The sequence below is a fragment of the Parabacteroides sp. AF17-3 genome, assembly GCF_003635445.1.
Taxonomy (GTDB): domain Bacteria; phylum Bacteroidota; class Bacteroidia; order Bacteroidales; family Tannerellaceae; genus Parabacteroides; species Parabacteroides goldsteinii.
The window spans coordinates 1,524-43,635 of record NZ_QTMM01000028.1; the positions used below are offsets into that span (position 1 = coordinate 1,524).

The following is a 42,112-nucleotide window of genomic DNA, read 5'->3' on the forward strand; positions in this document are numbered from 1 at the left end:
ACAAATTCTGAACCTATTGCTATCTCCATTGGCATATTGCCACATTGGCCCATTATTTCTTCCCTCTTTATCAATCGCATCTGTTGTAAACGATAAATAAAACAGATGCACCGATCGTTACACGGCATCCCCGGAGGATGTCGTGCCGCTTTTCGTGTGTCTACGAATAATTTATAAACAAAAAATATGAGACTGAATAACTTAGTTGCTAAACCGTTCCTGCTGGCTGCCGCCTTCGTTTTGTTGGCCGCCTGTCATGATGACGACAAACCCGAACCTGAGCATGAAGGGGAGGGACAACTCATCGTCACGGTCGAAAACCCCGGCGCACAGGCACTGTCTCTCCGCATCTTTGGCGACGGACTGACGGAACCGCTCGAAAGCCGGTTCGACGCAGCAAATGCGACAGGCAAACTCGATAAATGGCTGCCTGCCGGACAGTATGACGCCCTGCTCACGACCGACGATCCGGAAGCGGTCACGATAGACGGTACCGACGGCTTTGCCACGGCTACCACAACAGTTCGTGTCCCTGAAGGATCAACAATAATGCCTGCGCTGAACACTCCTGTCTATGTAGCCAGCCGTTCGGGCATATCCCTTACCGAAGGAAAGACGAATGAACTGACCCTTCAACCCGAAGATATCCGTAAGATACTGCGTCTCACGGTGACGGCCCCCGGCAGACAGATCGCCGGTTCGCTGGATGCTACCTTGCAGGGCATTGCCGGTAGAGTAAATCTGGCGACAGGAATGATAACATCTTCTGCGACCCTCGATATGACTCTTCCGGCTCCCGATGCACAGAAGGCTTACAGCACAACAGCCGGTATCCTCGGTATCGCCTGGCCGGAAGACGTCGATCCCAGTACATCGAGCGACACCCATCTTCTGACATTATCCTGGCAAGGTACGGACGGGAAAAAGCAAATCTACAGTGAAGATGTCTCGTCACAGCTCTACCGGGCAACTGAAGCAGGTGCCGACACCCTCGACCTGGCCGTTACCATCCCGGAGGAAATCGCCAAAGTCGCTATACATTTATATACAGGTATCCGTACCCGTGCCACCGTCGATGCTTTCGACGGTACACCCGTCAATATTGCAGCCGGAAACACAGCCGGGCAATATTCCGACAGTTGGGAAGGAGAAGCTACCGATAACGAAATCGTCCTGTCTCCCGAACGCTATTATCCGGCCGACGGTTCGCCCGTTTATCTGCGTGGCTATTACCCAGCAGCCCCACTCAACAACGGCAAAGTAGAATATACCCTTACCGGACAGGAGGATCTGATGCTTTCGGTAGAACAAAGCGGCTCGATAACCGAACAGTTCGATGCCGTAAAGACACCGCTCACATACCGCCACCTGCTTTCGCAACTGAACTTTACACTGAAACTGAAAGGAACAACCGACAGTTACCGCATCCGCTCAGTCCATATCAATGGCCTTGCCTCGACAGCGGTTGTCGACCTCGGTTCGGAAGCGATAGAACCTTTGGGAAATGCCGGACCGGTAATAGTATATACCGATCCCGGCACCGGTGGTTTTCCGATCACCAACGGAACCGTGACATTACCCGGCTACGTCCTGGTACAACCGGAAGCGACGCTAACGCTCGACCTGGTGCTGAATGTGGACGGCAATCCGTCGAACGACAAGACGTTCAAAAACCTTCCCGTTAAGTTTGAAGCGGGTGGTAGTGAAGGTGGCAGCGCCTACGAGGTAGAGATCTCGCTGGAAGTCCCCGACACGCCGGATATACCCGACGACCCGGACGAGCCTGATAATCCGGATATCCCGGATGAACCGGACACGCCTGATCCCGAACCTGAAAACAACATCAAGGTAACAGTCACCGTCAAAGTGACCGACTGGAATCCGGGTGACCAGGGAGGCGTAACGGTAGATCCTTACAAACAACGATAGAATTTATATTTCACACATTATTAATTTATACAAGTAAAACAAATGAAAAAGAGTTTAGTAAGTATGGCAGCATTGGCCCTGATAATGGCAAGCTGCTCAAATGACGAAGAGAATGTAGTAACCGGCAATGGCGAGGTGACAAATGCGGTGCCAGTCCAGATCAGTCAAAAGGTGGCTGGAGTAGAGACAAAAGCGGCGGTTGTTCCAGGAGTAAGCATGCAAGCTGTTATATTGATGGCTGATGGCGAGAGTCCTGATTTTACCTCTTTCACTCCGAGAAAGGAAAACACATTGGATAATGAGAATAAGTTTGCTGGTGACGGAGACCGTGCCAATATCGCTAATGCAGAATTTACAGCAAGTGGTACAGCAGGAGAAATTACATTGACTCCGGCATTATACTATCCTGTAAGTGCTGAAACAACCAAAGCTTCAATCTTAGGGGTTTCTCCCCAAGGTATTGTAGATGCGACCAAAGTCTCATTTGCTACAACAGATGGTTCTCAGGATGTGATGTATGCCGGAAAAGTAGGTGCCGGATCTGCACAAACGCCCACAGCAGGAGGGATTGTTTTAGATTTTAAACACAAAACAACCCAGCTTATTTTTGTTGCAAAGCTTTCTAAAGAGTTGGCAGGAACTGAATGGGTAAATAAAAATGTTAGTGTAAAAAGTATTACTGTTCAAAACGCTAAAGTACCGGAATCATTAACTTTCAGCAATGGTCAGGTAAACTGGAAAACAGTCGGTGAAATCACAGTTGCAGGATGCAATACTGCATTGACAACAAATGTATGCGATCCAAGTGTTCCAATCATGATTGCTCATGCATCCAGCGTAACGGTTAATTTGTCTTTATCCGTAGATGATACGATTGTATCATACAATAATCTGGTAGTACAAAATGGCAGTGGATCAAATTTAGCTACGGAAGAAGGTGCTTCTCATGTAATCACATTCACAATTACTCCTCCGACAGCAGCAGCAGGGGCAACTAAAATTACCACATCTGCAAAGGTTACTGACTGGAAGCCAGGTGCTGCCGGACAAGTCACTATTCAATAATCCCGCCAAACACGAACAAAAAGCGAATGAAGCGACAACGTATATATCTGCTTTTATTCCCGGCATTATTGCTGGTATCAGGCTGTTCAGACTCGGATTGCTCCGAGCCTGAACAAGTCCCGATCGAACTGCATGCCCAGGGGAATGCGACAGTGGAAACGAAAGCCGATCAGACGATCACCGAGGCTTTCGCCACCACCGTCTTTGCCTCTATGCGCAGCGGTGATTACACCGGTCTCACTTCTCCGGTTAATGCAAAAGAATGGAAGATAGACACGGAGGTACAGACTAACGGTACGGTTCCATTGTCTGGAAACCCTACTTACCCGGAAAACGGAGACTGGCTTTACCTGATTGCCGTGGCTCCCCAAGCATCTTCGTATAGCGATAATGATGGTAAGGTTACGTACACCCTTACCGGCCAGACCGACCTGATGTATGCCTCTCAAATCTCTGGCAGCCGATGGGATGGGAATCATTTTGTTCCACTCACTTATAAGCATTTGCTTACGCAGTTGACATTTAAAGCAATGAAGAAAGTAACCGGTGGTTTAAGCGTGAAAGTCAAGAAGATAACCGTTACGACAACAAACAGTGTCACGCTGGCTCTAACCAATGGTGAAACCTCTTTCTCTGGTAGCGGTGAGTTGTCTTTGGAACTCCCGGACGGTGGAACAGAGATCAGCGGTACGACAGCAACACCTCTTTCGGGTTCCCTGCTTTTGCCGCCGCTTACCGGCACTTCCGATGCTTATAAGCTGACAGTCGAAACCTCCATCGGGACATTCAAAGACCTTGAGATCACCCCTCAATCAGACGGAGGAAATCTGTCTTTTGCCGGTGGAACTTCTCACGAAATCACCCTGAATATAGGTGACAAGGAACTGGGTATCTCTTCTGTTACTGTATCCGGATGGGTTCCGGTGATACAAAACGACGATCTGAATCTGGTTGAATAACCTTAAGAAATAAAAACAACAAGTATAAAAAACGAACGAAATGAAACAAACGAAATTACCTGTTTACCTGATGCTTCTGGCTACCCTGTCTGCCGGTAGTTGCAGCAACGAGGATACCCCCGACACCCCTTACAACCCCTCCAACGACCCGGACGCCGTTGAACTGGGCATCACTGCCGGGGTGGCGCTGACGAAGAGTGCGATAAACGAAGGTACCGATGATACCAATTTTAAAAGTATTGTTGTGTATGCAGTAGGAGCAACAACTTCATACACGACTGGCAACAATTATGCGCTATATACGAAAAGTGGAAACTGGACAAATACCGGTACCGATAAAATTTATCTGACTAACGAGACTGCCACGATCTATGGGTATCATCCGGCATATAAACCCAACAATGGTGTAATGGAAACTAGCGGCACCGCGTTAAAAATCAAAGAAGCATCGCCTTCCGCTAATGCAACGATTGATATTTCCGTTTTTGAGAGTAGTGATAGCGGTGATGCAAACAACAAATATCCTACAGATATTAATAACGCGGATAAAATTTATAGTTCTACTTGGAGCGAAAATACAGCTAATAAAGGTAAAATCATCTCTGCTCCAGGTGAAGTAGACTATATGTATGCTGTAAAATCAGACAGTGAGACAGATCAGCCAACTGCCAGTAATGGAAAAAAAGCCAGTGGTACTCCAACTGCAAATGCCAATGAGGTTTCTTTGAAAATGAAGCACGCTTTAGCCATGGTCAGTTTTCGGATTTATAATGACGGAACATATGCCAATACAGGCAGCCTGACAAAGATAAAATTAAGTAATACAAGTACGAATAAAGATTTAAGTAAAGGGACGAATCCAACAATGAAGATTAAAGACGGAAGCATCACGGAAAATGCTGCCATTGCTGCTAATTATTACCGTTTTATTGATGGAGGATATACTATTATAAAGAAAGGAAATTTGCCTTCAGCGACTATTGCTACTTCGGAAGATGAAGCAAAACAGGGGGCAAAAAAATTCAGCATTTTGGTGTTACCCAGTACTACTGCCAGTGCAGCGAATATTCAGGCAACATTTACAATTGATGGTGCTGAATATACAGTCCCGTTAGGTTCTGCCGGCACTGTAAATTGGGCAAAAGGCACAAACACCCTTTACACGGCCAAACTAAGTGGTAAGGAATTAACCCTATCCAGCATAACAGTAGAAGGCTGGGGGAATGGTGCAACAACCGGAGAACTCCCTGTCAATTAGGAACTGAGAGTAACTTTTCCCCTCTCGAGAGGGGAAATCGATACCCTCAGTTCACCGTAAATAAAGAAAGAAACGAAACAATTTATTAAACGAATAAAAGATTATGAAACCGTATAATTACCTGTTATTACCCATCCTGACGATCTCCCTTCTGACTTCCTGTTCGAAGGAAGAAAATATCGACAGTCCGGTAAGCCTTACCCTGCGTGTAGCCGGTGTGTCCCTGACGCGTGCCGCTATCGACGACGCTTCCGATCTGACTAGCGTCGGTATCTACGCCGTCAACGCTGAAACGACCGAACAGACCTACGGTGTTCGCCCTGCAGGTATTTACGGAAAATATAAACCTGTAACAGCGAATGGCATCACCTCGCTCGAACCGGAAAATATGCCGACCGACCAGACCATCTGGTTGAACAATGAGAAAGCAATCATTTTCTCCTGCCATCCCGCTCCGGCGAATGGGAACAGCGATATTAAGAACGATCCGTTAACAGGTTCAACCACTTTAACCGATCCGGTTCCGACCGTTCCTGTGCCGGTTGCAGCTATTGAATATATCAGTTCGAAGACTGCCGCTAGCAACCAAGTAGACCTTACCCAACCGGAAAACGACTACATGTATGGTGTCGAATACAAAAACGATACTTATCAGGAAAACCAACCTTACGCCAACAACGGAAACAGTATGCCGAACGGAAACAAAGGCCCTGGCCAAATAGTCAGCATCGGCCTGAAACATGTTTTTGCCAAACTCCGTCTTGTCATAAAGAAAGAAAACAGTTACAAAGGAGCCGCCGCAGTCACCTCTGTAAAATACACCTCTAAAATACCTGTGCTGGGCAACAAGACCCGCATGAAACTAACAAACGGTGAACTGCTCGACCTGGATAACACCGGCAGTTCCGCTACCGATCAGTCATATGAGTACACATTGACGTCTGCAACGGCTACAACCAATGCAAGTGCTACACTGACCATTACGAACTATGCTATACCCTGTAAAGAAACATCTTTGTCAGGCACCATTTCATTGACTGTTGATGGAAAACCGATGTCGGTGGCTTGTACCAATCAATGGGAGAGAGGTAAAATCTACACCTACACGGTAACGATTAAACCGACCGGTCTCGAACTGTCGGGAATTAATGTCGTCGGCTGGCAGGATGCCGCCCAGATTCCCGATACAAACATTTGATACATCAATAATAACGATATAAATAAAAATAGAATCAATATGAAACAAAACAAACAATCCATTTGTCTGGCTGCACCACCTTTACGGCAGTGTGTCTTCCTGGGGTACCTGTTGTTTCTCCTGTTGCCCGCTTGCACGGTCGGAGAGGATGGGGCAGACAATGGCCCTTCCGGTAACCGGGGAGAAACAGTTTTGCTGCAACCCCGTTTCTATACCGGTCAACCGTCGACCCGTTCTGTCGTGAACGGCCTGGAATCGTCGGAAGCCGTAACTGGTAAAGATAAAATATCCTCTGTCATGCTTTATGTAACGGAAAGTGCTGGTTATCCTTTTTACCAGGGTGTGAAAGATCCGGATAACAAATTGAAAGACGGACTTTCCCTCTTCAAAGCCAAAGGTGAAGGAACCTTGAGCTGGGCAGGTGCACCTGCCGTAAACCTTTACAACCTTCAGGCACGTGTTTTCGCTTTCAGTCCCTCAGATGCAACGTTCAATCCTTCTACGACCAGCGATGAGCATACGATTGAGGTAACGATACCGACCGATATGACTTTCAACGGCGAAAATAGCTGGCAATGCAACACTGTTGATTATCTGTACGGTTCAGGTTCAAGCGATATCGGTAGCAAGACATCGATCACAGCCAGCAATGCCGAGGGGGCTTTTTCGCCCACTATTCATCTGCAACATGCATTGGCGCAGATCGTGTTTAAGCTGCAAAGTGCTTCGGGACGTCTGGTCGATAACGATTACGACTATGTTAAGAAGATCACGCTCAACGCTGCTTCAAACATATTTGCCGCTACGGCAAACAGTGCAACGACCACGATGAAACTAAAAGACGGTACCCTGGGCGTAACGGCTGGAACAGGAGTATTAAGTTTCACTCCTGCCCCAACGACCACAGCCGTTAAATGTGGTGAGAATGGAACTCCGGCAATAGTCGGTTATGGCCTGGTCGCTCCGCTGGCCAGCAAACCAACAGATGTTTCATTGACCATCGTGCTCGGGAAAACGACAGATACGGCAAATGAACGCCACCTGATTGTCAAAGCTGCCAATTTTCAACAGATGCAATGGGAGAGGGGCTATCGCTATACCTATAGTCTGATCTTATCCGATAGGGCCATTGTCGTTGAAGACATAACAATAGACGGATGGCAAAAGGTTACCGGGAACGGTACACTTCGCCCGAATGGTTTTTAAATGATGAAAGGAGAATATGATGAGAAAAAGAATAACAATACATAAAAACATGGCACTGGTGGCCGCTGTATGGCTGGCAGCTATCGGATCCGGCTGTTCGGATGAAACAATCCTTATGCCTGCCGGGGAGGGTAATCCTGTGAAAGTACTGGCATCGATAGACCGCTTCAGCGGAATACTGACGGAAAGCGGCAGTAAAACGATTGCCGCAGATAATAGTTATGACCGGAGTACCTTCGTTAATAGCGATAAGATTCGGATCACAAAAAAATATGGAGGAGTAGCGGACAATGTAATAGAATATACGTTGTCGTCCGGAATCTGGACACCGCCGTCCGGCAAGGCGCTTGCCCTGCAGGCGGGAGCTACTTATCAGGCTGTATATCCGGCAAATTACACCAGCATTCAATCTTCACAAAGCGTTGCGACCAATTATTTAAAAAGCAATTTGCTGCGAACGGAGATATTACCGGCAAGCAGCGAAACCATTGATTTCACATTCAAACATGTAAATACGAAATTGACGCTGATATTTAAACCGGCAGAGGGTGGCCCTGCCTTTTCGGGCGATTTTAGTATTCAGGTGCAGGCGCCGGGATTGCTGACAGGGGGAAGCGTACAGGAGATCGTAACGCTTTACCGTCCGGATACCAACAACTATACCTGGCACGGCATCGTTTATCCCAAAGGGACCTCTACGGATATTACCGTCAACGTTACCTACAAGAATGTAACTTATAAAACGACCTTGTCCGGCTGCACGCTGACAGCCGGTTCGCAGTATGAGTATACGCTTACTATCCAGAACAATATCCTGGTGCCTGTCGGCAGCGAAATAAAACCGTGGACACCGAATCAAACTCATACCGGATCATTATCATAGAAAAAGAACAGATATGAAAAGAATAAACACAACACAACGATCACTGGGCATACAGATAGCCGTCTTGCTGCTCCTGTTGTCCTCTTGTACGTCCGGAGAACAAGAGACAGGAATAGGCCGTCCGCTGGAAGTAACAGCAGAAATAGCCACCTCGGTAACACGGGCGACCGATGCCCATGACTCAGACTACGACAAACGGACCTTCGTTGCAAACGACCAGATCAATATCTATTCGGGGGCATCCGCAAGTGGTAGTGCTACGGTTTATAAGTATAGTGACTCCGGAAGCACTTCGAAATGGCTGCCCAACACTGGAGGAGATGGTATCACCATTACTACCGAAAACGAGACCTATACGGCTTCGTTTCCGACTACATTCAGTGAGATAAAACAGGATCAGACGACCCCGACTGCATTTTGGGAAAGTAACCAGCTTATCTCTTCAAAAGCAGCTGTCGGCAACCGTGTCGACTTTGTCTTTGCCCCTGCGGCAGCCAAGATCACGATTAATGTGGAGTATGCGAGCATTACGACCGGAAACGGCATTAAGTTGGAAGGAAATTCTCTGCGTACTGACGGCGGAACCAATGAGACCATCCAGCTTTTGCCGGTAACGGCTTCCGGAACAAATCATACATATATCGGTATTATCCGTGCTAACGCCGGGACTGTTTACCAAATAACCGTCTCTGCTGGGGGGATAGATAAATCTTATGCTCAATCGAGCATCAAGCTGGAAGCCGCTAATAATTACATATACAATTTTACATCTACGAATAAGTTGATACTTAACAGTGTAAATGTGACTCCGTTTGCTTCTGACGGTAGTGCGGAATCCGGGGGAGACTTAAATGCAACTTAATACATAAAAGAATATGAGAAAATTGAATTTATATACATTAACAGCGTTATTGGCAACCTGTGCCGGATGCACGGACAGCCTGCCGGATAACGGCGAACCGTCTTCTTCCGCTCTCCAATTGGTTTCGGTCGGATTGGCGGAAACAATACAGACCCGTGGAATCGTGACTTCCATCAATCAGGTAAAATTATATGTGGCCAATGCCGATGCGCTGACCGCCTATAATACATCGACACCTACTTTGCTGTTTACCCAAAGTAACGGAAGCTGGTCGAGCACAGCCTCAGTGGAGATAACAACGGCAAATGGGAGTGCTGACGTCTATGCCTGTTATCCGGATGCGGATATAACATCCGGCAGCAACCTGACCATTCCGGTATCCGTCAGAAAAGGAAGCGATTCAGATGAGACCCAGCAGCTCGACTTTACCGGAAGCCAGCAAACAGATTATCTCTATGCCACAAAACAGGCAGGGATTACCCAGACGAATCGTGCTATTTCGTTGACGATGAATCATGCGTTGGCAAAAGTGAGTTTCAGGATAGACAAAGAGACCGATGTTAGTGAAAGCCTTTATTTGAAGCAGATTAGTATCCAGAGTAATACAAATAAGTTGCAGGTCGGCGAAGGCAGCATGCAGTTGACGGATGGGGTATTGAACGGTCTGGTCTCTACGTCTGTCGTTACGTTGAACGGTTCGAAAGAACTGTCTACTTCACTGTCTTCCCCGAACGTATCCTGCCTGATGGCTCCGATGAGTGCGACCGAATCGGTACTTTCTTTCAGCCTGACTGTAGCAGTCGGCAGCGAGGGCAGTACTGAATTGCGCACCTTTAAAACGGCCTCCGCTACTCCTGTCCAATGGCAAGCGGGCAAACATTATATGTACTCCATCACAGTCAACAAAATCGGTGGGATATTGAAAAACTTTAAGGTGGAAGACTGGAAAAGCGATGCCAGCCAGGATACGAATATTGGTATTTAACGAATTGCAGAAAGATTATGAAGATAAGAATAAACATTCTTTTACCGGTTTGTCTGGCCCTGATGATGCTGGCATGTACGTCGGGATTACCGGATAATGACAACAGGCAGAAGCCGCAAGGAGAGGGAGAACCGGTTGAACTCTCATTTAAACTGTATGAGGCTTCTTTAACGAAGGCGTTGGGTGCTACCACTCTGGTAGACCTCGATCCCGGTACAAAATTCACTGTTCTGGCTTATAAAGCCGGAACAGCTGTGGATGCATCCACACAAAAATTACCGGAACCGCTTGGCAAAAGTGTCTGTACGATAGCAGATGATAAAACAGCCGACGGCAATATGTCTCTTTATCGCGGTGAATATGACGTTTACTTTATTTCGTATAACAGTGAAACGGCTCCCGATCCCAGTGCGGGTGAAATAGAAGTACGTAATGGTTACGATTTCATGTATAACGAGATCAAAGGTCTGGTCGTGCAACCGCAAAATGACGGAGATAATAAAATGGAGGTTTCAATGACAGGACCGTTTGTCCGTCTAGGTTCAAAAGTAGATCTGTGGGTAAAAGCGAAAGAATCACCTGTTAAAATAAGTGATTTGATAGTTCAGAAAATAGAGATAAAAAACTTATCAGTTCCCTTAACTTATTATTTAGGGGAAAAAGACTGGCGACCGGGGGCTGGCTATACAGACTCATATACAGTATCGAATTTTTCTTATACGGTGAATGCCTGGAGTAAACCTCATAAGAATAATGATCCGATAGTGTTACTGCCGGTTGATGGCAGCCAGCCTCTTGAGTTTATAATTACATTGAAAGTATTTTATACGGAAGAAGGCGTCGTTGGTATCCAGGAGGGTATATTTACATATACTGCCACGACCTCAAAAACATTATTGAAGGGAATGCAATATAAATTCGAGTTCACACTGACTTTCTTCGGTATATTGAATCCGGGCGATATCACTATATCATTACTTGATTATACGAAAGTAGACCAGTCGACAGACGAGGTCGGTGAATAATTTAAATTAATGGGTATGAAAAATAAAAGTATACAATATTCTTTATTATCGTTTACACTAGCATTTGCACTACTGTTTGCGGGATGTGAAGCAACGGAAGACCCCCAAAATACGGATCACGGCAAGATGTGCAATTTCCAGTTTTGCCTGAAATTGCCGGAATCGATCAGTGTGAAGACTAAAGCCGATCCACCAATAACTCCAACTATTGGAGATGATAAAATTAACATTAATAATGTTTGGATATTGCAATATGACGTTTCCGGTAATTTAATAAGAAGCGTTTATAAAGAAGATGACATAAACAATGATACGGATTTTGTTCAGGAAAATCTTTATATGGTCAGGATCAATACAGATACAAACTCAGATGAAGAAAAGTTTTCTGATATGTCTAGCCATTTTTATATAATCGTTAATGGGGAGAAAAGTCTTTTGGAAGGCTTTACTGGAACTGAAGCCGATTTGAAAGCTAAAACAGTAAATTTTACAGAAGCACTTGGTTCAAGACCTACGTTATTAACATCCGGGCCCTCTGAATATAATCCGGCAACAGCATCTTCCGAGGGGACGGAAGATAATAAAAAGGTCGTTTTTGTGTCTCGGCTATTTAGGACTTATGCCAAAGTGTCTGTTAAAGTTCAATTTAAGGATGCTACAACTGCTGCATCTTTGTCGGATATGACTGCTACGATCACCAATATTCCCCAAATAATAGCTCTATATACGGCTGGAGGGGGAAATAGTAATAGCCTGTATCCGGAAACCATAAGTGCTACCACAATGAATTTAGATGCTCAGAGTTTTAGTTCATTAACTTCTACCTCAGGGGCGTCTGCTGATTTTTATATGCCGGAAAACCTCCGGGGATTGGGTCTTTCCGAATCGTTCGAAGGAAAAAACAAAGAATCCAATGGTCCTGGCAGTACGTCTGTTACCACTTCAACTCCGGATGGTAAACTGACCGGTTGTACGTATCTTACTTTAAAGGGCACCTATAAGTACAGCAGTAGCCACGCAAATGGGATAAAAGTCGAATATCGTTTTTACCTGGGTGATAACCTGACAAATAATTATAACATCCAACGGGATCACCATTATGATCTGACCATCAATATAAAAGGAGCTAACAGTGCTGATCTCCGTGTGAAGATTACGGATGGCAATGTTGCCGTATTCGATGATGTAGATACAATAGAGAATGAAGTAAGTTTTTAAAAGAGAATTAAAATAATACAGATATGAATAAAGTAGAACTATCCAAACAAATATCCAGCAAAATGTCTATTAAGCAAGTGGAGGCATTACGGTTTATCCACACATTGGAAGAAGTTTTTGAAGAAGCGCTTCTGACAGACAACAGCATTATTTTCCAGAATTTCGGCACATTCACCCTTTGGCAACAGACCGAACGTCCTGGTCGTAACCCAAAAACCGGTGTGCCTGTAACCATAAAAGCCCGGAAAAGTGTTAAATTTAAACCTGGCAAACAGTTACTGGAGGCTTTAAATAAGTAGGAGAGTGCTGTTTAATAGGTCTTTTATTAATATTCAGCACTTGAACAGATATGTTTTGTCAATTTTTTGTTGCCCATGATATAATTATTTATATTTTTGTGCTTCGATTTAATAATAAGAAATATCAAAAGTAAAATGAAAGAGTTAGTAGACAAAATTAATGTAGCGATTGGGGAATTTAGCACAAATGCTAATGCACAGGTTGAAAATGGTAACAAAGCAGCAGGTACACGTGCTCGCAAAGCTTCTTTGGAACTTGAAAAGTTACTGAAAGAATTTAGAAAAGCATCTATCGAAGCAGCTAAATAAAATTTTATTTCAGTTATAAGAGAAAGGAGGTCATCTATTTAACGATGATCACCTTTTTTCGTTAAAAGAGATTGTGTATGTGAACAATGTGAAATTAATATTGTTAGATGAAAGTTAAAACAATATTAATCAATCTAAAACGACAAAAGTATGATACCTAGCACTGAATTGGAAAATGGTAAAGTTGAATTAATTCGTGAAATACTCGATATCAGTGATATACATGATATTGATTTACTCAAAGAATACAATAAAGAACTAGCCGATTCTTTAACACAGGAGCTAACTCCGGATGCTGGAAAAAACGATTAAACAAAATAATGCATCTGTCATTCAAAAAAAGTCTGTGAGTTGATAGGGGTATTTTCTTTTTTTCTGTCTCATAGATGAAGTTGAATTTAAAATGGAAAAAAATGGAAACAGCTGAAAGAGAAAAAGCACCTATGTTGTGGTACTGGAGTATTCCTGAAAATGGTATGGATATTGAGGATTGCGAAAAGATCGCAAAGGAAAATCTCGTTAACAGACCGAATAACAGATATATGGAGATGCATATTGCTTTCGTTTGAAAAGTATAATACAGAGAGAGTTTAAGGCATGTAGAGTATCAAAAAAGATACATACATGCCTTTTTAGTATTTATTAGTATATGATTCCGGAACATAAATAAATGACGTTTTGTTATAATATCGAATAAAATAAAGTTCTCTACAGAGATAATTTTCAGGGATCGTTTAATAACCCCAGAAAAAAATAGCAGAAAATTATTCTGTAGTCAAGAACCAAATAAAGCATATCATTGTTATAATGATAAACAGAGCTTGAAAAAAGATTCTGTAATAATTATGTTAGTAGTATTTGTTTTTTCATATAAGTAGAGTTTGTTATTTGTTTGGTCCGTATGTAACTGTGAAGTTATATACGGATTTTTTATGCCTGAATAGCTCCTGATATCTTTCTGTTACTATTTTTTTTATAATTACGATTATGTTTAATAGAATTATAAGAAGTTATCCTGGGACTATCCCACGCAAATTATTTTCAACTTTTATTGACAAAATTATGTTGTATGTTAAATAACTATTCTAACTTCGCACCGCGATGAAAAAAGTATTGTTGATAGTATCGTTTCTGTTTCTGCTTCTTTTGAATATGCAGATAAAGACTGAAGATGAAAATATTTTGTCTCCTGCGAAAACGACTTTTGTCTGCAGTAAGGAAAAACATCCATTCCAGGACGAGTTAAAGAATTATGATTTAAGTCAAAGCTATCATTCAGTCTATTGTCTTACTACTCGTAGCCAGGTGTTGCCAACCCGATGCGAACGTCCGTTTAAAGTGACTACCCGTCTTTTGGAGTTGTTTCTTCAGAAGGAACAAAATATTCTGAATAAAGTATCTGAAACATTTTTAATATCACAATCAGTAAAATTCTCCACTCTTCGTATACGATCAGGCCATTGGGTCTACGTACTGCGGAAAATAATTATTTAGTTTAACATCTTTCTTTTTTATTGTCTGTACGTGAATTGGCAGATAATGACTAATCATGTACCTAATTAAGGTATTATATTGGATTTTAAATTAAATAATTATGTTAAGTCTATTACTTTCAACCCTTGAAATGATGGCTCTGACCTTCATTATCGGTTTTGTTGTTGCCGGTGTAATCAAGCTTATTGCTGTTTGGGCCGACTCCCTGGAATTTCACCATTCTCACAGTGATGAACTGATGCAATTCGGCAAACTAAATAAATTGCGTGCCAAAATTGGTGAAATATTAGGGCTGGATGTGGTAAATAATGAAGAAGATGTGACTGATGACGAACGCGAAGAATTCCGTCGTGGTGTAAACAGCGATCTTCTCCACATAAAACCGTCCGGATATTATCATGGCGTAAGTCATGGCGCTTCTCATTTGGATCTGATGGATTATTATTATCCACAGGATACTCGCATTATGTACCTCAAAAAAGAGGAACAGCTAATGAGAAAGAACAATACAAACAAAAAGGAGAATCCTTCTATCGAAAAATAAAAACAGATATGGAAAATGTTGATTTTTTTTAGTTTGTTCCAAGGCTTTGGAACAATGGTTGCCGGTGGATGGATACTGGCTGTTGCGCGTGTTTTTTTGATTACACTTGGCGGCCTACTCGTTTATTTAGGCTGGAAAGGAGTCCTGGAGCCGATGGTTATGATCCCGATGGGATTAGGAATGGTTGCAATCAATTGTGGTACTTTAATCATGCCGGAAGGTGTATTAGGTAATTTATTCCTGGATCCTATGCTTTCAGATACAGACGAGTTGATGAATACAATGCAGATTGATTTTCTTCAACCCGTATATACGCTGACTTTCAGTAATGGCTTGATTGCCTGTTTTGTGTTTATGGGAATTGGAACATTATTGGATGTGGGCTTTCTGCTTCAGAAGCCTTTTGCCAGTCTTTTCCTGGCTCTTTGTGCGGAACTGGGAACTTTTCTGACGTTACCTATTGCCAGCGCTTTTGGTTTGTCTTTAAGTGAGAGCGCTTCTGTTGCGATGGTTGGCGGTGCAGATGGTCCGATGGTTTTGTTTACATCCCTGATCCTGGCCAAACATTTATTTGTTCCTATTACTGTTGTTGCTTATTTATATCTGGGACTGACCTACGGAGGATATCCTTATCTGGTCAAACTCCTGATCCCGCAGCGTTTGCGTGCCATAAAAATGACCACTACAAAACCTCCCAAAAACTACGATGCTAAAGTTAAACTGGCTTTTTCTGTTATTTTGTGTGCTGTTTTATGCTTTTTATTCCCTGTGGCCTCTCCCCTTTTCTTTTCATTGTTCCTGGGTGTTGCCGTTCGCGAATCAGGCATGAAGCATATTTATGATTTTGTCAGTGGTCCGTTATTGTATGGTTCGACTTTCATGCTGGGGCTGTTATTGGGTGTATTGTGTGATGCTAAATTGTTACTCGATCCCAAGATATTGAAATTATTGGTATTAGGAATTACTGCATTGTTATTGTCTGGTATCGGAGGTATCATTGGCGGATATATCATGTATTTCATTAAACGCGGAAATTATAACCCGGTAATCGGTATTGCTGCTGTCAGTTGTGTTCCTACTACTGCTAAAGTAGCACAGAAACTGGTAAGTAAAGAGAACCCGGACTCTTTCATTTTAGGTGATGCGTTAGGTGCTAATATTTCAGGTGTTATTACGTCTGCAATTATTACAGGTATTTATATAACGATTATCCCTTATCTGTAAAGGGCTGTATCACTACTGATAGAAAATAGCTGATCCCGAGTATATATATAAAAATAGCCATCTCAACAGAGACGGCTATTTTTATATATAATGAAATGATTATTATTTGTTCATTTCAGCTTCGATAGCTTCCAGTTCCGGACCCATGTTCAGATTATAATAGATACCTCTTAAAGCAACCATATATTCTGATTCGCTAGGTTTCATTTCGTGAGCTTTCTGGAAATAAGGAAGAGCTTGTTTGAAAAGATCTTTTGCAATAGTTAATTCTTCCTGATATTTCTTGCTATCATTGATCATGTTAGCTTCACCCTGTTTGTTTACAGCCTGGTTGTAATATATACGTCCCAAAGCAGACATCGATTCAACACTTTCCGGATTGACTTCTAAAGCTTTCTTGAATGTTTCTTCTGCTTTTGCATAATCTTTAATACCTGTTTCGTAAACAATTCCTAATGCATGATACAGCTGACTATCAGAAGGTTTCTGTGCAATTGCAGTATTCAGATAACTTATTGCTTTTTCGTTTTGACTTGACTGGATGTAAGCGTCAATTAAACTCATCAGGAAGAACTCTTCATTGGGGAATTTTGCATAACCTTCTTCAAGAGTCTTAACATAGTTTACACTGTCACCAGCCTGTTTGTATTCGTAAGACAAATACTGGTAAACATCATTCAGTCTGAAATCTGAACTTTTTGCACGTTCCAGAGCTTTGATTGCTATAGGAGAATCCTGCAATTGAGTAGCTGCAACAGCTGCATAGAACTGAACAGTCATGAAAGTAGAATCTTTTTCAGCAGTCTGAGTTCCTTCGAACATAGGCAGTTCAGAGATTTCCAGATACTGGTTGAAGAAGTCATAAGCCTTCTTATAATCCTTCTGATCGAAATAGTAAGCACCACCGTTAAAGAAATATACATGGTCAGCACCTAAAATACTCTTAATGTCTTTAGAATATTTAGGTTTGATTTTACCTTTTTCGTTAGGAAGCTGATCCAGTTCGTAAGCCTTCTTGAAATAAGGAAGGATAGCACCTAATGCTTCGTACATAACTGGTTCATTCGGCTGTTGTCCTAAAATCTGTTTTGTTCTTTCAGCACTGAACTGCTGGTCTTCGATAAAACCTGCAACATACCATGCCTGGGCGTCATCCTTTGTTTCAGGATTTTCCAAAGCACCTTTGATTAAGGCTCTTGCTTCAGTGAAGTCTGCCTTGTCTCCTTTTGCTATTCCTTGCGCCTCCTTAACGGCTTTCTTTTGAGCGAAAGAGGCAGATGATGCTGCAACACATAGTGCAACTGTTAATAATAATCGTTTCATTGTGATAGTAATTTGAGATTAATATTTCTATTTGTTTAAATTATTCATTTGTTGTCTCTTCAGTATCATTTGCGATATCTTCAGATCCATCAAAACCGATTAATTCTTCATTATTTTCATTCTGAGCATCCAGTTCAGCGCTTTCTTCATCTACCTGCTCATCCGGTTCGGACAATACCTTACATACCGAGGCTATTTCATCATTACGTTTACCCAGGTTGATCAGGCGAACACCTTGAGTTGCACGGCCGATGACGTTCAGATCTGTTACTTTCATACGGATAGCGATACCTGACTTGTTAATGATCATGATGTCATTTTCCTCTGTCACATTCTTGATGGCAACCAGTTTACCTGTTTTATCAGTAATGTTGATCGTCTTGACACCTTTACCGCCACGGTTAGTCATTCGGTAATCTTCCACATTCGAACGTTTTCCGTAACCCTGTTCAGATACAACCAGTACAGTATCGGTTTCCTTATTCTTGATACATACCATACCTACCACTTCGTCGGAAGGATCATTATCCAATGTCATACCTCTAACGCCGGAAGCAGTACGTCCCATGACGCGAACCGCACTTTCGTGGAAACGAATAGCCCGTCCGTTACGGTTAGCAATCAGTACTTCGTTGTCTCCGTTGGTCATACATACTTCGATCAGGCCGTCGTCTTCACGCAATGTGATCGCATTTACGCCATTCTGACGCGGACGTGAGTATGCTTCAAGCAATGTTTTCTTGATAACACCCTTCTTGGTACAGAACAACAGATAATGTGAATTGATAAATTCAGTGTCGGTAGTCAGCTTCTTCACGCGGATAAAGGCGTTTACTTTATCATCCGCTTCAATGTTCAATAAGTTCTGGATGGCTCTACCCTTTGCATTCTTAGCTCCTTCCGGAATTTCATATACTTTCAGCCAGTAGCACTTGCCTTTTGCTGTAAAGATCAACAAAGTGGCATGCATAGAAGCCGGATAGATATATTCCACGAAGTCTTCGTCGCGTGTTACCGAGCCTTTCGCTCCTACTCCGCCGCGTCCTTGTGCACGGAATTCACTCAGCGGCGTACGTTTGATGTATCCCATGTGGGAAATAGTGATGATCATCTCATCATCGGCATAGAAATCTTCAGGATTCAGTTCTTCGGAAGCATATACGATATCTGTTTTACGTTCGTCGCCGAACTTATCTTTTACTTCTTGTAATTCTCCTTTGATAACGTCCATACGAACATCTTCATTTTCAAGAATCTCTTTCAAACGGGCGATCAACTTTTCAATTTCTTCGTATTCTGCACGCAGTTTGTCCTGTTCCAGTCCGGTTAACTGACGAAGTCTCATTTCAACGATTGCACGTGCCTGAACATCCGATAAAGAGAAACGTTCCATTAAACGTTCGATGGCTTCGTTCGGGCTCTTGGATGATTTGATGATAGCAATTACTTCGTCGATATTATCAGAAGCAATGATCAAACCTTCCAGGATATGCGCTCTTTCTTCGGCCTTCTTCAGTTCGAAACGGGTACGACGGATAACAACTTCATGGCGATGTTCAATAAAAGCCTTGATCATATCCTTCAGGTTTAACTGTCTCGGACGACCGTTAACCAAAGCGATATTGTTTACACTGAAAGAAGATTGCAGGGCAGTCAGCTTATATAATTTATTCAGTACAACGCCTGAATTGGCATCACGTTTCACGTCAACGACGATACGCATACCGTTACGGTCTGACTCATCGTTTACATTAGAAATACCCTCAATACGCTTGTCATTAACCAGGTCGGCTATATACTTGATCAGTTCTGCCTTATTAACAAGGTAAGGGATTTCAGTGATAATAATCTTTTCGTGATTATTTTCTACTTCAATTTCTGCTTTACCACGAAGAATGATACGTCCTCTACCGGTTTCGAATGCTTCTTTTACACCGGCATATCCGTAAATTGTAGCACCAGTCGGGAAGTCGGGCGCTTTGATGTATTGCATCAATCCTTCTACATCAATATCTCCGCGAGCGTCGATATAGGCAATACATCCGTCGAGTACTTCACTCAAATTGTGTGTCGGCATATTGGTTGCCATACCAACTGCGATACCAGAACCACCATTTACCAGCAGGTTAGGAATACGGGTCGGCAATACAGTCGGTTCTTTCAGTGTGTCATCGAAGTTCAACTGAAAATCTACCGTATCCTTCTCGATATCCCGGAGCATTTCCTCGGCAAGTTTACTTAATCTTGCCTCCGTGTAACGCATAGCGGCAGGACTGTCACCGTCCACTGAACCGAAGTTTCCCTGTCCATCGACCAACGTATAACGCATCGACCATGTTTGTGCCATACGAACCATTGCGAAATAGACGGACGAGTCGCCATGTGGATGATATTTACCTAAAACTTCACCAACAATTCTCGCAGATTTTTTATAAGGTTTGTCGGATGTATTACCCAATTCATTCATTCCAAACAAAATACGACGATGAACCGGTTTGAAACCATCCCTAACATCCGGAAGGGCGCGTGAAACAATAACAGACATTGAATAGTCAATGTATGCCGATTTCATTTCCTCCTCGATGTTAATCTTAATAATTCTGTCTTGATCAACCATTTAGTTTTATATTAATTACACTCAATATCTCACCTTTTAAAAAGTGCACTAAGGTAACGCTTTTCCCATTATCACGAAAGTTTTTACGCTGAAATTTTATTATTCAGAAATATTGGGGGTTTCTTAAGGAATAATGGCATGAAATTTGTTAGGTATATATAGAGAGTTTCTTAATTTTGCATTCACAGTACATTATTATAATAGATAAGGATTCATATAATATGAAAAATAATTATTCGAAAAGGCTGATCGACGTTATAGAGTATAGCCGCGAAGAAGCCGCCAGGCTTCAGAACAGTTATATCGGGCCGGAACACTTAATGCTTGGTATCATCCGCGACGGTGATGGCAAAGCCATGCAGTTGCTGCATGATTTGCATGCCGACGTATTCGATATAAAGAAGAGGATTGAGCAGGAGATCAAAAATACATTTGAAACTGAAGAGTCCGAATTACACGATATAGCCATCAGTAAAACAACTGAACGTGTATTGCGCATGAGTATGCTAGAGTCACGTTTGTTTAAAACAGACGAGACGGGTACGGAACATCTGCTTCTTGCTATTCTGAAAGAAGAGTTCAATGTTGCCGCCAAAGTATTGGGTGAAGCCGGTATAAACTACCGTAACGTATATAACAATCTGGCAAACGGAACAAACATGAACCGTATGGAAGAACTGGAAGAGATAGACGAAATCAGTGACGGTTATACGGATGACGAGGACGATGAAGAAGAAGATTTCTCTTCACGTAAGGAATCCCCCCGCTCCTCTTCAGGTACCGGTGCCGCACAGCCCAAGTCACCGAACGATACTCCGGTATTGGACAACTTCGGTACGGATATGACACGTGCCGCTGCCGAAAACCGCCTGGACCCGATTGTTGGTCGTGAGAAAGAGATTGAACGCCTGGCACAGATTTTAAGCCGGCGTAAAAAGAATAATCCGGTACTGATCGGTGAACCGGGGGTGGGTAAATCTGCTATTGTAGAAGGACTTGCCCTGCGCATTATCCAGCGTAAAGTATCACGTGTGTTGTTCGATAAGCGGGTGATCAGTCTGGATATGGCCTCTATCGTGGCCGGAACAAAATACCGCGGACAGTTTGAAGAACGTATCAAAGCAATTTTGAACGAACTTTCAAAGAATCCGAACATCATCCTGTTTATCGATGAAATACATACCATTGTCGGAGCAGGATCGGCTTCCGGTTCTATGGACGCTGCCAATATGCTGAAACCGGCGCTGGCACGTGGTGAAATACAATGTATCGGTGCTACGACGCTGGATGAATATCGTAAAAACATCGAGAAAGACGGTGCTTTGGAACGTCGTTTCCAGAAAGTGATTGTCGACCCGACAACAGCAGAAGAGACATTGCAGATTCTGAAAAATATCAAGCCCCGTTATGAAGAACATCACAATGTGATCTATACGGACGAGGCGCTGGATGCTTGTGTAAAGCTGACGGAACGATATATCAGCGACCGTAACTTCCCGGATAAGGCAATCGATGCTTTGGACGAGGCCGGTTCTCGCGTACATATATCTAATATTACAGTACCGAAGAGTATCGAGGAACTGGAAGCAAAAATAGAAGATACGAAAACCGAAAAACTGGCTGCCGTAAAGTCACAGAACTTCGAACTGGCTGCAAGTTTCCGTGATAAAGAACGTCAGTATCTGTTGCAGCTGGAAGCAGCGAAAGCTAAGTGGGAACAGGAATTGCAGGAACATCGTGAAACAGTAGACGAAGACAAAGTAGCTGAAGTGGTAGCCATGATGTCAGGCGTACCTGTTCAGCGTATTGCCAAAGCAGAAAACCTGAGACTGCTGGAAATGGCAGACAACTTGAAGAAGCAGGTAGTCGGCCAGGACGATGCCGTCCAGAAGATCGTAAAAGCGATCCAGCGCAACCGTGTAGGATTGAAAGACCCGAACAAACCGATCGGAACCTTTATGTTCCTCGGCCCAACTGGTGTAGGTAAAACTCACTTGGCTAAAAAGTTGGCTGAATATCTGTTTGATTCGGCTGATTCATTGATTCGTATCGATATGAGTGAATATCTCGAAAAGTTCGCGGTTTCCCGCCTGATCGGTGCACCTCCGGGATATGTAGGTTACGAGGAAGGTGGCCAGCTGACGGAAAAGGTTCGTCGTAAACCCTACTCCGTTGTATTGCTCGACGAGATCGAAAAAGCGCATCCGGATGTATTCAACTTGCTGTTGCAGGTATTGGACGAAGGTCGCCTGACTGACAGTCTTGGCAGACGGATCGACTTCAAGAATACGATCCTGATCATGACTTCCAATATCGGAACACGTCAGCTGAAAGACTTCGGCCGTGGCGTCGGATTCAGTTCGCAGGCAGCCGGTGAAATGGATAAGGACTTCTCTCGTGGTGTGATTCAGAAAGCACTGAATAAAGCATTCGCTCCTGAATTTCTGAACCGTGTCGACGATATCATCATGTTCGACCAGCTTGATAAAGATGCGATCCACAAGATCATTGATATTGAGTTACAAGGACTTTACAAACGTGTTTGTGGTCTGGGCTACGAACTGGTACTTACCGACGAGGCAAAAGATTTTATTGCAACGAAAGGCTACGATGTACAGTTTGGCGCCCGTCCGCTGAAGCGTGCCATCCAGAAATATCTGGAAGATGAAATGGCCGAGTTGATAATCCGTGCATCCGTTGGCGAAGGCGACAAGATCGTTGTAGACTTCAATAAAGATGAACAGAAAATAGTAACATCCGTACAAAAGAAAGGACAGGAATAAGTCGTTTCTTCCGGTAATAAAGTCAAAATGTCAGATAGAACCTATCTGGCATTTTTTTTGTTTATATCGTAACGTCAAACGAATTATTATAACATTAAAAATATAAACAAAATGGCTAAACAAGGAAACATAGGTGTTACAAGTGAGAACATCTTCCCTATCATCAAGAAGTTTTTGTATAGTGATCACGAAATCTTCCTTCGTGAATTAGTATCGAATGCTGTGGATGCTACACAGAAATTGAAAACCCTGGCATCTGTCGGTGAATTCAAAGGAGAGCTGGGCGACCTGACCGTTCAGGTTAGTTTCGACGACAAGATCATCAAGATTTCTGACCGTGGTATCGGTATGACAGCCGAAGAAATTGACAAATACATTAACCAGATCGCATTTTCCGGTGCTGAAGAGTTCGTAGAAAAATATAAGAACGATGCAGCTGCTATCATCGGACATTTCGGTCTTGGTTTCTATTCTTCTTTCATGGTTTCAAAGAAAGTGGAAATTGTAACCAAATCTTATAAAGAAGGCGCTGTTCCTATGAAATGGAGTTGCGACGGCACTCCCGAATATACGTTGGAAGAAACACAGAAAGACGACCGTGGTACAGATATTATCCTGTATATCGATGACGAAAATAAGGACTTTCTAAATAAAGACAAGATCAGCGGCCTGCTGACAAAATACTGCCGTTTCCTCCCCGTTCCTATAGCATTCGGTAAAAAGCAGGAATGGAAAGACGGTAAATATGTCGATACCGACGAAGATAACATCATCAACGATATCACTCCGGCATGGGTTCGCAAACCGGCCGATATGACTGATGAAGACTATAAGAAATTCTATCGCGACCTGTATCCAATGTCGGAAGAACCATTGTTCTGGATTCACTTGAATGTGGATTATCCGTTCAACCTGACCGGTATCCTCTACTTCCCGCGCATCAAGAGTAACCTCGACCTGCATCGTAACAAGATTCAGTTATACAGCAACCAGGTATTTGTAACCGATTCCGTAGAAGGTATCGTTCCTGAATTCCTGACATTGTTGCACGGCGTACTCGATTCTCCGGATATTCCATTGAACGTTTCCCGTTCTTATTTGCAGAGCGACCAGAACGTGAAAAAGATCTCCAATCATATCACAAAGAAAGTGGCCGATCGCCTGGAAGAAATGTTTAAAAACGACCGTCCTCAGTTCGAAGAAAAATGGGATAGTCTGAAACTGTTTATCCAGTACGGTATGCTGAGCGACGAAAAGTTCTATGATCGTGGTGCCAAGTTCGCCCTTTTGAAAGACGTAGACGGTAAATATTATACTTTTGAAGAATATAAAGCATTGGTGGAAGCCAACCAGACAGATAAGGAAGGCAACCTGATCTATCTGTACACTACGAATGTAAACGACCAGTACAGTTATATCCAGGCCGCTAAAGATAAAGCATACAGTGTATTGATCATGGACGGCCAGCTGGATGTCCATGCTATCAGCCAGATGGAACAGAAATTCGACAAAACCCGTTTTGTTCGTGTGGACAGCGATACGATCGACAATCTGATCCGTAAGGATAACGTTGGTCAGGTTACACTGAATGAAGACCAGAAGAATGCTTTGCAGGAAATGTTCAAAAGCCAACTGCCGAAGATCGAAAAGACCGATTTCATCGTTACATTCGAAGCATTGGGTGAAAACTCTAATCCGGTTATGCTGACCCAGAGCGAATACATGCGTCGTATGCGTGAAATGTCTGCTATGCAGCCGGGAATGTCATTCTACGGAGAAATGCCTGACAACTACAATCTCGTGTTGAATACCGATCACGAATTGGTTAAGAAGGTACTTTCTGAGGAAGAACAGAACTGCGAAGAAAAACTGAAACCGATCCTAGCGGACCTGAAAGGCTGGAAAGCACGTCAGGAAGACCTTCGTGAAGCGCAGAACAAGAAAAAGGAAGAAGAGATTACTTCTGCTGAAAAAGAAGATATGACAAACACGAACCATAAGATCGACGAACTGACTTCGCAACGTAATGCAATCCTGGCAGAATATGCAGGTAGCAATAAGCTGGTCAGCCAGTTAATCGACCTGGCACTGCTTGCCAACGGTATGCTGAAGGGTGAAGCATTGAGCAAATTCATTAAACGCAGTGTTCAGCTGATCGGATAAATAAGTGAGTTACTCACTATGTATAAAATATCATATAAACCGTTCACCCTTCGCCTGCTTGGCATTAATATGTTATTATACAGATTGCTATAGAGGTGAATGATAGGTGAATGATTGATCGAAAAGGTGAAGGGTTGCTTTAAACCCTTCACCTTTTTTGTTTTATATTACTGCACAGTAATAGCCAGGCTATTATGTATTAACTCAAAAGTCTTTTACTTTTATCTCTGGTACAATAAGCTATTGACTTACCGACCTACGTCGTTAAGCTTGTCGACGTAGGTCGGTAAGCATTGCGACGTATATCGGCAAGCTTAATGACCTACGTCAATAAGCAAACAACTACCTTTTCACGCCTTATCTTCCAATAACTCTGAACTTACTTCTTCGGTATGTATTCATTTATATTTCAAAAGGTGAATGGTTTAAAGTAACCGTTCACCTTTTTCTTTATTCATTCATCTACTATTTACCTTTATAGTAATCTATATGACAGTTTGTTACTATTGTAAAGGTGAAGGGTGAACGGTCTTTTACAGAAAAACTATGTAATTGGAACATGTAGAGACTAGTCATCATTCTGCTTCCACCGTATACCCTTTCAGGTTGGCAAATGTCAGGATGGAGCTGGTGATTGCTTTACCCAGATCGTCTCCGCTGTCATCTCCTTCCTTTTTAAGTTGCTCTTCGATATAAGCCTGGCGTTTGATTGCCAGTTCGGCTATTTCTTTTTGGATAGCTGTTCTCTCCTTTTCCTTTTGGGTGATGATGCTCTTTATTTCTTCTGTAGACTTGTTTTGCAGTTCTTGGGGCAGTTCATCCTTTTTGATGCTCGACAAGACGTTTTGGTCTTCTTTCATCTTATCTACCAGGTCCCATGACGTATTTTTGTAAGCAGATCCGGATTTACTTACGGCACGTTCGGCATAATTGGCCGACGATATTGTGCCGGCATTTTTGTCCTGGGCAATCTGATTCATTTTACGTTCTCTCCCGGTAGAGCCATAACTGATATAAGTATCGTTCAACTTATTGTTGCATAGGATGATCTGCGGGTCAAAAGGTGTTTTGATGGCACGGACAGTCGCATCGGCATTTATATTGAAGAATTTGCCGTTTCCTCTCAAAGCGGCATCCTTCCAATAGTCACGGACACCGATTTCTTCATCACCGCAATGGATTGTATTAACAAATATATTTTTCTTCAAGGCATCGGCAATAGCCGTTTTGTAAGAGACAGAACCCTGCGTAAACTCTTCATTGCCGGCAATATAGACCAGTTTCATATCCGCTTCGTTTTGCCCCCACTCCAACTCTTTTACTGCCCGCTGGATGACTGTACCGCAATACTCTTCGCTTCCGCTGGTTGTCAGGGCGAATAATTCTTTCGAGATCAGGTCGAGATCGACTGTCAACGGGGTTATTTGCCGGATATAATCACCTTTATACAGCATATAACTGCCATATTCGTATAAGGCAATCTCTATTTCCGGTGTCTCTCCCTTATATTTCAGCGTCGTGAGTGTATTGACTATATTCCACAGACGGGATTTAGCCTGTTCGATCAGTCCCTGCATGCTGCCGGAAGTATCCAGCAGGATAGCAACCTGTATTTTCGTCTTTTTGGCAGTTACGGCATTTGTGACCAGTGTACTGGCAGGCTCTGCATTCGCCGTTACGTTTCTGGCTTCCAGTATGCAGCCTATTGATGTTGTTAATGCTGTGAATAAGACACATAGTAGAATAATTCTTTTCATATTCGGAATTTTTTTAATAGGTTTATGGCTCAAAAATAGAATGTTAATAATTAAGATTCCGGGAAGAATGTGTGAACCGGCGTTTTGAGTTGGTGAAATATAGGATATAAATGTTTTACTTATATTTACTTTACAATCTCAATAAAACATGATATGAACAGACTGATTATATATTTGACAATATGGCTGCTAACAGGTCCCTGCATAACAATGACAGCACAGGATTCCGTTCCTCCTGTCTATCAAAACAGTGCCAGAAAAGCAGTGATGAAACTCTCCACGTCACTGGAAAGCGGAAAGTCGGATTATTCGGTTGCGACGGATTATGAAGCACTGGCAAAAACACTCATGATACAGGGGGAATACGAGAAAGCAATGAATTATCTTATCAGTGCCCGCCAGTTGTTTTACAAAATCAAAAACAATGAAAAGATAGCACGGGTTGACCGTGAAATGGCAAGGATACAGGAGATACAAGGGAAGATACAAGAGGCTATTTTAAGTTATGGCAATGCCGCCCACCTGTCACAGGACACTAATTTTATTGAACTGAATACGAATGATGTGAACCGGTTAAAGAATATCTCAAACCCAGTTGCACAATCTCCTTATATACAGCGAAATATTGAATTACTGAACACCTCCTACAAACCGGAACAACAGGAGGATCGGGTCGCCGCCTTCCATCAGATGGCAAATGTCAATCTGGTCATGGATAATAAGGAAGCCGCCATAGGTAACCTGAACAGCATATTGTCTGAAGTGAAGGACAAACCGGTAGAAACCATCAAGGTACAAAGAGAAATTGCCAAAGTATATGCCGCCGATAGCCAACAGGTAAAAGCTCTCGCCTCCCTTCAGCAATCCTATGATATGGCGTTGAAGGAGGGCCATACGATAGAGGCGAAGAAAAGCCTGGAACAGCTGGTCGAGCAATACAGGAAAGAGAACCAGCAACGGAAAGCCTTGGACTTATATGCAGACTTTATGGAAAAACTGGAACCGCTGGTTAAATCGGACAGCACACTGATAGACCAGAAATTCTTTCAGGCACATGAAGCCCGTATCGCCCAGTTGGAGAAAGAACGTATCCTGAAAGACGAACTGATCAGAAAGAAAAACACCTTCAACTATGTACTGATCGGCTCGATTGTCCTGATCCTTATTTTTCTCGTGTTTATCGTCAAAGCCTGGTATTCCATCAGACGGAAGAATAAAAAGATAGCCCTCCAGTCGTTGCGCCGTGAGATGAATCCTCATTTCATCTTCAATAGCCTGAATAGTGTGAATCAGTTTATTGCCCAGAATAATGAGTTGGAGGCGAATAAGTATCTTTCCTCCTATTCCCGCCTGATGCGAAATATAATGGAAAACTCCAATAAAGACTTTACGCCGCTCTCGACGGAGCTCGAACAATTGAAAGAATACCTCGATCTGGAACACATGCGTTTCAGCGATAAGTTTGTTTACGAGACAGATGTGGATGAATCGCTTGACACCGACCATATATCTGTGCCTAACATGCTGATACAACCCCAGTTGGAAAATGCGATCTGGCATGGCTTACGGTATAAAGAGTCCGGTGGCCTGCTGAAACTGTCCGTAAAGCCGGAAGGCAATAGTCTTTGTGTTAAAATCGAAGACAATGGGATCGGACTGAAAAAAAGCAACGAGCTTAAAACCCGGCACCAGAAAGAGCATCATTCACGCGGCCTGACTAATACCCGTGAGCGTATCAACCTATTGAACAGCTTGTACGGTATGCATATCACGATCGAAATTACTGAGAAGGAAGGAGATGATGAAGATACAGGCGTGATCGTCCTGCTCAGATTCCCCCTTATTGTCTGATTGCGCATGAAGTTTTGTTATAGGATATATTTATTATTTTTTGCTAATGATAATTATATCCTGTAAGTTTGTTGCTTAAATCATTTATTCGTTAAAACAACATCAACATGAATGACACTATTAGAAAAATGAAACAAAGGAAAGTGCTCATACTCGCTTTGGCCTTCCCCTTGTTTTCACCCTTATCCATGCAAGCCATACAAAGAGCCGACAATGTATGTATGGAAATACAGCAGGATAAGAAAATTGTCGGTGTGAAACAGATCAATCCTACGACTGTTGAACTCCTGTTCTCCGATAATCAGAGAATGGCCTTTGACTTTTATGGAGAGAACATCTTCAGAGTATTTCAGGACGTCAACGGAGGGATCATCCGTGACCCGGAGGCCAAACCGGAAGCACAGATCCTGGTCGATAACCCGAGAAAACCGGTATCTCCGTTAACGCTGAAAGAAGATAATAAGACTATTTCTATCAGCACCAAAGAGATCAGACTGGAACTGGATAAAAGCACTTCCCTGTTGAAGGTGACCAATCTGGCAACAGACAAAGTTGTCCTGGAGGAGGTAAAACCTGTTCTTTATGATAAGGGAAAAACAATCCTTACCTTAAAGGAAAATCCCGGCGAATACTTCTATGGCGGTGGTGTACAGAACGGGCGCTTCTCGCATAAAGGAAAAGCGATCGCTATCGAAAACCAGAACAGCTGGACCGATGGCGGCGTTGCCTCGCCTGCCCCCTATTATTGGTCTACCAATGGCTACGGTTTTATGTGGTACACCTTCAAACAAGGTAAATATGATTTCGGTGCAGCCGAAAAAGGGACAGTAATATTGTCACATGATACCGATTATCTGGATGCGTTCTATATGGTCAATGACGGTGCCGTATCCCTGTTGAACGATTTCTATCAGCTGACAGGTAATCCGGTTTTATTACCGAAGTTCGGTTTCTATCAGGGACACCTGAATGCTTATAACCGCGACTACTGGGTGGAAGACGAGAAAGGTATCCTTTTTGAAGACGGCAAACGTTACAAGGAAAGCCAGAAAGACAATGGCGGTGTAAAAGAATCCCTGAACGGCGAAAAGAACAATTACCAGTTCTCCGCCCGTGCCGTGATCGACCGCTACAAGAACCACGATATGCCGTTCGGCTGGTTATTGCCAAACGACGGTTACGGTGCCGGATACGGACAGACCGAAACATTGGACGGGAATATCCAGAACCTGAAAAGCCTGGCTGATTATGCTCATAAGAACGGTGTCGAAATCGGACTTTGGACACAGTCGGATTTGCATCCGAAACCCGAAATCAGTGCCTTGTTACAGCGTGATATCGTAAAAGAAGTGCGCGATGCCGGTGTCCGTGTTTTGAAGACCGACGTGGCTTGGGTAGGTGCCGGTTATTCATTCGGACTGAACGGTGTGGCTGACGTAGGTCATATCATGCCTTATTATGGTAACGATGCGCGTCCTTTCATTATCTCCCTTGACGGTTGGGCCGGTACGCAACGTTATGCCGGTATCTGGTCGGGCGACCAGACAGGCGGCCAGTGGGAATATATCCGTTTCCATATCCCGACTTATATCGGTTCGGGATTATCCGGACAACCGAATATCACTTCCGACATGGATGGTATCTTCGGCGGAAAGAACCTGGCAATGAACACACGCGATTTCCAGTGGAAGACCTGGACGCCGATGCAGTTGAATATGGACGGTTGGGGTGCCAATGAGAAATATCCGCATGCCCTTGGCGAACCGGCAACATCTATCAACCGCTGGTATCTGAAAATGAAATCGGAGTTGATGCCTTATGCCTACAGCATTGCAAAGGAAGCAGTAGATGGTAAGCCGATGATCCGTGCCATGTTCCTGGAATACCCGAATCAGTATACTTATGGTAAAGCAACCGAATATCAGTTCATGTACGGACCGTATTTCCTGGTTGCCCCTATCTATCAGGAAACACAGGCAGATGAAAAAGGTAACGATATACGCGACGGCATTTATCTACCGGAAGGAACCTGGGTAGACTATTTTACCGGAGAAAAATATGAAGGCAACTGTGTTGTCAACAATTTTGCTTCTCCGTTATGGAAGTTGCCGGTATTTGTAAAGAGCGGCGCCATCATTCCGATGACTAACCCTAATAATAATGTTACCGAGATCAATAAGAACCTGCGCGTTTATGAAATTTATCCGGACGGTAACAGTTCGTTTACTGAATATGACGACGATGGCACGACACAAGCCTATTTGAAAGGTGAAGGTGTAACGACCCGGATCGAATCGGAAGTAGGCAGTAAGAATAATGTAACGATTACAATCCGGCCGGCAGTAGGCAGCTTTGACGGTTTCGTAAAAGATAAAGCAACCGAACTCCGTATCAATGTTTCCGAAATGCCGAAAAAAGTGGCTGCCAAAGTTGGTAAAAACAAGGTAAAGCTGACGGAAGCCCGTTCGATGGACGAATTCCTGAAAGGTGAAAACGTTTATTTCTATGATGCAACACCCAACCTGAACAAGTTTGCAACGAAAGGAAGCGAGTTTGAAAAGGTAACGATCACTAAGAACCCGCAGTTATTGGTAAAGCTCGCTTCTGCGGATATCACAGCGAACGAAACAAGCATCAGCTTTGAGGGTTACAAATTCGATATGGGTAACAGCCACCGTGTTTCGACCGGTACACTGGCCGCTCCTGTTGCACAGGTTACAGATGAAAACCTGGAAGCCTATTCATTGAAACCGACCTGGAATAAAGTGGCAGGTGCCGACTTCTACGAAATTGAATTCAACGATATGTTGTACACGACTATCAGAAATACAGAATTGTTGTTCGACGGACTGGAAGCCGAAACTGATTATGCCTTCAAGATTCGTTCTGTAAATAAGAACGGTTATTCCGATTGGTCTTCCTTCAATGTGAAGACGAAATCGAACCCGCTCGAGTTTGCTATCAAGGGAATCCGTGGTGAAGTGACTGCCGAAGAACAGGGTGGTTTCGAAATCTTCCGTTTGTTCGACTTTGCTGAACTGGGAGACATGTTCCATACGAAATACCGCAAGAATGCTATACCGTTCGATATGATCATCGACTTGCGCACGGTTAACCAGCTGGATAAATTCCATTATCTGTCACGTCAGGACGGCGGTAACGGAACAATGCTGAGAGGTTTCGTCTCTTACAGTATGGATAAAGAAAACTGGATACCGGTCGATTCCTTCAAGTTCGAACGCAACGGTGATGTGAAGATATTCGAATTCAAGGATAAACCGAAAGCCCGCTACATCAAACTGAATGTAACGGAAGGTGTCGGCAATTACGGTTCAGGCCGCGAATTGTACGTCTTCAAGGTACCGGGAACAGAAAGCTACCTGCCGGGCGATATCAACAACGACAAGAAGATCGACAGCAATGACCTGACTTCTTACATGAACTACACAGGTCTGCGTAAAGGTGACAGCGACTTCGATTATGTAAGTGCCGGCGATATCAATCAGAACGACCTGATCGATGCTTACGATATATCCGTCGTTGCCACTCAACTGGATGGCGGCATCGAAGAACAGGATACTGCAAAAGTAGCCGGAACGATCGGGATCAGCGCACCTAAACAGTCCTACAACAAAGACGAGATCGTGGAAGTCAAGGTAACAGGTACAGACCTCAAAGCGGTTAACGCATTGAGTTTCGCTTTGCCGTACGACCAGCAGGATTACGAATTTGTCGGCATAGAACCGTTAAACCTGAAAGTCATGGAGAACCTTACTTACGACCGTCTGCATACAAATGGTCAGAAGGCCTTGTATCCTACTTTCGTTAATCTCGGTGACAAGGAAGTCTTGGCAGGTACAATCGACCTGTTCATCCTGAAGCTGAAAGCAAAACGCAAAGTCAAATTCAACCTGAAGGCCATCGATGGCATACTGGTTGATAAAGACCTGAATATGTCTAAGTTCTAAGAACTTGCCATAGATAAAATTCAGAATCCCCTGTTTCGGTATAATTGTCCGGAACAGGGGATTTTTTTTATGGCTTAAAATAGTATCTTTGTCTGAACGATATATAAAACGGAAGACTCTGAATATGGAAATGCTACAGAAAATAAGAAGCGTCATCGTTGAAGATGAATCGGCTGCCCGTGAGGCATTGAAGAATTATCTGGCAAAATACTGTCCGGTCATCGAAGTGGTCGGAGAAGCCCACGACTGTAAATCGGCCGTCCCTTTACTCCATGAACTGGAACCGCAATTGGTGTTTCTGGATGTGGAAATGCCCTACGGCAATGCATTCGACGTATTGGAAGGATGTAAAGACCTGTATTTCGAAACCATATTTGTCACCGCCTTTTCTGAATATTCACTCCGGGCGTTGAACCAGAGTGCAGCTTACTATCTGCTGAAACCGGTCAGCATCGAAGAACTGATCCTTGCCGTAAATAAGGTACAGCAACACATCGTCAACCGGGAGATATTCAATCGCAATCAGATTCTGATTGAAAACATGCGCGAGCCGAAACCGGAGAAGCGCCAGGTGATCCTCCCTACTCTCGAAGGATTTGAAGTGATAAAGATGGAAGATATCATCCGGTTGCAGGGAAACGGAAATTTCACCGACATCTATTTGAAAGATAAAAGCAAGAAGATGGTCTGCCGTTTTCTGAAATATTTCAGCGAGATATTGCCGTTCCCGTTTGTCCGTGTACACAAATCACATATAATCAATCTTCATTGTGTCAGGTCATACCACAAAAACTCCGGCGGTTACATCGTCCTGGAAGATAATACGGAGATAGAAATATCCTCCAGCTATAAAGATGATTTTCTCCGGTTACTGAAATCGCAGTGAAAAAAGTTACAGTTTAACTGTTGCGGTACTCCTGTGGTGTCATGCCGGTATGCCTTTTGAAATATCTGTTGAAGAACGACATATTGTTGAATCCCAGCGAAAAGGCAATCTCCTTGATCGGAAGTTCCGTTGATTTCAGCTGTGCTTTAATGTCCATCATAACAATGGCGGTTATTATTTCGAGCGCCGTCTTTCCTGTTTCCTTTTTTATGGTCGAACAAAAATGGGAAACGGTAACACCCAGATGTTCCGCATAAAAAGCAACGCTCCGTTGTTTCGTATAATTCGACATGACCAGTTTGATAAACTCACGGCACATCACTTTACTGCGTGAATGCAATGCGCTTTTCCACTTGCCGTGATTCTTATACAATTCGGCCGTACCTTGCATAAAAATAGTGAAAACGGATTTAATGATCTCCTTATTCTCCAGCGTACAAGGCAATGAATAAGCATGGATCAACGGTTTGAAGATATCCTGATATAACTGTGAAAGATCTTCCGATAAACAGATGACCGGATTCTCAGCCAGTATAGGAAGTAACCGTACGGTTGTTAAGACCAGGTTATTATTCTCCATGAAATCCTGCGAAAAGCAGGCGTAGAAGAAATGAGCATCCGGAGAAACGTCATTGAGCTGGACGAAACTGTCCGGCGTTAATGTGATAAAATCATCTTTTTTGATTGTGTATTCAGACAGGTTGATTGTAGCATGGACAGAACCTTCTACACAAAATGCAAAAAGCACTGCTTTCATTTTACATGAAAAGCGCACGTAGCGATTCAGCATGTCTCCGGTGATATTGTCGCCTGCAATAAAATCCGTGGGAATGTCAAATATTTGTATGTTTGCCTCCATATTGTCCTGATAAATGATTTTCAAAGATAGCATATTTGAGTTTTCTACACCAATAATCGCAAAAACAGGACATAGAAACCCAATAATAGGTATTGATCGTTCCGTTCAAATCTATGTACTTTGCAAAAGTTTAAACAAAGAAAGAAAAAATGAACCGAAAGAGTTCTCTTTTGTTTTATTCTAGAAAGAGGACATGTATTATCTAATAAAATTATAATTATGGAACTAGAGAAGATCGGAGAAAATGCCGGCAAAGTCTGGCATGTGCTGAATGAAGGAAGAGAGTTGACAATACCAGAACTGAGCAGACGGATTGACCTGAGCCACGAAGATACCACCTTAGCAATCGGATGGCTGGCCAGAGAAAACAAAATTTACATACAACGTAAAAACGGGCAGATATTGGTAAGCAACGGAATACAACAAGGACTATACTTTGGATAATATATCATCAAAAGCGTCAGTAAGGTTCATATGCCTGCTGACGCTTTTTTATTATCCGGCTATTTTATCTCCTGATGTTGCCGGTTATTAATATAGGTCAGTGCCGCACCGATCGCCGTCCGGTATTCTGCATATTCCGGTATCAGGAAATGCCCCCCGTACATTTCTTCCAGCCGGGGAAAAATACTTTCACATTGCGGCAATTTCGTCAGATTCCCGATCAGGACGTAATCATGTATGTCGCTGTTCAGTGCAGCAAGGATCACTGATTGCCCGATGCATTGAAGTACCATGTAAATAATACCCAACGCTACGTCTTCCTGCGAAGAATTGGCTCCCGCCTTTCCGAAAGTAGAGGCTGTCGCATCCAGAGGCAGTCCGGGCAAAGGTATATTACAGATATCCTGGATTTGCAGGTTTATAGTCGTTATATCTCCTTTCAGGGCCAGCTTGACAATCTGGTGAAAATCCTGCGTTTTAAGTAGCAGGCGGGATAACCCCAGTATGGAACCCCCACCGATCCCTATACCGCCGATATGTTCGATCAGTGGACCGTCCACTTTTACAAACGAAGTCCCCGTTCCCATACTGACAACGATCAACTTATCCAGCTGCGTCAGATACTGTGCCCCGAGTCCGTTAGCCAGAAATTCATCTGTTTTGGCTGTAGGCAAACCATAGAGCGGCTGATTGATGTATGCACTGCCCACACCGGTGAGCATCACTTTCTCTATGTCGGAAAGGGGAATATCATTCTCATATAAATACTTACCGAAAGCACCAAACAGCGATGTTACCGGGTCGGTTGCCTTGACAAACATGGGATTCCGGATCTCCTTATCGTCGATCCCCACTATTTTGGTAGTGCTCCCTCCTACGTCTATACCAATTACTATGCCCATAATTTTTTTGTTAATATCGGATTCAAAGATACGTGTTCTTACTGAAAATTAGTACCTTCACAGATAATAACTTTAAATGGAGGACCGGATATGTTCGCAGATTTTAATTTTCAACAGATGATAAGTGCTTTCATCGTACTGTTTGCCGTAATCGACATCATTGGTTCCATCCCCATTATCATCAATCTGAAGGAAAAAGGAAAAGACGTGAATGCTTTAAAAGCAACGGTTATATCTTTTATCCTGATGATCGGCTTCTTTTATGCTGGCGATTTTCTCTTGAAACTATTCCATGTGGATATCGAATCGTTTGCTGTGGCGGGTGCATTCGTTATTTTCCTGCTGTCGTTGGAAATGATACTGGATATCGAGATCTTCAAGAATAACGGACCGATCAAGGAAGCCACGCTGGTGCCTCTGGTCTTCCCCTTGCTGGCCGGTGCCGGTTCGTTTACAACCCTGCTTTCATTGAGGGCAGAATATGCCAGTATCAATATTGTAGTCGCTTTGATACTGAATATGCTATGGGTATATTTTGTGGTGCGTATGACTAAGCAGGTGGAACATCTGCTGGGAAAAGGCGGTATCTATATCATCCGTAAGTTTTTCGGCATTATCCTGTTGGCTATATCCGTCAGGTTGTTTACAGCCAATATCACTCTGTTGATTGAAGCGCTGCACGAGTAAAAAGTTACTATAATAAGGATATTTTCAGATCCTTTTTCATTCAATTCAGCTTGATAGTCAAACTATCTTGTTTTCTTTTTGTTTCTATATACCGGATATTTTATTGAATTTACTTGCATTTTTGCCGAACTAAATCAACAATTATGATGGATATAGAATTTAAGCAGATTTATCCTCCGTTACGCGATTGCGTAAATCGCCTGATCGAGCGGAAGATACAAGCAGGCAGGGACAGGACCGCTGCCAATTACCGAAGTGCATGGAACAAGTTTGTGGCCTACAAAGGTCGTAAAGTAAGGGAACTGACTATTGCAGACCTGACGGCAGGGTTGGTACAGGAATTTGTCATGTGGCTGTTGCAGGATAAGAAATCAAGAAATGATGAACTTAGTCCCGGCAGCCAGGACTTTTACCTGCGCAATCTGAAAGCGATCTATAATAATATAAAAAAAGATCTGCATTATCATGATCCTGCCGGAAATCCTTTTGCGGGACTGCATATCACAGTCCCTTCCACCCGTAAACGGGCTCTTCCCGAGCGTGACATCAAGAGGCTGGCCCGTCTCGATCTGTCTGACAGACCGGAGCAACTGGAGGCTCTTCATCTTTCCCTTTTTCTTTTCTATGCCCGCGGCATGTGTTTCGTAGATGCCTATAAACTGGAACAGGACAATGTGCATTACGGATATATCCAATATAACCGTAGCAAGACACAGGCTGTCCTACAGGTAAAGATCACTTCGGAAATGCACCATATCATGCAGTTGTACAAACGGAAAGATTCTCGCTGGGTATTCCCGTTCCTGCACGAAAAGCTGGTTGGGAAAGGTGTATTGACGGCTCAATCGTCTTTACATCGTGTGAACGAGTATCTGAAAGAGATCGGTGACAGACTGAACCTTCCTTATCCCCTGACCACTTATGTGATGCGCCATAGTTGGGCGTCGCTGATGCTGGAGTCGGGTTCGGAGATAGGGGTTATCAGCCAGTCGCTCGGTCATATGTCTCTGCAAACGACACAAATATATCTGGGGCAGTTATCCAAATCAAAGATGGATAAGGCCTCCGAAGATATGCTGGATCATCTGGTTCGTGGTAGCCGGAAAAAACAACTTCAGGAACCTTCCGAACCCGTACCCGCGCCCCCTGCCCCAGTATCAACCCCTCCTGTTGTAGTCCGGCAACCCCAGCCTTCTTCTGGTAGCAGATGGAAGAATGTACTGACGTCGCTGGCAACGCGGTTGCTGATGTTTGCAACAAGTTGATAATATAAAAGTGTCAAAGGAGGTATGCCATAACCTTGTTTTGTCATGGCGGACTTGATCCGGGATGACAGGGCAGTGAACTTTGGTATACCTCCTCTACTTTTGCAGCCTCTCTAATGTAGACTTCAATCTTTACGTTTTCCTTTACTATTCAGATATTCGAGCAAGCCTTTGCCCGGTTTGAATTTTACACTGTTACGCGATGGAATGGTTACCGGTATGCCTGTTTTGGGATTCCGTCCCGGCCGTTCGCTTTGCGACCATAATGTGAAGGTTCCGAACCCCTGACTGACCATCATCCCTTCATCAATAAGGGCATCCGCAAGTATATTTTCGTAAGTACCGATAAACGTTAGAGCTTCTCTCTGTGAGATAGATAAACGGGCAGCAATTCTTTTAGCAAATTCAATCTTATTCATAACTTAAAAATCAACAATGATATTTTTTATTACATCTACTTCATCAAAAATAGCCACATTCCCATCGGTGATCTCTACACGCACGTCGGCACTGTTGGGACCGGCAATCCTGAATGTAATGTCATAAGAATAATCGCGGGCTATGTTATAGTCGTTCGTGAAGTTTCCTCCCAGGTAAAAAGTATATTTCACTTTTACACCGTCGGTATGTGATGGATCATATTTGTAAATACCGGCCAGTTCAATATAAGTACATCCGGCTAACTTGTCGGACTCACTTCCCGGACCATTTTCTTTCTGATTCTTTCCCTGCTGGGTGGCAGTAGGATAAGTTTTTTCATTTGTCCCTGCTGCCCTATAGGTTGCCATATTTTGAGGAAGGTTATATATTTTAACGGTTGCATCGCCACTTGTTTCATCCAACGCAAAAAGGCCGGGAGAGACAGATGTGATATTCACTTTTATTTTAGCAAAAGTCCTGAACATCTGCGCCCTCACTTTTATCACACCTTCGTTCGTCGGGGTATAATAAAATGGTTCGGATGTTAGTAGTTTGGGAGATGTTGTCACAAATGGCTTTCCCGAAGTTCCTATAGGCACAGTCTTTGCTTTTAGGTCGCTTTCAGTTATCTTTGCCAACTCTTCTGCTGTCAGCGAATACATAGCATCATCACTTCCTTCATTTGTCAACATAGCCCTGCTTCCGTTCGCAATCACATAAAAGAGGCTATTGTCTGCTGTAAATTTGCTTATATCCGTATCTCCTCCCGTTTTTAGATTGACAATCAGGCCATCCTGATTCTCGTCTGTGGATTTAGAGATGCCGGACTGAGGAACATAAAGCGCTTTTAGACAACTACCGGTACTTTTATTATCATCGTCGTTTACCTTAAACTGAACGATCCATACATTCTGTACTTCTACACCGCCTAAAACAGGCTTCGTGTCACCCTGTTCCTTTTGTTTCCACATGGATAGACTCCGGCATGCTTAACTGAATATATAACTGCCTTGTTTTTTCCTGCAAGCCATCTTTTTCGCAGCCGCAGAAACATATGCAAAAGAATAACAGGGATAATATCCCTTTTCCTTCTATCTTTTTCATTTCTTTTCCTCCTTTTTATTATTTGCCGACTTCGTCTGTTGAAAATTTTACAGTCGTATATTCCAGAATAGCCAGTGAAAGATCTGTCGGTTCCTGGTCTCCGAAGAATGTCAACGTGAATTCGAACTCGTATGTCATTCCCGGAAGGAATGACTTATAAACCTTTGGCCTGTAGGGGAATATTTTATGCGTCAGTTTACCATTTTTCATATAACCTATATTCAGATTGAGTTCGAACTCCAACGGATCGGTTCCTATCAATGGCAGTATCACTAAAGGTGTTGTATTTTCACGACCGGCTTGTACATTATCATTGTTGCCATTAGAGAAGTCTGTCTCACCCAATCCGGCAGTACCTGTTTGTGGAACAGTTTCACCATTGTACCAGACCGTTTCCCCCATCTGATAGGATAAATTACAGGAGAGCTTAGTAATATTTACTGATGAAACAGCTAATGTTGATACGGAAACCGGTTGGGTACGATTCGCTTGTACCTTTATGACCACATTCGAGCAAAGCCGTGTAAACGGTTCAGGCAAGGTAACCGACATCATGTTTTCGCCAGCCGATGTCGGTTGGACAGAGATGCCTTTGAGGTTTGAATACATAAAATCTTTGCCGTTGGATACTTCGATCAGATTCTTTGCCCCATTAGCTGTTGGATAAAAATCCTGACTATTATAGGATACCAGGTAAATATCATATTCTCCGCGGTAAAGAGTCAAGCCTATATCATCGGCAGCCACAGCAGTACCGGCCTCATTGACTACATAGTCACCCGATCCTATCGGTGAACCATACATATAGGATACGGTTTGTGCCTTTGCGATCCCGTGTCGGGCACGGGAACGGGATAGCTCATTTATTTCTATATTTTCACCTGCCGCGAACCCCGCCTATCAACAGAAAACGGCTTTCCATTCACCGATATTGCGGTCTTCTTTGTTGAAGTCGGCGCCGACTTTGACTAACTGGCGGCCATCGACTGTGTATGGGATCAGATAGCCTTTGTCGTCGATCTGTTGGAGGGCTTTGTCTACCGAACCGTCCAGTTTGAATTCGAATACGTAGATGTAGTCGGTTGTTTTTACCACTGCATCCGCACGCCCTCGGGCACTGCGAACTTCGGCTTCTATATATTGCCCCAACAGTTTGAAGACCAGATAGAAGATTATCTGGTAATGCTGTTCGGTCCGGTCGTTCAGTTCATAGGGAATGTCTGCAAAGAAAGCACGCAGCCGTTCCATAAATGCATCGACATCACCGGCACGCAACTCCTGGCTGAACTTACCGATATAAAACGGAGCATTCGCTTCCGATAAAGACGTATAATACGGTGTGATAAAGTTTAACCATCCATATTCCACTTCGGCATTCGGATAGCCAAGACGGAAAAAGTTGAATTCTGAATCATAATCTTTGATCGTCAGATACCCACTCTGATAAATGATCGGCACCGGGTTCTGAAAATCCGCCCGGTAGTCGGTCAGTGCAGCTGCCGGCACTTCTATGCCGTCCAGTTGGCGCAGATCGTAGTCTGTCTTTTTCAGCATATCGACCAGCATCGTAGGGGTTCCCGTAGCAAACCAATAGCTGCTGAAACGTTTCTGTAGTAATGCATTCAATACACTGAAAGGGTTAAAGATACCCTCTGTCCGGAACTCCGAGAAATGATAGCCGTCGTAACGTTTCGTCAGTTCATTTACTGTTTGTTCGTATGTCAGCTTGTTCATGGCGGCAAGGGCAGCCAGTTCGGGTTGAAAGTCGCGTTCGATTTCTACCTTTGTCATACCGCAAACCGTTGCATAATCGGGAGCCATACTGATATCTATCAGTTGGTTCAGGTTACTGAAAATACCTAGTTGCGAGAACTTTGTCACTCCGGTGATAAATACAAAACGCAGGTAGCGGTCAGCATCTTTCAGGACGGTGTAAAAGCCGGTCAGCATTTCGCGGTAAACGTTGTGCAGGTCATCATTAAATAATGTACGTAACAGAGGTTTATCGTATTCGTCGATCAGGACGACTACCTTCTCCCCTGTTTTCTCACAGGCTTGTTGGATGATTTGCATGAAACGACCTTCGTAATTAGTTGATTCCTTCTTTTTTGTGATTTCATATTTATCTTCCCAAGCAACCAGGTGATCATCCAGTATTTGTTCCAGGCTCTCTTTCGTTTCGTAGAATTTCGCATTGAGACTCAGATGAAGCACCGGATACACTTTCCATTCTTTCTCCAGTTGTTCGATAGCCAGTCCCTTGAACAGGTCTTTCCGTCCGAGGAAATAAGCTTCGAGCGTGGAAAGCAGCAGGCTTTTACCGAAACGGCGCGGGCGGCTCAGAAAATAAGGTTTGCCGGTCGTTACCATTTTGTAAACCAATGCAGTCTTATCTACATATAGATATCCGTCTTCCCTCAAAGAGGTAAAATCCTGTATCCCTACCGGGAGTTTTCTGATCGGTGTTGTTTCCATGTCTCTGTTGTTTTTAAGCACGAACACAAAGATAAGAATAATATGCTAATGTTGCATATACCAATGGATATAGTAAATAGTTTGAGATTTGTCTAAATTGCCACATTGGCATATTACCCATTGGCTCATTATTTCTTTTCTCTTTATCAA

At 43.3% G+C, this 42,112-nt stretch carries 35 protein-coding genes; 25 read left to right on the plus strand and 10 right to left on the minus strand.

Annotation, left to right across the window (positions count from 1 at the left end; genetic code table 11):
- The first annotated feature begins 186 nt into the window (after positions 1–186).
- From DWW91_RS26425 to DWW91_RS26500, 17 genes are all read left to right on the plus strand, one after another.
- Complete coding sequence (locus DWW91_RS26425; RefSeq protein WP_122329334.1) at positions 187–1,929, plus strand: fimbrillin family protein; 1,743 nt, start codon at positions 187–189, stop codon at positions 1,927–1,929.
- Positions 1,930–1,971: 42 nt separating this feature from the next.
- Positions 1,972–2,994 (plus strand): fimbrillin family protein, encoded by a 1,023-nt coding sequence (locus DWW91_RS26430; RefSeq protein WP_122329335.1) that lies wholly within the window; start codon positions 1,972–1,974, stop codon positions 2,992–2,994.
- 26 nt (positions 2,995–3,020) lie between these two features.
- Entirely contained in the window at positions 3,021–3,953 is a 933-nt protein-coding gene (locus tag DWW91_RS26435) for a fimbrillin family protein (RefSeq protein WP_122329336.1), read from the plus strand.
- Between the two features lie 40 nt (positions 3,954–3,993).
- Entirely contained in the window at positions 3,994–5,211 is a 1,218-nt protein-coding gene (locus tag DWW91_RS26440; protein ID WP_122329337.1) for a fimbrillin family protein, read from the plus strand.
- 103 nt (positions 5,212–5,314) lie between these two features.
- Complete coding sequence (locus DWW91_RS26445; RefSeq protein ID WP_122329338.1) at positions 5,315–6,409, plus strand: fimbrillin family protein; 1,095 nt, start codon at positions 5,315–5,317, stop codon at positions 6,407–6,409.
- Positions 6,410–6,448: 39 nt separating this feature from the next.
- Positions 6,449–7,615 (plus strand): fimbrillin family protein, encoded by a 1,167-nt coding sequence (locus tag DWW91_RS26450; RefSeq protein ID WP_122329339.1) that lies wholly within the window; start codon positions 6,449–6,451, stop codon positions 7,613–7,615.
- A 16-nt stretch (positions 7,616–7,631) separates the two neighbouring features.
- Positions 7,632–8,498, plus strand: a complete 867-nt coding sequence (locus tag DWW91_RS26455) for a fimbrillin family protein (RefSeq protein WP_233584587.1) — start codon at positions 7,632–7,634, stop codon at positions 8,496–8,498.
- A gap of 13 nt (positions 8,499–8,511) precedes the next feature.
- Entirely contained in the window at positions 8,512–9,360 is an 849-nt protein-coding gene (locus DWW91_RS26460) for a hypothetical protein (RefSeq protein WP_122329341.1), read from the plus strand.
- A gap of 13 nt (positions 9,361–9,373) precedes the next feature.
- A complete protein-coding gene (locus tag DWW91_RS26465) occupies positions 9,374–10,345 on the plus strand; it encodes a fimbrillin family protein (protein ID WP_048317881.1) in 972 nt (323 codons plus the stop codon).
- 17 nt (positions 10,346–10,362) lie between these two features.
- Positions 10,363–11,370 (plus strand): fimbrillin family protein, encoded by a 1,008-nt coding sequence (locus DWW91_RS26470; protein WP_122329342.1) that lies wholly within the window; start codon positions 10,363–10,365, stop codon positions 11,368–11,370.
- 15 nt (positions 11,371–11,385) lie between these two features.
- The gene (locus DWW91_RS26475) at positions 11,386–12,588 is read left to right on the plus strand and encodes a DUF4906 domain-containing protein (protein ID WP_233584588.1); all 1,203 of its coding nucleotides are present in this window, start codon (positions 11,386–11,388) and stop codon (positions 12,586–12,588) included.
- 23 nt (positions 12,589–12,611) lie between these two features.
- Entirely contained in the window at positions 12,612–12,887 is a 276-nt protein-coding gene (locus DWW91_RS26480) for an HU family DNA-binding protein (RefSeq protein WP_007656599.1), read from the plus strand.
- A 135-nt stretch (positions 12,888–13,022) separates the two neighbouring features.
- Positions 13,023–13,196 carry a hypothetical protein gene (locus tag DWW91_RS26485; RefSeq protein ID WP_007656600.1) on the plus strand — a complete coding sequence of 58 codons (174 nt, stop codon included), beginning with the start codon at positions 13,023–13,025 and terminating at the stop codon, positions 13,194–13,196.
- Between the two features lie 150 nt (positions 13,197–13,346).
- Positions 13,347–13,508, plus strand: a complete 162-nt coding sequence (locus DWW91_RS27925; protein ID WP_007656601.1) for a hypothetical protein — start codon at positions 13,347–13,349, stop codon at positions 13,506–13,508.
- A 101-nt stretch (positions 13,509–13,609) separates the two neighbouring features.
- Positions 13,610–13,765, plus strand: coding sequence for a hypothetical protein (locus DWW91_RS27930; protein ID WP_007656609.1), 156 nt, complete (start codon positions 13,610–13,612; stop codon positions 13,763–13,765).
- A gap of 1,025 nt (positions 13,766–14,790) precedes the next feature.
- The gene (locus DWW91_RS26495; protein ID WP_007656613.1) at positions 14,791–15,234 is read left to right on the plus strand and encodes a hypothetical protein; all 444 of its coding nucleotides are present in this window, start codon (positions 14,791–14,793) and stop codon (positions 15,232–15,234) included.
- A 15-nt stretch (positions 15,235–15,249) separates the two neighbouring features.
- Positions 15,250–16,458, plus strand: a complete 1,209-nt coding sequence (locus tag DWW91_RS26500; RefSeq protein ID WP_122329344.1) for a sodium ion-translocating decarboxylase subunit beta — start codon at positions 15,250–15,252, stop codon at positions 16,456–16,458.
- Positions 16,459–16,560: 102 nt separating this feature from the next.
- Here the strand turns inward: DWW91_RS26500 and DWW91_RS26505 are convergent, their stop codons facing one another.
- Positions 16,561–17,781: a lipopolysaccharide assembly protein LapB gene (locus DWW91_RS26505; RefSeq protein ID WP_007656617.1), complete on the minus strand. Its 1,221-nt coding sequence runs from the start codon at positions 17,779–17,781 to the stop codon at positions 16,561–16,563.
- A gap of 40 nt (positions 17,782–17,821) precedes the next feature.
- On the minus strand, positions 17,822–20,398 hold the full coding sequence (gene gyrA, locus DWW91_RS26510) for a DNA gyrase subunit A (RefSeq protein ID WP_122329345.1): 2,577 nt from the start codon (positions 20,396–20,398) through the stop codon (positions 17,822–17,824).
- A gap of 221 nt (positions 20,399–20,619) precedes the next feature.
- Here gyrA and DWW91_RS26515 point away from each other — a divergent pair, with 221 nt between their 5' ends.
- Together DWW91_RS26515 and htpG are read left to right on the plus strand one after the other, a co-directional pair.
- Positions 20,620–23,181 (plus strand): ATP-dependent Clp protease ATP-binding subunit, encoded by a 2,562-nt coding sequence (locus DWW91_RS26515; protein WP_122329346.1) that lies wholly within the window; start codon positions 20,620–20,622, stop codon positions 23,179–23,181.
- Between the two features lie 111 nt (positions 23,182–23,292).
- Entirely contained in the window at positions 23,293–25,344 is a 2,052-nt protein-coding gene (htpG, locus tag DWW91_RS26520; RefSeq protein ID WP_010803161.1) for a molecular chaperone HtpG, read from the plus strand.
- Between the two features lie 575 nt (positions 25,345–25,919).
- On the opposite strand, the gene DWW91_RS26525 is transcribed toward htpG, so the two are convergent.
- On the minus strand, positions 25,920–27,101 hold the full coding sequence (locus DWW91_RS26525) for a VWA domain-containing protein (RefSeq protein ID WP_122329347.1): 1,182 nt from the start codon (positions 27,099–27,101) through the stop codon (positions 25,920–25,922).
- A 153-nt stretch (positions 27,102–27,254) separates the two neighbouring features.
- Between DWW91_RS26525 and DWW91_RS26530 the strand changes: the two genes are divergently transcribed.
- The 3 genes from DWW91_RS26530 to DWW91_RS26540 all read left to right on the plus strand — a co-directional run bounded on the left by DWW91_RS26530 (position 27,255) and on the right by DWW91_RS26540 (position 33,806).
- Positions 27,255–28,952: a histidine kinase gene (locus DWW91_RS26530; protein ID WP_007656627.1), complete on the plus strand. Its 1,698-nt coding sequence runs from the start codon at positions 27,255–27,257 to the stop codon at positions 28,950–28,952.
- A gap of 107 nt (positions 28,953–29,059) precedes the next feature.
- The gene (locus DWW91_RS26535) at positions 29,060–32,920 is read left to right on the plus strand and encodes a TIM-barrel domain-containing protein (protein WP_122329348.1); all 3,861 of its coding nucleotides are present in this window, start codon (positions 29,060–29,062) and stop codon (positions 32,918–32,920) included.
- A 124-nt stretch (positions 32,921–33,044) separates the two neighbouring features.
- On the plus strand, positions 33,045–33,806 hold the full coding sequence (locus DWW91_RS26540) for a LytTR family DNA-binding domain-containing protein (protein WP_007656631.1): 762 nt from the start codon (positions 33,045–33,047) through the stop codon (positions 33,804–33,806).
- A gap of 13 nt (positions 33,807–33,819) precedes the next feature.
- Here DWW91_RS26540 and DWW91_RS26545 read toward each other — a convergent pair whose 3' ends face one another.
- Positions 33,820–34,698 (minus strand): AraC family transcriptional regulator, encoded by an 879-nt coding sequence (locus tag DWW91_RS26545; protein WP_007656633.1) that lies wholly within the window; start codon positions 34,696–34,698, stop codon positions 33,820–33,822.
- Between the two features lie 186 nt (positions 34,699–34,884).
- Here DWW91_RS26545 and DWW91_RS26550 point away from each other — a divergent pair, with 186 nt between their 5' ends.
- Positions 34,885–35,109 carry a winged helix-turn-helix domain-containing protein gene (locus DWW91_RS26550; RefSeq protein WP_007656634.1) on the plus strand — a complete coding sequence of 75 codons (225 nt, stop codon included), beginning with the start codon at positions 34,885–34,887 and terminating at the stop codon, positions 35,107–35,109.
- 59 nt (positions 35,110–35,168) lie between these two features.
- Here the strand turns inward: DWW91_RS26550 and coaW are convergent, their stop codons facing one another.
- Positions 35,169–36,011, minus strand: coding sequence for a type II pantothenate kinase (coaW, locus tag DWW91_RS26555; RefSeq protein ID WP_122329349.1), 843 nt, complete (start codon positions 36,009–36,011; stop codon positions 35,169–35,171).
- Positions 36,012–36,101: 90 nt separating this feature from the next.
- Here coaW and DWW91_RS26560 point away from each other — a divergent pair, with 90 nt between their 5' ends.
- Entirely contained in the window at positions 36,102–36,698 is a 597-nt protein-coding gene (locus DWW91_RS26560; protein WP_007656636.1) for a MarC family protein, read from the plus strand.
- 143 nt (positions 36,699–36,841) lie between these two features.
- Positions 36,842–37,963 carry a tyrosine-type recombinase/integrase gene (locus tag DWW91_RS26565; RefSeq protein WP_224265145.1) on the plus strand — a complete coding sequence of 374 codons (1,122 nt, stop codon included), beginning with the start codon at positions 36,842–36,844 and terminating at the stop codon, positions 37,961–37,963.
- A 125-nt stretch (positions 37,964–38,088) separates the two neighbouring features.
- Here DWW91_RS26565 and DWW91_RS26570 read toward each other — a convergent pair whose 3' ends face one another.
- The 5 genes from DWW91_RS26570 to DWW91_RS26585 all read right to left on the minus strand — a co-directional run bounded on the left by DWW91_RS26570 (position 38,089) and on the right by DWW91_RS26585 (position 41,962).
- The gene (locus tag DWW91_RS26570) at positions 38,089–38,382 is read right to left on the minus strand and encodes an HU family DNA-binding protein (RefSeq protein WP_007656638.1); all 294 of its coding nucleotides are present in this window, start codon (positions 38,380–38,382) and stop codon (positions 38,089–38,091) included.
- A 3-nt stretch (positions 38,383–38,385) separates the two neighbouring features.
- Positions 38,386–39,354 carry a hypothetical protein gene (locus DWW91_RS26575; RefSeq protein ID WP_122329350.1) on the minus strand — a complete coding sequence of 323 codons (969 nt, stop codon included), beginning with the start codon at positions 39,352–39,354 and terminating at the stop codon, positions 38,386–38,388.
- Positions 39,329–39,487, minus strand: coding sequence for a hypothetical protein (locus tag DWW91_RS27770; RefSeq protein ID WP_158599484.1), 159 nt, complete (start codon positions 39,485–39,487; stop codon positions 39,329–39,331). Before DWW91_RS27770 ends, DWW91_RS26575 begins: the two co-directional genes overlap by 26 nt.
- Before the next feature lie 18 nt (positions 39,488–39,505).
- The gene (locus DWW91_RS26580; RefSeq protein WP_007656640.1) at positions 39,506–40,291 is read right to left on the minus strand and encodes a fimbrillin family protein; all 786 of its coding nucleotides are present in this window, start codon (positions 40,289–40,291) and stop codon (positions 39,506–39,508) included.
- A gap of 96 nt (positions 40,292–40,387) precedes the next feature.
- Positions 40,388–41,962, minus strand: coding sequence for an ATP-binding protein (locus DWW91_RS26585; protein ID WP_010803153.1), 1,575 nt, complete (start codon positions 41,960–41,962; stop codon positions 40,388–40,390).
- Positions 41,963–42,112 lie beyond the last annotated feature (150 nt).

What these genes read in the sequence shown, in the direction of transcription:
- DWW91_RS26580 (WP_007656640.1), bottom strand. Translation starts at nt 40,291, where the DNA reads ATGTATGGTTCACCGATAGGATCGGGTGACTATGTAGTCAATGAGGCC.
- DWW91_RS26425 (WP_122329334.1), top strand. Translation starts at nt 187, where the DNA reads ATGAGACTGAATAACTTAGTTGCTAAACCGTTCCTGCTGGCTGCCGCC.
- DWW91_RS26525 (WP_122329347.1), bottom strand. Translation starts at nt 27,101, where the DNA reads ATGAAAAGAATTATTCTACTATGTGTCTTATTCACAGCATTAACAACA.
- DWW91_RS26450 (WP_122329339.1), top strand. Translation starts at nt 6,449, where the DNA reads ATGAAACAAAACAAACAATCCATTTGTCTGGCTGCACCACCTTTACGG.
- DWW91_RS26515 (WP_122329346.1), top strand. Translation starts at nt 20,620, where the DNA reads ATGAAAAATAATTATTCGAAAAGGCTGATCGACGTTATAGAGTATAGC.
- DWW91_RS26440 (WP_122329337.1), top strand. Translation starts at nt 3,994, where the DNA reads ATGAAACAAACGAAATTACCTGTTTACCTGATGCTTCTGGCTACCCTG.
- DWW91_RS26485 (WP_007656600.1), top strand. Translation starts at nt 13,023, where the DNA reads ATGAAAGAGTTAGTAGACAAAATTAATGTAGCGATTGGGGAATTTAGC.
- DWW91_RS26475 (WP_233584588.1), top strand. Translation starts at nt 11,386, where the DNA reads ATGAAAAATAAAAGTATACAATATTCTTTATTATCGTTTACACTAGCA.
- DWW91_RS26540 (WP_007656631.1), top strand. Translation starts at nt 33,045, where the DNA reads ATGGAAATGCTACAGAAAATAAGAAGCGTCATCGTTGAAGATGAATCG.
- coaW (WP_122329349.1), bottom strand. Translation starts at nt 36,011, where the DNA reads ATGGGCATAGTAATTGGTATAGACGTAGGAGGGAGCACTACCAAAATA.
- htpG (WP_010803161.1), top strand. Translation starts at nt 23,293, where the DNA reads ATGGCTAAACAAGGAAACATAGGTGTTACAAGTGAGAACATCTTCCCT.
- DWW91_RS26570 (WP_007656638.1), bottom strand. Translation starts at nt 38,382, where the DNA reads ATGAATAAGATTGAATTTGCTAAAAGAATTGCTGCCCGTTTATCTATC.
- DWW91_RS26530 (WP_007656627.1), top strand. Translation starts at nt 27,255, where the DNA reads ATGAACAGACTGATTATATATTTGACAATATGGCTGCTAACAGGTCCC.
- DWW91_RS27770 (WP_158599484.1), bottom strand. Translation starts at nt 39,487, where the DNA reads ATGAAAAAGATAGAAGGAAAAGGGATATTATCCCTGTTATTCTTTTGC.
- DWW91_RS26545 (WP_007656633.1), bottom strand. Translation starts at nt 34,698, where the DNA reads ATGCTATCTTTGAAAATCATTTATCAGGACAATATGGAGGCAAACATA.
- DWW91_RS26435 (WP_122329336.1), top strand. Translation starts at nt 3,021, where the DNA reads ATGAAGCGACAACGTATATATCTGCTTTTATTCCCGGCATTATTGCTG.
- DWW91_RS26565 (WP_224265145.1), top strand. Translation starts at nt 36,842, where the DNA reads ATGATGGATATAGAATTTAAGCAGATTTATCCTCCGTTACGCGATTGC.
- DWW91_RS26495 (WP_007656613.1), top strand. Translation starts at nt 14,791, where the DNA reads ATGTTAAGTCTATTACTTTCAACCCTTGAAATGATGGCTCTGACCTTC.
- DWW91_RS26480 (WP_007656599.1), top strand. Translation starts at nt 12,612, where the DNA reads ATGAATAAAGTAGAACTATCCAAACAAATATCCAGCAAAATGTCTATT.
- DWW91_RS26505 (WP_007656617.1), bottom strand. Translation starts at nt 17,781, where the DNA reads ATGAAACGATTATTATTAACAGTTGCACTATGTGTTGCAGCATCATCT.
- DWW91_RS26460 (WP_122329341.1), top strand. Translation starts at nt 8,512, where the DNA reads ATGAAAAGAATAAACACAACACAACGATCACTGGGCATACAGATAGCC.
- DWW91_RS26430 (WP_122329335.1), top strand. Translation starts at nt 1,972, where the DNA reads ATGAAAAAGAGTTTAGTAAGTATGGCAGCATTGGCCCTGATAATGGCA.
- DWW91_RS26550 (WP_007656634.1), top strand. Translation starts at nt 34,885, where the DNA reads ATGGAACTAGAGAAGATCGGAGAAAATGCCGGCAAAGTCTGGCATGTG.
- DWW91_RS26445 (WP_122329338.1), top strand. Translation starts at nt 5,315, where the DNA reads ATGAAACCGTATAATTACCTGTTATTACCCATCCTGACGATCTCCCTT.
- DWW91_RS27925 (WP_007656601.1), top strand. Translation starts at nt 13,347, where the DNA reads ATGATACCTAGCACTGAATTGGAAAATGGTAAAGTTGAATTAATTCGT.
- DWW91_RS26465 (WP_048317881.1), top strand. Translation starts at nt 9,374, where the DNA reads ATGAGAAAATTGAATTTATATACATTAACAGCGTTATTGGCAACCTGT.
- DWW91_RS27930 (WP_007656609.1), top strand. Translation starts at nt 13,610, where the DNA reads ATGGAAACAGCTGAAAGAGAAAAAGCACCTATGTTGTGGTACTGGAGT.
- DWW91_RS26560 (WP_007656636.1), top strand. Translation starts at nt 36,102, where the DNA reads ATGTTCGCAGATTTTAATTTTCAACAGATGATAAGTGCTTTCATCGTA.
- DWW91_RS26535 (WP_122329348.1), top strand. Translation starts at nt 29,060, where the DNA reads ATGAATGACACTATTAGAAAAATGAAACAAAGGAAAGTGCTCATACTC.
- DWW91_RS26500 (WP_122329344.1), top strand. Translation starts at nt 15,250, where the DNA reads ATGTTGATTTTTTTTAGTTTGTTCCAAGGCTTTGGAACAATGGTTGCC.
- DWW91_RS26470 (WP_122329342.1), top strand. Translation starts at nt 10,363, where the DNA reads ATGAAGATAAGAATAAACATTCTTTTACCGGTTTGTCTGGCCCTGATG.
- DWW91_RS26585 (WP_010803153.1), bottom strand. Translation starts at nt 41,962, where the DNA reads ATGGAAACAACACCGATCAGAAAACTCCCGGTAGGGATACAGGATTTT.
- gyrA (WP_122329345.1), bottom strand. Translation starts at nt 20,398, where the DNA reads ATGGTTGATCAAGACAGAATTATTAAGATTAACATCGAGGAGGAAATG.
- DWW91_RS26455 (WP_233584587.1), top strand. Translation starts at nt 7,632, where the DNA reads ATGATGAGAAAAAGAATAACAATACATAAAAACATGGCACTGGTGGCC.
- DWW91_RS26575 (WP_122329350.1), bottom strand. Translation starts at nt 39,354, where the DNA reads ATGTGGAAACAAAAGGAACAGGGTGACACGAAGCCTGTTTTAGGCGGT.